This is a genomic window from Marinobacter sp. DY40_1A1 (genome assembly GCF_016597815.1).
Lineage (GTDB): Bacteria > Pseudomonadota > Gammaproteobacteria > Pseudomonadales > Oleiphilaceae > Marinobacter > Marinobacter xiaoshiensis.
Map to the genome: position 1 here is coordinate 1151873 of NZ_VCHA01000001.1, position 57671 is coordinate 1209543.

Genomic DNA, 57671 nt, shown 5'->3' on the forward strand with positions numbered 1-57671 from the left:
TTATCTGATGCTGCCATTCCTCGGGCCATCCAGCCCTCGGCATTTTAGCGGGTTGGGTGCAGATGGTTTTGTATTGCCGTCTCTGTGGGATAATGTGGATAGCCCTTATAATTACTATGCACGGGGCGTTCAGATTATCGATAAGCGAGCAGACCTGATACCCGCAGAGGGGTTCGTCTCGGGCGACGTTTATATCTTTGTCCGTAATGCTTTCTTGCAACGTCGCGAGTTTCTGATTAACGACGGCATGGTTACTCAGGATCCATTCGCCAGCGAAGATGATGACGACCTGATGCTTGACGACTTCTGACTCGGACATCTGGCTCAAGGAGAGGCGCGGTGCTGAAAGATCCAAGGATTAGTAAATTCCGCAAGATGCTGGCTGAGGCACCGAATTATGAGGTGTGGAAGGCAGCGGCTCTCGAGCTGGACTTTCTGGAAGGTAATGCCGAGTGGAAAGAGGATTTTGTCTCAGAGCACTACCATTACGAATTGCTGTATGACCGCCTGAGCAGTATCAAACAGTATCGCCAGCAGAATGATTTTGAACGCCTCAAGCGCGCATTGCGAGAAGGGCTCCATCATGACCTTGGCAATATGGGCAACCCGGCGCTTTACACACGCTCCCGGGTTGGTACCAAACATCTGATTGAAGAGTACATTGCGCAGGCTTGCGAAGCCCTGGATTTTCTGTGCGACCACCCGGTGCCCGGCTTTCCGGTTGCCGACAAACTTCAGTTTTTTCGCGACACCCTCACGAGTTATGGTCGACCCACACTATTGTTAAGTGGTGGCGCCAGCCTTGGCATGTTTCATTTTGGGGTTATCAAGGCGCTATGGGAGAGAGGGCTGCTGCCGCAGGTTGTTACAGGCTCCAGCGCTGGCGCAATTGTTGCGGGCATGCTTGGCGTGCACACAGACGCTGAAATCCCCGAGATGCTGGTCCCGGAGAACCACAATCTGAAAGCCTGGAAGTGGCGCGGCATAATCAGTGCCATGCGCGGCGAAGGTTTGATGGATCAAGAGCAGTTGCGCACGTGCCTGCGAACTAACATCGGTGAGTACACTTTTGAAGAGGCTTACCAGCGTACGGGCCGCTCGATTAACATGAGTGTGTCGCCGGTGCAGGCCCACCAGAAGGCCCGACTGTTATCCGGTTACACCTCGCCTTATCTGATGGTGTGGAGCGCTGCGCTAGCCAGTGCTGCGGTACCGGGTATATTCCCTCCGGTTACCCTGATGAAAAAAGATCTTCAGGGTCAGGCGCTGCCTTACATGCCAAGGCTCAAGTTTGTGGATGGTTCTGTTGTGAGCGATTTGCCCATTGAGCGGCTGATGCATCTTTATGATGTGAATTTCACTATCGTCAGCCAGACCAATCCCCACGTTGTGCCTTTCTTGAACGATCGGGGTAAAGACGACAAGCTGTCTTTGGCCAGACTGCCGTTGCACTTGCTCAAATCCGAGATCCAGTTTCACGGGCAGGGAGTGTTCGATTACCTCCGTAAGCGCGCGCGCCCCGAACTGTTGCGACAGGTTTCCGGCCATATGTACACGATCATGGCCCAGCGATACTCCGGAGACATAACCATTGCGCCTACCTATGGGTTCAAGGATTACACCCGAATGCTTGCCGATCCCAACCCGGAGTTTGTGCGGGAAATGACGCTGGCCGGAGAGCGCGCAACCTGGCCTAAAATTTCAATGATTCGCTCCCACGCGCGTATCTCCAAAACCCTGGAGCGCTGCGTTCGCCGCCTGAAACAACAAAATCGCCGAAGCGTTGCAGATCTCAGGCTGATAAACAGTGCTGATTCCGGAACATCCTGAGATGACAGGCCTGCGAGGCGGGCGGTATGATACGCTGCTAAAGAGCCTGGCCCGGTAATAGGCCGATCAGCCCGGCGCCTGAGCATTAGACTGGACGCCCATGTATTACGACTTCTTCGGCTTCAGAGAACCACCGTTCTCGATTGCGCCTGATCCCCGCTACCTCTATTTGAGCGAACGTCACAAAGAGGCGCTTGCGCACCTGATGTATGGTGTTCAGGGGCAGGGTGGCTTTATTGTGATCACCGGCGAAGTGGGTACGGGCAAAACCACGGTGAGCCGGTGCTTTATCGAGAATGCGCCGGCCCATGCAGACATCGCCTTGATTCTGAACCCCCGGCTTTCTGCCCGTGAATTACTTTCCTCAATTTGCGACGAGCTGGAAATTGCTCACCCGGCCGGCGCCACCATCAAACAGATGGTGGATTTGATCAATAAGGATCTACTCAAAGCCCACGCAGCCGGCCGGCACAAGGTTCTGATGATTGATGAGGCCCAGAATCTGTCTGCAGATGTATTGGAACAACTGCGCCTGCTGACCAACCTCGAAACCGCAGAAAAGAAGCTGCTGCAGATTGTGCTGCTGGGCCAGCCTGAGTTGCAGCAGATACTCTCGGTTCCAAAACTTCGACAGTTGAACCAGCGGGTAACTGCGCGCTATCACCTGGATGCCATCAACCGTGATGAACTGCCGGCCTACCTCAGCTACCGACTTGGTGTGGCGGGCATGCGCGGCGATGTGTTCGCACCCGCGGCAGTTCGTAAACTTTATCGGTTGAGCAATGGCATTCCTCGCCTTATTAACCTGATCAGCGATCGTGCATTGCTGGGCGCCTACGCCGAGGGTGAGCATGAAGTGTCGCCTGCACATATACGGCAGGCTGCGAAAGAAGTTGGAGGCAGCAAAAATATAGGGCCTGGTCCAACGAGGATGACAGGCAAACCGGATCTACCCGGCATTCTGTTGGTCGCGGCATCATTACTGCTTGCTATCGTGAGTACCTATTGGGTCTACAAGCAGTGGTCAGGCCCGGATGTGATATCTGAGGTAGATGCAGCCCCCGCTCAGCTTGTCGGTACTGTGCAGCGTGAAGACCCGCCGGAGATCCAGTTGGCACCAAAAGATGAAATAGAGCCATACCCGATTCCAGTATTCAGGTTCTCTGATCAGGCGGTGAGCTTGTCTGAAGCATTTCGTGGGCTGTTCGGTATTTGGGGCTTGGCGTACAACGCACAGGAATCGCCAATTGCCTGTGAGTTTGCTCGCAGCTCGGGTCTTGATTGCCTGGAGCGTCAGGGTAGTCGTCGTAGTCTGGCGTATCTCGACAGACCAGCCATGCTGATGCTTCAGGATGATAGCGGCAACCGGGGTTATGTAGTGCTGCGACACATTCAAGGTGATGTAGCGGAAATAGTGATGCCTGAGGGCTCGGCGGAAGTATCATTTGCCAGCATTGAGCCCTTCTGGTTCGGTGAGTACCGCGTGTTGTGGCAACTTCCGGATTACGTAACCTTCCGCACCGATGCCAGAGACGTCGCCGGCGAAGAAATGTGGATTGGGGTTCGCATGATGGAACTTGCGGAGACCTACGGTGAATCGCCTGCAGATGTGGCCAGAATCAAACGCATGACAGCGCAACAGCAGGTGCGCTGGTATCAGTCGTTAAAGGGGCTCACGGTTGATGGTATTGCCGGCGCTATGACCGTCATTCAGATCAACAGCGACCTTAATGCAGATGTTCCGAGGCTGATGATCAAAGAGCCTGAGGGGAAGGGATAGAGTATGTCCTACATTCTTGATGCGCTCAGGAAGTCTGAAACTGAGCGTCGCCAGGGTAAAGTCCCGGATCTTGGGCAACAGGTGCAATTGATACATCGCCCCAAGAAAAAGCGTACACCCCTGATGGTGTGGGTGGTGCTTGCACTGTTTGTGAATGCCGGAGTGCTGGCTGTTGTATTCTGGCCGAAACCGGCAGTGGAGGCTGTACAAAAGCCAGCTCCCAAGCCAGGGCCAAAGTTGGCTGTAAAACCAGCGCCAGCTGCTGAAGTATCAGAGCCAGTAGCCCAGCCTGAACCCGCCCGGGTTGTTGCTCCCCAGCCGGCGGCTTTGGTCAACGAACCAATAGCTGAGCCTGAACGCCAGTGGCCTGCCATTATCACTCCGTCTTTGCGCCAGGAGCGTGAGCCGCCGGATGCGGCCCGGAATGGGCCCAAAGAGCGTGTGCCACACCTTGTTGAATTACCCCTGTCATTTCAGAAGAGTATCCCGGACCTGATGTTTAACAGTCATATCTATTCAACAGATCCATACGCCAGCCGGGTGATGATTAATGGCCACTATCTTGGCCAGGGCGATGCCTTCTCCGGGATCATGGTAGAAGAAGTGACGGAGAACGGCGTTATTCTTAGCAAGCAAGGCAGAAGCTTTCGCGTGGGTATCGTCCGCGACTGGGTGAGCCCACGCTAATGGCACTAACCGAGGACGTAAAACAGCAGATTCAGCAAGCCTATCGAGATGTGTTGGCCGGCAAAGGGGTGCGCGCCCGTTATGGCCAGCGTCTGATGATCGCCGAAATCGCTCGATATATGGGCGAAATTACCGATAACGACGGTCAGCGCACCTCTGCTCCAGCGGCCTGTGTGGTTGAGGCTGGTACGGGTACTGGTAAAACACTGGCCTACCTGATTGCAGCTATTCCCATAGCTCGGGCTTTGGGCAAAACCCTGGTGATCTCCACTGCTACCGTGGCATTGCAAGATCAGATTGTTCTTAAAGATCTGCCGGATCTTAAAAAACACAGCAAAATGAATTTCAGCTGGACCCTCGCCAAAGGCCGTGGCCGGTATTTGTGTATGTCCCGCCTGGAATCGCGATTGCACGATGAGGGCAATGGCGACAGCGATACCATGCCTCTGTTTTTGCTGGATAGCCCAGGAACCGAAGAACCAGGAACCCGGGCGTTTTTCGAAGAAATGCTGGCAAGCTATGGCTCCCGCAAATGGGACGGCGACAGGGATCACTGGCCTGAGCAGATACCCGATGACGTTTGGCGCCAGGTAACTACCGATCATCGCCAGTGCACGAACCGGCACTGCAGCTATTTCGACAGCTGTGCATTTTTTGATGCTCGCAAGGATCTGGATGAAGTGGATATCGTGGTGGCCAATCATGATCTCGTACTTGCTGACCTTGCGTTAGGTGGTGGTGCAATACTTCCTGAGCCAGAAAATGCGCTGTTCATCTTTGATGAAGCCCATCACCTGCCAGATAAAGCGCTGAATCACTTTGCGGCGTCTGTTCCGTTGAACTCAACACGCCAATGGCTTAAACAGCTATCCCAAGCGTTAGTAAAAATTCAGCCCTACCTTTCCCCGGCTACTCAAGCCGCTAAATCGGTTGAGCGCATAAGCACCGCCTCGCGGGATGTTGACCTCATACTGGCCCGCGTTTATGAGGAGGCTGAACACAATACTGGCTGGGAATTCAATGAAGAGCGCCGTTCTGCACAATGGCGATATCCCGAGGGTGAGCTGCCCGATGCTCTGGCGGAGCTGGCCGCTGAAAGCAGAATCGCTACGGCCAATCTGGTGCGTCACTTGGGTGCGTTGGCGGATGAACTGCAAGGTGCCTTTGATGAACGCAAGCAACACGAGATAGACAGGGACACTGCCGAAGCCTGGTACCCGGTAATTGGCGCCTTCCACAGCCGTGCCGAAGATCAGTTGCGGCTTTGGGCGGCCTGGACAGAACAAACCGGATCACCAAAGAAAACCACGGAAAGCGAGCAGGGTGCCAGCGAAGGCTCACCAGAGAGCATTCCGGAAGATTCCACTAACGGGCCGGAACCGAGGGGCCGAATCTACAAAAGCCCCCCTCCGGCACGTTGGAGTGTGCGGCAGCGTTGGGATCATGCGGAAGACATCACTCTGTTCAGCTCGCCAGTGCTTGCAGATAATCTGCTTTATTCGAGGCTGTGGTCGCGGGCTTACGGGGCTGTGTTAACCAGCGCCACACTGACGGCGCTTGGCCGCTTTGATCGCCTGCAGGCACGGGCCGGTCTGCCGGAAGCGAGTCGTTTGCTGGTGGTGCCCAGTTCTTTCCGGTACGCAGAAATGGCGACCGTTGAAGTGCCGGCCATGGCTTGCATGCCTACGGATGATGGTTTTGCCGAAGAGCTTATCAAGCGTGTACCCGAATGCTGGGCCGGTGAAACCGCTACGCTGGTGCTGTTCACCTCCCGTCGCCAGATGCATCAGGTTCGGGATGCCCTCGCGCCTGACTATCCGGATCTGATTATTACTCAGGATGATATGTCACGGGGTGAGGTGCTTCGCCAACACCGGGAGCGGATTGATGAAGGCAAAGCCAGCGTGTTGTTTGGTGTGGCCAGTTTTGCAGAAGGAATCGATTTGCCCGGCAAGTATCTGCACCATGTGGTGATCACTCGCTTACCCTTTTCTGTGCCGGACGACCCCATAGAAGCAGGGCTGGCAGAATGGATAAGCCAGCGCGGTGGTAATCCATTCATGGAAATTACAGTGCCAGACGCATCCATTAAGCTCGTTCAGGCGGTTGGCCGGCTGCTGCGAACGGAAGAGGATACGGGCAGGGTAACTATTTTGGACCGCCGCATTGTCGCAAGACGCTATGGACAACTACTGCTTGATTCATTGCCACCATTTCGGCGCATTATCGCACGCTGATCAGACAGAAAAGCGGCAAAAAAAGAGCCAGCCCGAGGGCTGGCTTTTTAAGGGGGCTTTCGCAAAAGCACTGCGTTAAATAACGCGTTACAAGAAGTCTGAAGGCCTGAAGTTTCAGAATTCGTAGTGAGGGGTTGCCTCACCGTGGAAACAATAATAAGGGAGTAGGGGGCGTAGCCGAATCGTCCAAAGGGCGTAGCAAGGTTAAAAACTTATCGCGCAGTGTGACGTGCGTCACAAGAATTACCCGGTGAGGATGCCTAGTTCTCGCGCTTTGGCCAGAGCTTCGGTCCTCCGGCCTACGTCCAGCTTGCCATAGAGGTTGCGTATGTGGGCTTTTACCGTGGCCGGAGCCACTCCCATGCGCACCGCAATATCCTTGTTCGCATAGCCTGCGTTGATCAGCTCCAGTACTTCCAATTCACGCTGACTCAGAGGTTCCGCAAGCTCCCGGGCGGGGCGGCTGGCATTGGTTTTACTGGCAATAGGCTGAGTCCCTGTCGCAGTGGCTGAACTCGGCTCACTGTTCGGGCTCAGAAGCATCTCAGTCAAGTTGCGCTGCCAGTTTCCGCCATTTTTCAAGGCAGGGGATTCAAGTAATAGCGCCTGTAACCGGGGGCTTTCTTCGGCAAATAGCCTCAAGAATCCGGCCTCTGCAGCGACACTCAATGCCCGTGCGAGCCGCTCCTGGCATTCTTCACTGCGATTTTGCTGGTCGAGAGCTTCGGCAGACACAAGTAATGCTTCAACAACGTGCCGGGTATGCTCGTTATGCATGGCAGCCGCCATCAATGCATCAAGGATTTCCAGCGCCTGCTCCGGCTTACCCTCATCAACCAGCAGCCGCGCATAGCTGATGCTGTTTTGTTCACGGTTCAGCGGGTTGGTCAGGGTATGGCTCTGAACAGACTCAAGAATGGAGCGGGCCCGGGCGGCTTGCCCGGCCGCAAGGTGACAACGCGCAAATAATGCAGAACTGGCGGGAGGTTCAAAGACAATATGCTCCCGGCGTTTACGGCCAACTTGCTCCGCGTCCGCCAGATACTCTATTGCTTCCTGATAGCGACCATCGCTGAAGGCCAGATGCCCGCGAACATGCTGGATAATTATATGTTGTCCCGGCTCAGCACCCTTGTTTACATGCTCAAGCAAAGGCTCCAGGTGGGCAGCTGCATCCCGAAGCTGATTTCGCTCCCGGAAAATTTCCGTCAGTGAGGCGCTTAGCCAACAGGAAATAAGCCTTGGCTGGCTAGGGTCTGCATAGTGTTGATCTACCCACTTTCGCACGTTGGTGCAGGTTTCCAGAGCAAGGTCCATATCGCCACGGTTGTACTGTATCCATGCGAGTAAACCACCGCTTGAAAGAACGGTGCTTGGCTTGCGCTCCACCTGTCCGTAATGAACCGCAGATTTCAGCGCTTCTTCGGCCCCTGGCAAGTCACCTTTGCCGTAATCGTCGAGGCCTAGGCCATAGTAGGTTACGGATTTGAGGGGGATTTGCGTATGGTCTATTTCTGCAAGAACCTGGCGAGTCAGATCACTGGCGTTCTTGTCATCGCTGCGTGAGCGGGCAAGGTAGGAGCGTATCAACGTTATCTCGCTTTGCACGCCAAGTGCGCCTTCGGCATCTGGAGCTGAATCAGCGACGCGCTGATCAAGCAAATCTTCCACATTGGCCAGCAGGTGTTCCAGGTTATCGAGCCGGTTAGCGAAAAAGTGGCCCCAAACACGCAGCATTTGTAACTGGGGGCTATCTTTAATCTCATCTGCAGGTAGTTCATCGAGCCAGTTCAGGACCGGCAAGTGGTACCCCCCATGAATCAGGTTGTTTCCATGGGTTGCCAAAACCCTCGCCAGCCAAGGCCAGTCTTTGTTCTGCACAATTTGCGCAATGGCTCCCTGAACCTGCCCGTGGTCAAGCAACCACTCAACCGTTCGCTGCCAAAGTTGATGCGCCCGGGTGGGGTCGGCGTGGCCAATCCGCTGCAGCAGTGCATCCCGAAACAGGTCGTGGTAACGGAACCACTCGTTATGATTGTCCAGAGGAATCAGAAACAGGTGCTGCGAAAGCAGGCTTTCAAGCATCTCCTGGCTGTTGTCAGTTTCACGAATTGAGTCGCACATTGACGCGCACAGCCGGGGGCAACAGGCAGTATCGAGCAGGAAGGCAACGATTTCATCTGGTTGCTTATCCAGCACTTCGCTGAGAACGTAATCGCTGATATGCCGTTCATCGATGCTCAGTGCAGCGGTGGGCGCGTCTTGTGCCACGCCCGATTTGATCTGCTCCAGGCCTCTGTCGCTGCCTGATAAAGCAGAAAGCTGCAGGGCCGCTACCCAGCCTTCCGTGCGTTGGCAGATGGCCTGCACGTCCTGGTCTGGAATGACCATGCCCATGGTGCTGTGAAAAAACTCCCGACACTCATCTTCCGAAAATGCCAGGAGTGCCGGGTGAATTTCCTGTACCCAACGTCGCACACGCCAACGAGCCAGAGGCAAGGGCGGTTCGGAGCGGGATATTAGCGTAACGGTCACACCAGCAGGGAGGTAGTCCACAAAGTAGCCAAACTGCCGGTGAATCCGGTCGTTGGCAGCAAACTGAAAATCATCCAGCACCAGAACCCAGGGGCCACCATCCGCAGCCAGGGCATTAACCAGTGCCGTGATCGCGCTGTTAATGCTGTCATCCGTGCTGCCGGAAAGGCTTTTTTGGCAGGGCTCAAGCCCCGTTAGACCCGCATGCTCGAAAGCGCTGGCAACGTATTGCCAGAAGCGCTGGGGGTCGTTGTCATGCTCATCCAGAGAGAGCCAGGCAATTGGCCCGGAGGTGCGCGCGCACCACTGGCTTACCAAGGTTGTTTTACCAAACCCTGCCGGGGCTAATACAAGGTTGAGCCGCTTCGGGTGGCCGGGCGCTAAAAGCGAGCTGAGTCGGTCTCGCTGCACGGCTCTGGGGTCGGTGGCTGGCCTTAGGAATTTGGTAGTTAACAGCATTGACGTCCTGTGTGCCGGAAATAAAGTTGTACCGGGATTGTGTGCTTTGTGTCTCGCAAGTCAATGGCTGGAGAAACAAACACCCGTGTTACAGGCTGCGCCGGCGAGATTTTGGTCTAAACTGAATCAAAGCGCCCATCTATACTTAAAAAGAATGAAAAGCGGCGCCGTTATGCGTATTCTTAGCTTCTGTTTCCCGTATACATCCACTTGCAGTCCGCCTAAGGCAAAACTCAGGGAGCGACAAAGCCCATGAAATTACAACAGCTGCGCTATATCTGGGAAGTTGCGCACCATGATCTCAACGTGTCGGCAACCGCCCAGAGTCTTTTTACGTCTCAGCCGGGCATTTCCAAACAAATACGCCTTCTTGAAGATGAGTTGGGGTTAGAGATATTTGCCCGCAGTGGCAAGCATCTCACCCGCATCACCCCAGGGGGTGAAATTATCGTTCGTGAGGCAGGTGAAATTTTACGCCGGGCAGAGGGAATTAAAAAGATCGCCCAGGAGTTCAGTAACCAGCGTAAAGGTGACCTGAGCATAGCCACCACTCACACTCAGGCGCGATATGCATTGCCGCCAGTTATCAGCGGCTTTATCGAGACTTACCCGGATGTGTCCCTGCACATGCACCAGGGAACACCCATGCAAATTTCTGAAATGGCAGCAACGGGCGCCGTTGATTTCGCCATAGCGACGGAAGCCATGGAGTTGTTCAACGATCTGATTATGATGCCGTGCTACCGTTGGAACCGCACGGTTATCGTGCCCAAAGACCACCCGTTGGCTAAATTACCTGAGCTGACGCTGGAAGCGCTCGCAGAGCACCCTCTGGTCACTTACGTGTTTGGTTTTACAGGGCGCTCCAAGCTTGATGAGGCCTTCAAATCAAAAGGCCTGACGCCCAAGGTTGTGTTTACCGCAGCAGATGCCGACGTAATCAAAACCTATGTGCGCTTGGGGCTTGGGGTTGGAATTATCGCCAGCATGGCGTTTGACCCTAAAACGGACCCGGACCTGGTTGCACTGGACGCAAAAAAGCTGTTCAGCGCGAGTGTTACCCGCATCGGTTTCCGCAAGGGTACATTCTTGCGAGGTTACATGTATGAGTTTATCCAGCGCTTCGCACCCCATCTGACAAAAGAGGTGGTTGATGCTGCTGTTGCGCGCCAGAGCAGCCGCAGCGAGATAGAAGCCCTGTTCAAAGATATAAAACTGCCAATTCTCTAAGCGCTTGGTCAACAATCAACCGCCAGTCCTTACTGGCGGGCGATCAGGTTTCCTGCATGAAGGCCACACTCTTTCTGTGTGGCTTCTTCCCACCACCAGCGTCCCTCGCGCTCGTGCTGCCCTGGTAACACAGGGCGGGTGCAGGGCTGGCAACCAATACTGACAAAACCTTTCTCGTGCAGCTTATTGTAGGGAGCTTCCGTCATGCGGATGTAGTCCCACACCTCTTTGGATGTCCAGTTGGCCAGGGGGTTAAACTTTACAAGTGCTTTGCCGGGACCAGAGAAAGTTGCGTCTTCTTGTGCAACAGGAACCTCATTTCGTGTACCCGGGCTCTGATCCTTACGTTGGCCGGTAATCCAGGCGTCAACCCCTGCGAGTTTGCGCTTGAGCGGGTTTACTTTGCGAATCCCACAGCATTCGCTGTGGCCATCCCCAAAAAAGCTGAACAAGCCCTTTTGGTTCACCAGATCCTGCACTTCATTGGCATCTGGAAACAGAACCTCAATGCTGATGCCGTAATGTTTGCGCACCCGTTCTATAAATTCGTAAGTTTCCGGGTGCAGACGACCGGTATCCAATGTGAACACCTTAAGGTTGTCCGTCAGCTTGTGAGCCATTTCGATGAGCACCACATCCTCGGCGCCACTAAAAGAAATAGCGATGTTTTCATAGCGCTTGAAGGCAGCCTTCAGAATCGCCCTAGGGCTTTGATCGGCCAGTTCGTTCTGTAGATCGTGGATATTGCTCATAAAATACCAGTACCTGATGCGAGTTTTGTGCAGATTAGCACTAAACCTCTAATTCCATAAAGGAATGACCAACTATATGGTTATAGCCAGGCGGGCAGGTAAGACCGGTAAATCTTGGTGTTTTCTTGGGATGCACGATGCTTTTTGCCCGGATATTTCTTATGATACCGCGTCTATAAAAGGGGGCAGGCCATGCTCTCATTCAGACTTAACACTTGAACCATTGAATCAGGAGATCACTGTGGAACTGGCATGTCTTGACCTTGAAGGCGTATTGATCCCGGAAATCTGGATCGCATTTGCAGAAAAAACCGGTATTGAAGAGCTCAAGGCCACCACCCGTGACATTCCGGATTACGATGTTCTGATGAAGCAACGTCTCCGAATTCTGGATGAGCATGGATACGGCCTGCCGGCCATTCAGGAAGTGATCGGTACCCTGGACCCGCTGCCAGGCGCTCGCGAGTTTCTGGACTGGCTGCGTGAGCGCTTTCAGGTGGTGATCCTTTCAGACACCTTTTATGAATTCGCCATGCCGCTGATGAAAAAACTGGGCTACCCGGCGCTTTTGTGCCACAAGCTGGAAGTGGCGGAGAACGGTCAGATTACCAATTACCTGCTGCGCCAGAGAGACCCCAAACGCCAGTCGGTGCGTGCCTTCCAGCTATTGAACTATCGCGTTATTGCAGCGGGTGATTCCTACAACGACACCACCATGCTGGGGCAGGCGGAAGCAGGCATTCTGTTCCACGCACCTAAAAACGTGATTGATGAGTTCCCGCAGTATCCGGCGGTACATGAATTTGAAGATTTGAAGAAAGAATTCCTGAAGGCGAGCGCTGTTCACAGCGTTTGATCGTAAGGTGTTTTTGAGTAGCCTTTTGTAAAGGGCCTTTAGCCCAGAGCGGTGCTAGTCGCTTTGGGTAAGGCTCTCCAGGAAATCCATCAGTGGTTTTACTTTGGTGAGGGTTTCCTGGTATTCGCTTTCCGGGTCTGAATCCGCAACGATTCCGCCACCGCCCCAACAGCGGATACTTCCTTGCTCCTGTGCTTGCCCCTTAGCCTTTTCTTTCACACATAGCATAGTGCGAATAGCAATATTACTATCCAGTGTGCCGTCCAGGCCCCGATAAAACACCGATCCGCAATAGGGCCCGCGCCAATGGGGCTCAAGTTCCCTGATAATCTCCATGGCTCGAATTTTAGGTGCGCCGGTTATAGAGCCGCCTGGGAACGCATCGAACAGCACCTGCATGGGTGAAACGCCCTCCGCCAACTCGGCGCGAATGTGGCTGACCAGGTGATGCACGTTCCGGTAGGACTCAAGGGCAAATAAGCTGTCCACGGACACGGACCCGGTCGCAGCGTGCACACTTAAGTCGTTCCTTAGTAAGTCGACAATCATCAGGTTTTCGGCACGGTCCTTCTCGGATGCTTCCAGCTCGGCCGCATAAGCCATATCGTCGGATGGTGTTGTACCTCTTGGCCGAGTGCCTTTTATCGGGCTGGTTTTCACGGTGCGGCCGCGAATTTCCAGGAAGCGTTCCGGTGAGATCGACAGAACCGAGCCAGAGTCGATTTTCAGGAAAGCGCTGTAAGGTGTTGGGTTGGCTTCGGCCAGCGCCTGAAATGCCGCCCAAGGCTTTCCTTGGTAGCAACCCTGAAACTCCTGGGAAAGATTCACCTGATAGCAGTCACCAGCATTTATGTAGTCCTTGATCACGCCGACACCATTAACGAATTCTTCGGCAGGTTGACGCGACTTGAACGGTGAAATCATTTTCCAGTCTGCCGTCTCCCCAGTTACGGCTTCGCTGGGCATAGGTGGAGTGTGCTGCCACCGTTGAAGGTTGCTGCGCACCCACTCTGGGCATTCGGGGTGAACCCAAAGGTGATACGTATCGGTGGTTCGGTTGTGGCTTGCTGCCCAAAGATAAAATCCTGCAAAGAGCAGGGGGATTGACGTTGCAGGGCACAGTGGAGCAAGGCGGGGTTCTTTCATGTAGCCGAATTCGTAACTCAGAAAACCCACCCAGCCACCTGTTAAACAGGCTTGAGATTCCTGCATCGGAGTTTCGTGGCGCTGAACCACGCCTTCCATTTCTTTGGCCAGCAGGTGTGTGTTGAGCCCCTGGCTGTGTCCTGAATCAACGCGCTTTGTCGAAATAGCACAGGCCGTAAACCCACTAAATGAACCTCGACCACTACCAGCTCCAACGCTTCCAAGGTAGGCAAAGTCAGGCTGATTGGCGGCGTGGGCGAGCATTAGTTCGTAGCCTTCGCGACTTAGAGACGAGGAGAGGGGAAGTAGCAAATTAACTCCGGTTAATTGGAATAATGATACTCAGGCCACAAATTTCGCATTGTCGGACCTGGAAGGCGGCTGGTCTAATGAAAATACAAAAAAACGACGACTGCTGCCTCAGTTAGTGAAAGTCGCATTCTAGCTGAGTTGCAAGTCTTAGCGTAGAAGCTACCGCCAATAAAACAGGATCAATAATGAAGTCTTATCTTGGTAAATCGCTGCAAACCGCTCTTTTGCTCACTGTGTTTTTTGCTCTTCCTCCAGCAGGCGCAGAGGAGACGCCTCCCGCAGAACTGACGCCAGAGCAGGAGATGGCAATAAAACTGGAGCTGTCAAAATACGCCGTTCTGGGTCAGCAGCAGATACTTCATTTGACCGAGCAGGCGACCGATGAGTATACGGAGACTTTGGCCGACTCAGCGCCCAATATGCCGTCGGCCTGGATGCTTCTTGAGGATGGCGTCACCGTCAAGCGAATTAATATCGATGAGCAAGCGAAAGGCGCGCCCGCTCAAATACGGATTCTTATGTATCGTGCGGCACTAAAGTCAGTGGCTCGTCGTGGGAAAATTCATGGGTCGGTCATTCTCTACACGGGGAAAATTCGTGAGGGTAGCGATGATGAAGCCTTGGTGATTGAGTTTGAGCATCGCCTGGGTATTTCTGGTAACAAGGTTGTTCCATATCAGTTGGAAAATGGCCAGGTGACCTATGGAGAGCCGGTTACCACTGAGAAGCCTTTTCAGATTTTCCATGACAGTAAACCCGAATCCGATGCTACCAACTGAAATGAGAGCCAGTCGCCGGTTCGTTACAGGATGTAAGCGTTGTGTTAGCGAACTGTGAATGGGGTCACGGACTAAGACTGTAAAACAATCTTAAATGGAATTGTGGAGTAGCGAATTCCACATCCAAAACTAAAAACTCAGTAAGAAAAACAAAACGAGTTTATAAGGAGAACAATATGAAAGGCCTGAAGAAAATTGCTCTGATCACTGCTATGGCTGCTGCCCCTTTCGCAGCTAACGCAGAACTGCAAGCCATGAACGACACCGCAATGGGCGACGTAACCGGTCAGGCCGGTGTCACCATTGAGCTGGAAACCAAAGTGTCTATTGGCCAGTTCAAGTATACGGATGAAGGTTCCTTCGCCGTGAACGACATCGTTCTTGGTGGTGCTGGTGTTACTGCAATCGGTGCTGGCGCTGGTTTTAATGACCTGCTGGACCAGATCAAGGTTGATATCGACATCGCTGACGACGGTGACGCGATTATTCACGTTGGCACGCTTGATGGTAACCCGATCGACTGGGGTCTGGAAGTTGGTTCCATGCAGTTGTTGGCAGGTAATACTGGTAGTGATAGCACAACTCTGATCTCGAATCTGAGCGGCTTTGGTATGCTGGCTCAGCTGGATATCAAGGTTGATACAGCTACTGATCACCTGAACCTGGTAGCAGCATTCGACGTTCAGAATATGAACTTCGACGTTGATTTCTTGGGTATTGGCGTTCAGGGTCTTAAGATCACTGGTGCTGGTTCTGATGCTGATGCTCTAGCTTTCTACGCAGCCAATGGCGCCGATTTGTCAACAATGTCACCGCAGGAGCAGGCTGTATTTACAACATTTGCCAATGCTAACCTCGACGTATACAAAGGTACTGGTCTAGGCGCTTCTACAGCAACAGACGTACTCCGCATCGATGTGAACAACATCTTTATGGACGTGTCAGTTGCCAGCATCGAAATCGGTGGAGCCTCTATCGGTTCTGTTGCTCTCGACAACGTAGCTGTAACCAACACCAAGCTGGCGGTATACGGTCACTAATCTGACCTGAACACCAGTAGTGTTAAAACGCCCCGTTCGTCGGGGCGTTTTTTGTTTCCGGGAATTGAATAAAAGATCTGTGTAAGATTACAGTCAATAAAAAACGGCCGCTTGAGAATACAAGCGGCCGTTTTTTTAAGTCCTTATTGAGCTTGGCAGAACTACCTACTGATCAGGCACCCTGATAGAAAGATCAAACCCACCACCCGGTCTGGGTGTTAACAAAATGGGCCCTTCATTAATCCCCTGTGGCAGCTGAATCTGATCTATTCCCGGTGGGTTACCGATGGAGAAGTTCAGGTTCTGCCCGTCAAAACCAATACCCAGCTGATCGTTAAGAAACGATTGGGTGAATGGCTCATCCGGAATCTGCATCTGTTGGCCGAAGATCAGCGGTGGAATGTTCGGCGTAAAGTCTGCCTGGGGCTGGGCTCTTGCCAGCTCTTCCTGAGGGAGCAGTAGCGCTCGGCGCAGGAATTCTTCTTCAGCGCTAACCAGTGCGTCCGATTGGCCTTCTTCGGTAAGCCGTTGCAGGCCTTCGCGGTAGGCTTCTTCTTCCGCTTCGGTAACAACTGGCTCACCTGGGGAAATGGTGAGAGAGCGGATAATGCGCTGGCGGTCGGCTTCCGATTTACGACCTTCTCTGGGTACGACAATAACCGCAGAATCTTTAACGTAGGTGTCGACCATTTCATCGGAAGTCATGGACTGAACACCCCCAAACGCCGGCATCGCAGCTGCTGCGAGTGTCGCGGCCATGGCCGCTGCGATAGGGGTGGTGCTTTTATTGGTACTTTTAATAAGGCTGGCCACGCGGAGTTTGTACCCGCCTGGCAGGTTCAGGTGTTTCATAATCTGGCCTCTTGCTGCGATAAACTCAGGTACGAGGCGTGTCTGAGGTTACAGCAATCAGTACGCATCTCTATCAAGCAGTATTCGGGTTGTTCCGCATCATTTCAAGGGTGTGAGTGTCAGTTTGTGATCAGAATCCTTGATTGGTCGTAGAGTTATAAAAGCGCTGCGATGCGGGTTAACATGGCACTGAATGTTCGATGTGTTGAACTTATATCAATTTTTCCGGCCTCAGGGACATAATGAGCAGACTAATCCGCAGCCGCTGGCAGCGCTGGATCAACCGTCGAATTCCGCGCTCCGATGTCCAGCTACTTACCCAAAGAAAGCTCTTCATCTTGCCTACGGCCGCGGGCGTGGTGTTCGGCGTGCTGTTGCTGATCATGCTGCTTACTGCCATTAACTATCAGAACAGTCTTATTTATCTGGTCACTTTTCTCCTTGGTGCCGTGTTTGTGGGTGCCATGCACCAAACCCACCGAAACCTTTCTGGTCTGGAGCTCACATTGGTGCAAGCGGGGGAAGGCTTTGCCGGCGATGACATTCTTTTTCGCCTACGGGCTGCCGCAGGTAAAGACGACGCCATAGCCATTACGCTTTCAGACGAAGATACTCAGGTTCGCCTGGGCCATGTGCCATCCGGGCAGTCTGCCGATGTGGCATTGCCCGTAGTTTCTGCCTTCCGGGGCTATCTGCGCCCAGACAGCATTCGAATTGAAACCCGTTTCCCTTTTGGTTTGCTCAAGGCCTGGTCCTGGATGAGGCCGGTTTCAGCAGGCGTTGTGTTTCCCAGGCCAATTGCCGCCCCCGATGTTATCAGCGCGGTGGACGATGGTGATCAAACGGCAAGTGCCCGTTCTCCCGAGGGTAATGATCATGCTGAATTAAGACCCTGGCGCGATGGGGATATGAGCCAGCGCGTTATGTGGAAGCGTTTTGCCCGCAGCGGCCAAATGGTGGTGGCGGATTGGGAGGCCGATAGAGGCAGCCCTCATTGGTTGGATTTTAATGCGTTTTCCGGCACTGACCACGAATTACGGCTCAGTTACTTGTCCTGGCTTGTGATTGAGCGTGGCAAGAGTGGGGCGCGTTTTGGTTTGAATCTGCCCGGCCAGGTAATAGAACCTGACTCTGGCCAGGCCCATGCAACCCGTTGCCTTCGGGCACTGGCGGTTTGGGGCCAGGAAAAGCCAAGGGATATGCAAGGCGCGCCCCACGGCACGCGCAGCAATACGGATTCAGGTAAGAAAGCGACGGCAGGGGCGAAGATATGAGTTTTTGGAGCCGGTCAACGCCGGAACCTGAAAAGCAAAGCGACAGCCTGCCATCCCGGGCGCTGCTCTGGTTGATGGCAAGCTTTGCGCTCTTGCTGTCGCCGCAAATTGACCGGCTGCCCGTGTGGCTGATCCTTGTGTGTGTCGCCTTGGCAAGCTGGCGTTGGCTGGCTCAGCAAGGCCGAGTGCGTTTGCCGGGGCGCTGGTTGCGAACCGGGATTATGTTGGCGCTGATTGCAGTTTACCTGGTACGTGTGCAGGGGAGCTTTACCGTGGATACCGCGGCTTCGTTCTTTGTACTCACAGTTGGTTTGAAATGGCTGGAAACTCGCACTGCCCGTGATTTCTATGTGCTGTTTTATATTCTGGTGTATCTGGCCACTGTGAACTTTCTGTTTCATCAGGAAATCCATTGGGCGCTGGTTAACATCGGCGCCATCGCCTTATTACTGATTGGCTTGCAGGTGCTCAATGCACCGGACTTGCCCGGAGGCATAAAAGCCGGCTGGCGCAGGCTGGCAAGCATGCTCCTTAAAGTGCTGCCGGTTGTTGTGCTGTTGTTTGTCTTTTTCCCGCGCATGGAGCCGCTTTGGAGTGTGCCTTTGGTTTCTGGTCAGGCCCGCAGTGGAATCAGTGACACCATGCGGCCAGGGGATATATCCAATCTTGCGCAAAGCAGTGCACGAGCTTTCAGGGTGACCTTTGGCGGCCCCATGCCAGCTCACCGGGACAGGTACTGGCGGGGGCTGATACTGGATACTCTCGATAATGGAACCTGGCGCCAGAGTGGTTACGAGCCTTTCCGGCGACCTGGCCGGGTTGATGTGGACGGCGGCATAGGTGAACTTGAGCCCGGGCAATACGATGTCTTGATGGAGCCAACGGACCAGCGCTGGGCGTTTGCGCTCGAAAATTCCGTAGCGGTTTCAGACAACGTGGTAAAGGAGTCAGGCGATCTGTTTCGCTTCCGCCGGCCTGCAGATAGCGCCGTGCGTTACAGGTTGGCATTAGATGATTCCGGTGAGCAAGTAAGCGAAGCTCTAGCGCCCGGTGAAGCGCGGCGTTATTTACAATTACCGGCATCGGGTAACCCGAGAGCTCGCGAATTGGCAGAACAGCTACGGCAGTCCACTGATGATATGGGCGTAATTCGCACCCTATTGAACCGGTTCCGCGAGCAGCCCTACTTCTATACCTTGCGCCCGCCCAGAATGCCAAGCGACGGCATAGACAGCCTGCTTTTTGATGAAATGCGCGGGTTCTGTGCCCATTACGCGGGAGCAACCACGTTTGTGCTGCGCTCCGCCGGAATCCCTGCGAGGGTTGTGGTGGGCTATCAGGGCGGTGAAAGCGGGGCGGGCAATGAATATCTGGTAGTGCGCCAGTACGATGCCCACGCTTGGGTGGAGGCATGGGTTGAAGGCCAGGGGTGGATTCGAATTGATCCCACCGCTGTTATTTCCCCAAGCAGGATTGAATCTGGTTTGCGAGAAGCAGTTGCCGAAGAAGGTTCTTTCCTTGAGAACAACTGGGCATCAGCCCAGCGTTATGGGAACGTGGCCGCCATTAGATGGGCAAGCCAGCAGCTTGATCGCATCAATTACCAATGGCAGCGCTGGGTAGTGGGTTATCAGGGGCAGAGCCAGCTGAATCTAATGTCCCGTTTGCCCGGCGGGTTTGGTATGAAAGAATTGGGCTACCTCACCGCCGGAATAGTCGGTGCAGGCCTTTTGATTGCGGGCCTGATATCGGCTCTGCAAATGCGCAGGGGGCGCAGCCGGGATCGTCACATGCGCGTGTTGAATGGTTGGTATCAGCTGTGTGGGCGCGCAGGGGTGCCGGTTCGAAGTGGCGAAACCCCGGCAGCTTTGGCTTCAAGACTAGCGACTGCTGAACCTGCGGTAGCCGATTCTGCAAGGCTTTTTGCCCGGATGGTTAACAGCCATTACTATAGTGCTGCATCTGCGGCGGGTTCTACTCGTGCCACTGATGATGAACTGAAGCGCCTGCGCAGATTGCTGAGTACCATGAAGCGACAGCTTCGTAGAGCTGGTAAACCTCAGCCTCGCATATCGAGTTCCAACGCCCAATCAGGAAAACACAGTGACTGATATTGCCCTAGAAATGCCTTGGCTGCAGAAACCCTGGCAGATGATCCAAGGCCTTCTGTCTGATGGCAGGCTTCCCCATGCTTTATTGGTTACGGGGGAGTGTGGTGTAGGCAAGCGCGCATGGGCGGATGCAGTTTCTGGCATATTGCTATGTTCTGCGCCCTTGAACAAGGAGGCCGGAACGCCGATTGCCTGCGGCCAGTGCCGTCAATGCCAACTGCTGGCAGCATCAAGCCATCCGGATGTTCGGGTGTTTTCACCGGAAAAGTCCCGGATGATACGAATCGAGCAGATTCGGTCGCTCTCGGCGTTCGCAGTCTCATCACCGCAAGTTGCTGGTCGCAAGATTGCGGTAATTGATCGCGCCGACCAGCTCAACGTCAACTCTGCCAATGCCCTGTTGAAAACCCTGGAGGAGCCGGTACCGGACTTTGTGCTAATACTCCTGCAGGAAAGTGGTCGGCCCGTATTGCCCACTATTCGTTCCCGATGCCAGGTGTTGTCTATTTCACTGCCGTCAACCGAGCAGGCTGACAAGTGGCTAGCTGGCAAGGCTGCGGATATGGATGGTGACAAAAAACCATCTGCGGAGTTACTGGCAAAATCACTAATGCTGGCAGGTAATGCACCACGTCTGGCCCTGGAATATGCTACCGGTGAGTTTCCCGCGTTACGGGATGAAGCATTCGACAAGTTCCGTCAGTTCATGAGAGGCCAGGTGGCAGTAGCGGAAGCCGCAAAGGCATTCAAGGCGCTGGGGCTGGAAGATATGTTGTGGTTGTTTGAAGGCTGGGCCGCAGATTTGGCGCGGTTATGCGCTGGAGGCAAAGCGAGCGACCATGAAGCCGGAGAAATGCTAGGGTTTCTGGCCAGCAATAACCCGGCCTGGCGCGCCCACGATCTGCTGGACAAAATTCGGGAGGCTCGCATGGCTGGTGTATACAACGTAAACCCCGAGCTTGAGGCCAGCCGATTGCTGATTGCCTGGCGCGAGCTTATGCCCACAAAGCGTCGTGCGTCCTGATTACGCTTTTCGCAAGAACTCCTGCTATCATCGGGAGTTATAAAGGGTTTTTGTTTAACCTAAAATAACCAATTTCAGAAGGTGTCAGATATGGGGCCCGGATTCGGTGCGCGCAGCGGCATTCTTACCCTGACGATCAAGGATAAAGCGGTTTTGTACGCCGCCTATATGCCATACATTCGCCAGGGCGGTCTGTTTATACCTACGCAAAAGCAATACCAGCTCGGCGATGAAGTGTTTTTGTTGCTGAACCTGATGGATGAGCCAGAAAAACTTCCGGTTGCAGGCAAGGTTATCTGGATTACACCCAAGGGTGCGCAGGGTAACCGGGCGGCTGGTATTGGCGTACAGTTCAACGGTGATGATGAAAGCGCAAAAACCAAGATTGAATCCTATCTTGCCGGTTCTCTGAGCTCTGATCGCCCAACACATACAATGTGAGGGGCATTAAACAAATGAACGATCTTGCCCTATCGCCCGATATTCAGGGCAGCGGTGCAGTGGTACGCGAGATGCTGTGGCCGTTGCAGTACATCACGCTCACGGGCCTGAGCTGGCCCGCTGAGGGCTCTCCAGAGTCCCATGAAGGCTCTGATCCCGCGGCCCCGCCCGTTATAATGCTTCACGGCTGGCTGGATAACAGTCTGACGTTCTCCCGAATAGCGCCAGAGTTGGCGAAGGGGGCGGCATTGTTCGCAGTGGATATGGCGGGCCATGGGCGATCTGGTCACCGCCCACCGGGGCAGAGTTACCAGTTGATGGATTACGTAGCGGATCTTGCCGAGTTGATCGAAACGCACTTTTGCGGTGAAGGTCAGGCTGGGCAAGTCGACATTGTCGGGCATTCATTGGGCGGCATTGTGGGTGCCCTCTATGCAGCAGCGTTTCCGGACAGGGTGCGCAAGCTGGTGATGATCGACAGCCTCGGCGCACTGAGTCATCCGGCCAGCGAAACGATTCCACAGTTGCGCAAAGCCATTAAAAAGCGAATCGCCGGCTCTGGACGCCCTGTGGTTTATCCGGATATGGTTGCTGCTGCCAAAGTTCGTGAGGGCGGGTTTAGCCCCCTGAGCCATGAAGCGGCGCTGGCTCTGGTTTCCCGTAATGTAAAACCCGAGGGTGAAGGATACGGGTGGTGCACAGATGCCCGTTTACGGCACCCGTCTCCATTGATGATGACTGAGGAGCAGGTTTTGGCTTCTCTCAAAGCAGTTAGAGCGCCAACGCTGTTTGTGAGGGCTCGTGAAGGGCTGCTGGCGAAACGTAAAGGGCTTGATAGCCGTGCGGACGCAATATCAGATTTGAAAACGATTGATGTGCCTGGTGGGCATCATTGTCATCTTGATGGGGATACCCGCCCGGTTGCCGATGCTGTCAGACATTTTCTTGAGAATGAGTGATACCTTGCCAAAGAATCTTGTATTTAGCTTGTTGGTTTCTGCTTTGCTTTCGGCAGGCTCCAGCTTCGCCACTGCTGCGACCCCTGAGACCGCGCCGCAGCCCTTTGCCCAGTCAGCACTGGAAGTGACTACCCGTATCGAGTCTAGCGGTCACCTTGTGCTGTTCAGCCCTGTGCGCGAAGTTAACAACGAGATTCGCTCCGAAACCATGGCCCGATTGCCGGTTTCCGGGGAAGGACGCCTTTACCAGATTTCCCGGGACGCAAATCGCCGGGAAGCACTGGAACACTATCTTGGCCAGCTCAACCAGCGCGGTGCACAGATCCTGTTCGAGTGTTCTGGCATCCGTTGTGGCCGCAGTAATGTGTGGGCAAACCAGATTTTCAATCAGCCGGTTCTTTATGGCCGTGATGGCACTCAGGATTACTTGGTGGCAGGTGTAGTGGCCGACGATGGCACCCGCTGGCTGACCTCTGTTTACACGGTTACCCGGGGCAACCTCAGGGAATATGTATGGGTTGAACACCTGAAGGTTGCCACTGGGGCCGTTGTCCCTGGGCTTGGGTCGGCTACCAGCAGGGTTGAAGGGCCAGTGGTAGTACCCTGGCAGGGTGGCGTTACCTACCGCTTTGACTGGCAGGCTACGGATCGCCGCAAGGTCAGTGAGCTTGCACGCGCTGAGGGCGCCAAAGTGGTACTTGTAGGTTACTCCGCGCTAGGAGATGGGGAATCGTTCAGTGCTTCCATGGAGCGCGCTCGCAGAGCGGTTGAGTCCCTTTCCGAAGTTCTGGCTAAAACCGGAGTATCGAGGCAGCAGCAGGAGTTGGTTATTGTTGGGCCGTCCGTAGTGGTGACAGATCCGGCACGTCAGGGTGATCGGGTTGAAGTAATGGTTATAACGCGCTAAATGGAATGAGGTAGTAACGTGCCGGATAACCCTGTAGCCAAGGTTCCTGAAAACTCAGAAAACAAAGTCCCGGAGCGCAAACGCCAAACGGTTGCTCTCACGCTTGGTAGTGGTGGTGCCCGCGGTTATGCCCATATTGGTGCTATCGAAATTCTGGCAGAGCGCGGCTACAACATTGTGGCAATCTCCGGCTGTTCTATGGGTGCCCTTGTAGGCGGAATGTACGCTGCCGGCAAGATGCAGGACTATAAAGACTGGGTAACCGGGCTGGGCCAGTTTGATGTGCTCAAGTTGCTCGATTTGACCTTCAATGCTGTTGGTGCGATTCGGGGTGAAAAGATTTTTTCAATTGTCCGCGAAATGCTGGGCGACACCCGTATCGAAAACCTGCCGCTGCACTATACGGCTGTCGCCACTGATTTGCTGGCACATAAGGAAATCTGGTTTCAGGAGGGGCCGTTGGACAGGGCAATCCGGGCGTCCGTTGCCATTCCTAGTGTAGTTACCCCTCTGGTTCTTGACGGCCGTGTATTGGTTGATGGTGCGTTGCTTAATCCGCTACCCATCATGCCGACTATTTCTGCCCATGCAGATCTGGTTGTGGCCGTGAATCTCAGTGGGGAAAATGACCGGCGCCAGCGTATTCCCGATGCTGCTTTTAGCGGGTACCAAAGTGAATCCGAGGATGATGGCCCGGATGCGCTGATGGATACGTTCCGAGATAAGGCCTCCCGTTGGCTTGACTGGAACTCGCTAAGATCCCTCGGTGTTGGGAGGGCGAGCGCAGGCGAAGATGAAAGCCCGGAAGAAAAAATTCACAAGCAAGTTGAAAAAGAACGCAGCAAGAAGAACGAAAAAAAGTACCAGGAAGAGCATGAAACGATCAACTGGGACAAGCTGGGTATCGGCAAGTTTGATGTGATGAACCTGACGATCGAAACCATGCAAAGTGCTTTGGTGCAGTACAAGCTTGCGGGTTATCCGCCTGATTTATTAGTGAATGTTCCCAAAAATGCCTGCCGGACATACGACTTTCATAAAGCGCCTGAGTTGATTCAGCTTGGGCGCGAATGCATGGCTGCCGCTTTGGACCGATTTGAGGAAAACCGGAACAGTTCTGGGCCGCTATCAGTTTGAGCCAATGAGGCCAGGGCAATACCATGGCTGCAGTAGAGCATTTAAACAGCGTATAATCCGCGCTGAATCTGACCTGACAGGAAACAGCGTTTGTGACCAGCCCGATTGAAGACCTCCACACCGTTCGCGATTACCTTCGCTACGCCTCATCGCAATTCGCTGCAGCGCCGGTGTTTTTCGGCCATGGCACAGACAATGTGTGGGATGAAGCCGTGCAACTGGTAATGCGCAGCCTTTACCTTCCGCTGGAAAACAACACGCTGTTTCTGGATGCGCGGCTGACCCGGGATGAGCGCCAGCTTGTGCTTGAACGTATTCGGCGCCGCATTGATGACCGGGTTCCCCTGGCTTACCTTCTGGGCGAAGCCTGGTTTATGGGGATGCCATTTCACGTGGATGAGCGTGTGTTGGTTCCGCGCTCTCCCATTGGGGAGTTGATTGAAAACGGGTTCCAGCCCTGGTTAGGAGACAAACCTGTTGAGCGGATTCTTGATCTTTGTACTGGCAGCGGTTGTATTGGCATAGGTGCAGCAACAGTATTCGAAGACGCTGATGTAGATTTGTCTGATATATCGCCAGATGCTTTGGCAGTTGCCGAATCCAATATAGAGTTTCATGAACTTGAAGGCAGAGTGCGCACTGTACAGTCGGATGTGTTCGCAAATATAAGCGGGCGGTACGATATTATTGTGAGCAACCCGCCTTATGTTGATGCAGAAGATATGGGCGACATGCCCGATGAATTTCACCATGAGCCCGTATTGGGGCTGGCTGCCGGTGATGATGGGCTGGATATTGCGCACCGGATTATCGCCGGAGCAGCAGAGCATCTTACGCCCGGCGGTTTGCTGATCGTCGAAGTGGGGAATAGCTGGGTGGCTCTGGATGAGGCTTATCCGGAACTCCCGTTTACCTGGTTGGAATTCGGCAATGGCGGCGATGGTGTTTTTGCCATTACTGAGCAAGACCTTCGCCAGTGGCAAAGCAAACATTAAACCATATTATTCAAATACCCTTACAAGATATTGAATTATGTCAGGAAATACTTTCGGAAAACTCTTTACCGTTACTACCTTCGGTGAAAGCCATGGGGCCGCACTGGGTTGTATTATCGATGGTTGCCCTCCTGGGCTGGAACTGTCGGAAGCTGATATGCAGGCAGATCTGGATCGGCGTAAGCCAGGTACTTCCCGACATACAACCCAGCGCCGTGAGGCTGATGAGGTTCGTATTCTGTCTGGTGTGTTTGAGGGTAAAACCACGGGTACACCCATTGGGCTGATTATTGAGAATACGGATCAGCGCTCGAAAGACTACTCCAAGATTTCTGAGCAGTTCCGCCCGGCACACGCTGATTACACCTATGCTCACAAATACGGCATTCGGGATTATCGTGGTGGTGGCCGTTCTTCAGCCCGTGAAACCGCGATGCGAGTTGCAGCTGGTGCTGTGGCCCGGAAGTTTTTGCAGGAGCGGTTGGGCATCCGAATTCGCGGGTACTTGTCTGAGCTTGGGCCGGTTCGTGCGGAGAAGCTTGATTGGGATCAGGTTCATCAGAACCCGTTTTTCTGTCCCGATGTCGATAAGGTGCCGGAGATGGAAGCCTATATGGATGCCCTTCGTAAGGAAGGGGATTCCATTGGCGCGCGAATTAATGTTGTGGCCGAGGGTGTGCCCCCGGGGCTGGGTGAGCCGATTTTTGATCGTTTGGATGCGGATTTGGCCCATGCGCTGATGAGTATCAATGCGGTAAAGGGTGTGGAGATCGGCGCGGGCTTTGGGTGTATCGCTCAAAAGGGTACAGAGCACCGTGATGAGATGACGCCTGAGGGCTTTTTGTCGAACCATGCTGGCGGTGTACTGGGGGGGATTTCTTCCGGGCAGCCGATTTTGGCGAGCATTGCGCTGAAGCCCACATCGAGTTTGCGTTTGCCGGGCCGCAGTATTGATGTGCATGGCAATCCGGTGGAGGTTATTACTACTGGGCGGCACGATCCTTGTGTGGGTATTCGCGCTACGCCGATTGCGGAGGCGATGATGGCCATTGTGTTGATGGATCATTACTTGCGTCATCGTGGTCAGAATGCTGATGTTGCTGTTGAAACGCCGGTTATTGGGCAGCTTTAAGCCTGCTAACTTGAGTGCCGATCCAGCCAGGTGAAACTATTCAAAAAACGCCCGTAAATACATCCATGTAGGGCTTCGTCGCGCCGTCCTTGGCGCTCCAGATTTTTGAATAGCTTCACCTGACTGAATCACCGTAGTTCGGCGTTTTACCCGTGTTTCTGGGAGATACCGAAATCTACTGGCGCCTTTCTAATCTCTACTTCTGGTTTTTCGCCCTCTTGGGCGGGCTTTTGCCTTATTGGTCTTTGTACCTTCAGGAGCAGGGCTTTTCCTATCTTCAAATTGCCACCTTGATGGCAACCATTCAGCTCACAAAAATCGTGGCACCAAGCCTTTGGGGGCATCTGGGGGACAAGGCTGGCCAGAGGGTTCGGCTTGTTCGTCTCGGGGCGATTACCGGTTCGTTGTTTTTTGCCGGTGTGTTCCTGGAACCAGGGTTTTACGGGCTGCTGCTGGTGATGCTGGCGTTTACGTTTTTCTGGAACGCTATTCTTCCGCTGTATGAGGTGATTACGCTTAGATCACTTGGAGAGCATCGGGATAAATACGGCAAGGTTCGGCTGTGGGGTTCGGTTGGGTTCATTGGTGCGGTCGCCGGAGTCGGTCTGATTCTGGAGTGGGTGTCGATTCAATGGTTACCCTGGCTGCTTGTGCCGGTGTTTATCGGAATTGTGGTGTCGGTGTTTCTTTTGCCGGCAGAACAGGGGGAGCGGAAGCCTCCCGCGCCAAAGGGCAGTCTGCGGGCGATTGTGGCGCATCCGGCGGTGGTTGCCTTTTTTCTGATGAATTTTCTTCTGCAGGTTTCCCATGGCGCCTATTACACGTTTTTCAGTATTCATCTGGAGCAACACGGGTACGGGAATCTTGCGATAGGCCTGCTTTGGTCGCTTGGGGTTATTTCGGAGATTGGATTGTTTTTGATAATGCACCGGTTAACCCGGCATTTCACAGTGCGGCAGATTGTGATTGGTTCTTTGGTGCTTACGATGATTCGTTGGGTATTAATTGCCGAGCTAACGGATTTGCTCCCGGTGCTGCTGTTTGCTCAGCTATTACATGCGGCTTCGTACGGCGCGCTTCATGCGGTTTCTGTGCAGTATGTTCAGGGTTTTTTTGGCAAGCATCATCATGGGCAGGGGCAAGCGCTATACAGCGGGCTAACGTTCGGGGCGGGTGGAGCGCTGGGAGCCTGGCTCTCAGGCGTTCTGGTAGAAGGGTTCAGTACATCCGTCGCTTTTTGGGGTGGTGCTGTGGCCATGGCAATAGCCATAGCTATAACAGCGCGGGGACTGAGTGCTCCGCCGGAGCCTTATTCCGGGTGATCTTCCTCCTGTTGAACAATGGAAAGCAGTGCTTTGGCCGCGTTACCCGGATGCCTGTCGGTTAGTCCGATTCCTCCAAGAACCCGTGAAACCGGCTGCTTTACCTCCAGCACTTTCAAACTTTCGTCAACCATGCGCAGTGGTAATACGCTCCAGCCTAAGCCGACGCTGGTCATCATTTTCAGTGTTTCCAGGTAGTTTGTAGGCATTTGGGGGTGTAAAGGCAGGCTTTTTTCGAGAAACAACCGGCTCACTGCTCGATACGTTGAGGTGGATGTATCTGGAAGCAAGGCTGGGTGTGGTGCCAGGTCGGCGAGGGTTGGCTTTTTGACTGTTGCCAGGGGGTGGTCGGCGCCTGCAACGAACGCCATGGGATCTGGCCATTGGGCGAATACGTTGAAATTTGGCAGCATGCTGTCACTCAGAGTGACAAAGGCCAACTCGGCGTTGCGCTTACGCATTTGTTCGTATGCAGCATCGGATTCCATAAACTGCAGGTTTATGGTTACCTGCGGGTATTCACGCTTGAAACGTCTCAACCACTTGGGCAGGTGGTGTAAGCCTATATGGTGGCTGGCAATAATTTGTAGTTCGCCCTCAAGCAATTCTGAGTCGGGTGATAAGGCAACGCGGGCATTGTGAATTTCGTCGAGAATTTTTCGCGCATGGGGTAGAAGCCTGCTCCCGGTATCAGTCAGGCGGATTTGCCTGTGGGTGCGGTCGATCAGAGTTGTGCCTAGTTGGTTTTCCAAGGCAGCAAGGCGTTTGCTGATGGCTGGCTGCGTGAGGTGAAGTTGCTCAGCTGCCTCCGAAAATGAGCCTTGGTCGACGATGGTGAGGAAGGCTTTGAGTGCATTTGAATCCACGGTTGGTGCTCCACCGGTGTTTTTCGGTAAAGATTACATTATAGCCAAATGGAATGCGATGAATGCCAAACATGAATTGCGGTTATCCGAAGGTGGGCGGTATGATTACTTCAAGGTTGGACATAAGTATCCAGGTATAGCACTAGAAACAGTACCTCCAGACAGTGAGAGAGAATCATGGCGGGTAAGACTTTATACGACAAATTGTGGGACGACCATTTGGTCAAGCAGCGGGAAGATGGTTCCGCGTTGATCTACATAGATCGGCAGTTGTTGCACGAGGTAACGTCACCCCAGGCGTTTGAAGGGCTGCGCTTGGCCAATCGCAAGCCTTGGCGTATCGACGCAAACCTGGCTACCCCTGACCACAACGTACCGACTACGGACCGCGCAAAGGGCATTGAGGGTATTGTCGATCCGGTTTCCCGAATTCAGGTGGAAACCCTTGGCAAGAACTGCGATGAGTTCGGCATTCTTGAATTCAAGATCATGGATAAGCGCCAGGGCATTGTTCATGTGATTGGGCCCGAACAAGGCGCCACTTTGCCGGGCATGACTATTGTGTGTGGAGATTCCCATACCTCTACCCACGGTGCGTTTGGGTGTCTTGCCCACGGCATAGGCACATCCGAAGTTGAGCACGTGCTGGCTACCCAGTGCCTGGTTCAGCAAAAGATGAAGAATATGCTGGTGAAGGTAGACGGCAAGCTGGGTAAAGGCGTTACCGCCAAAGATGTGGTGCTGGCGATTATTGGTAAAATCGGCACCGCCGGTGGTACCGGCCACGCCATCGAATTTGGTGGTGAGGTGCTGCAGAACATGAGCATGGAAGGTCGAATGACCGTGTGCAATATGGCCATTGAAGCCGGTGCCCGGGTTGGCATGGTTGCCGTAGATGGCACCACGATCGACTATGTAAAAGGTCGTCCTTTTTCGCCCACGGGAGAAAACTGGGACGCCGCCGTAAAATACTGGCGCACGCTGCACAGCGATCTGGACGCGGTCTTTGACAAGGTGGTTGAGCTGGACGGTTCAGAGATCAAGCCTCAAGTAAGCTGGGGTACCTCGCCAGAGATGGTCGCAGATGTTACCGGTAATGTGCCGGACCCAGCCAAAGAAGAAGATCCTATCAAGCGCGAAGGCATTGAGCGGGCCCTGAAATACATGGGTTTGCAGGCTAATCAGGCGATTACCGATATCAAGCTCGACAGGGTGTTTATTGGTTCCTGCACCAACAGCCGTATTGAAGACCTGCGAGAGGCTGCTGTGGTCGTTAAAGGGCGTAAGGTTGCTGATAGTCTCAAGCAGGCGATGGTGGTGCCGGGTTCCGGTCTGGTAAAAGCCCAGGCGGAAGAGGAAGGGCTGGATCGCATTTTCCTGGAAGCTGGCCTTGAATGGCGCGACCCGGGCTGTTCCATGTGTCTGGCCATGAACGCTGACAAATTGGGACAGGGCGAGCACTGTGCGTCCACATCCAACCGTAACTTTGAAGGCCGGCAAGGCTTTGGCGGGCGTACCCATTTGGTGAGCCCCGCGATGGCAGCAGCCGCTGCTATAGCGGGCCATTTTGTTGATGTTCGCGAACTGCTTAACTGAGCCACAGGAGAGAACTGAACCATGCGCGCATTTACGCAACACCAGGGCCTTGTGGCCCCCATGGACCGTTCCAATGTGGATACGGACATGATTATTCCCAAGCAGTTTCTGAAATCCATCAAGCGCACGGGCTTTGGCCCTAACCTGTTTGATGAGTTGCGCTATCTGGATGAAGGCAAACCGGATCAGGACAGCTCCCAGCGTCCGCTAAATCCGGATTTTGTGCTTAACCAGCCCCGTTACAAGGGCGCAAGTGTGTTGTTGGCTCGCAGTAACTTCGGTTGCGGATCGAGCCGTGAGCACGCCCCCTGGGCGCTTGATGATTATGGCTTTCGGGTTATTATCGCTCCAAGTTTCGCAGATATTTTCTACAACAACTGCTTTAAGAATGGTCTGTTGCCCATTGTTCTTGAAGAAAAAGTGGTAGATAAGTTGTTTGATGAGGCTGAGGTTCTGGAAGGCTATCAACTGACTGTGGATCTGGAAGCCAAAACCGTGATCACGCCATCTGGTGAATCTTTCAGTTTTGATGTTGATGATTTTCGTCGTCATTGCCTGTTGAATGGGCTGGATGATATTGGCGTGACTCTGGAAGATGCAGAGCTGATCAAGTCCTATGAAGATCAACGTCGCAAAACGGCGCCCTGGTTGTTTGGCGCAAGCCAGTAAACTGGGCTTCAGGTATTTTTCTGAAGAGCTGAAAAACGTAACAGTCCGGGCGCAAATTCCATACCCGGCAACTTTTAATGTGCCGGCCTGGTCGGGGCCGGCTTATCACGATATGGAAGCACATGATGTCCAGAACAGTACTTCTTCTGCCGGGTGACGGCATAGGCCCGGAAATTATTACCGAAGCAGAAAAGATCCTGCGTGCCATCAATGAAAAGTTTGACCTGAAACTTACGTTTGAGACAGGCCTTGTTGGTGGGGCTGCTCTGGACGAAGAAGATAATCCGTTACCGGATGAGACCCTGGAGAAGGCGCGCAAAGCAGATGCTATTTTGTTGGGTGCAGTTGGTGGGCCAAAGTGGGATGCGCTGCCCATGGCCAAGCGTCCCGAGAAAGGCCTGCTGGGTTTGCGTTCCAACCTGAAGCTGTTTGCCAATCTGCGGCCGGCTATTCTTTACCCACAGCTGGCTTCTGCATCTTCACTCAAGCCCGAGGTTGTTTCAGGCCTGGATATCATGATTGTTCGTGAGCTAACCGGTGGTATCTACTTCGGTCAGCCGCGTGGTGTGCGTCAGTTGGAGAGCGGTGAACGCCAAGGCTACAACACTTACGCTTACACCGAGACCGAGATTCGCCGTATTGGCCGGGTGGCATTTGAAGCTGCTCAGCAGCGGGGCAAGAAGCTGTGCTCGGTAGACAAAGCCAACGTGCTTGAGGTGACCGTGCTGTGGCGCGAAATCATGAATGAACTGAAAAGCGAATACCCGGATGTCGAGTTGTCCCATATGTACGTGGATAACGCGGCAATGCAGCTGGTTCGTGCGCCCAAGCAGTTCGATGTGATTGTGACTGGCAACATGTTTGGTGATATTCTTTCAGATGAAGCAGCCATGCTGACTGGCTCCATTGGCATGTTGCCATCGGCATCGCTGAACTCTGAAAAGCAGGGCATGTACGAGCCGTGCCACGGTTCTGCACCGGACATTGCCGGTAAAGGCATTGCCAATCCTTTGGCAACGATTATCAGTGCCGCAATGATGTTGCGGTACAGCCTTGATGAAGAGGCAGCAGCTGCGGCGATCGAAGCGGCTGTGAACAGGGTGCTGGACCAAGGGCTACGTACTGCCGACATAATGTCGGAAGGCGGTACCCGGGTATCAACCCGTGAAATGGGCGATGCGGTACTGGCCGCCCTGTAAATTACGACCATCCCCGACAGCAACACGATGCGGTTGCTGCGGGAACATTCATCCTGTCCCCGCCAGCGATATAGGCCGAGGGCGGGCATAAAGCGAGGTTCAAAGGTCGCACATGAAGCGAGTTGGACTTGTAGGTTGGCGCGGTATGGTGGGCTCTGTCCTCATGCAGCGCATGCGCGAAGAAAATGATTTTGCTGATATCGATCCGGTATTTTTCACCACCTCTCAAGCTGGTCAGCCAGCGCCGGATGTGGGCAAGGAAGGCGTGCCGCCCTTGCAGGATGCATTCGATATCGAAACCCTCAAAACTCTGGATGTGATTCTTACTTGTCAGGGTGGCGACTACACCGGTGCTGTCTATCAGAAACTGCGTGATGCAGGCTGGGAAGGCTACTGGATTGATGCTGCGTCTACGCTGCGCATGAAGGATCACTCTGTCATTGTTCTGGATCCCGTGAACCGCAACGTCATTGATGATGCGTTGAAGCTGGGTGTGAAGGATTACATTGGCGGTAACTGCACTGTAAGCCTGATGATGCTCGCCCTCGGCGGGCTGCTCGAACAGGATCTGATTGAGTGGGCTTCACCCATGACGTACCAGGCTGCTTCTGGCTCTGGCGCCCAGAACATGCGTGAGTTGCTCAACCAGATGGGCGAACTTAACCGCAGTGTGAGTGATGAGCTCGCCAGCCCGTCCTCAGCAATTCTGGACATTGATCGCAAGATCACTGAGGCCATGCGTTCAGATGCGTTTCCAACCGAGCATTTTCAGGTGCCTCTGGCTGGCAGCCTGATACCGTTTATCGACAAACAGCTTGATAACGGCATGAGCAAGGAAGAGTGGAAAGCAGGGGTGGAGACCAATAAAATTCTTGGTCGGACAGACAACCCGATTCCTATTGATGGCATTTGCGTGCGGATTGGAGCCATGCGCTCCCACAGCCAGGCGCTAACCATCAAACTCAAGAAAGATCTGTCGGTTTCAGAAATTGAGTCAATTCTGGCGAAGGCTAACGACTGGGTTAAAGTGATTCCCAACGAGCGCGATGCAAGCGTTACGGAACTGACACCTGCGAAGGTGACCGGCACTCTGAGCATACCCATTGGTCGAATTCGTAAATTGGCCATGGGGCCGGAGTATATTTCTGCGTTTACAGTAGGCGATCAACTGTTGTGGGGTGCCGCTGAGCCCTTGCGCCGCATGTTGCGAATCCTTCAGGAACGTTAAGAATTGTTACACAGAGGCAATAAATGCCAACTGTGTCCGGTTTCAGAAAGCCGGTTACGGGGCGGAGGCTGATTTCAGGCTCCGCCCCTGTTATTTTCAGGGCTAGTAGGGAGTTCCGTGCAACTGATAAATAATTGGTGCAAGGATTGCGGCTGATTGATTGATAAAAGAGGTTTTATCAACAATACTTGCCGGACTAAGAGTTGAAAACGCGACATATTAATCCAGAATTATCCAGACGGAAGTCACCCTACCTCGTCCGGTTCTGTTTAAAAACAGTCGCGGATAACGGAGACTTGAAAGGAAAAAGCATGAAGGTACGCAAGCTTGCGGTTGCACTGGCGTTGGCGGGAGGGCTCGGATCCGGCGTCGCTCAAGCCCTGGGGCTGGGTGAAATTGAACTTCAGTCCTATCTGAATGAGCCGATGGACGCGGAAATTGTTCTGCCACAAAGCCGGGGAGTTGATCCCGGTGATGTGTTTGTGAACGTCGCTCCAGAAAGGGCATATCAGAGGTTGGGTCTGCAACGGAGCCAGTTTGTTGGCAAGCTCCGTTTTAATGTAACTACGAGCCCCGATGGCAGTCTGGTGGTGAATGTATCCTCCCGGGAGCCGTTGAGAGAGCCGTACCTCAATTTCCTGCTGGAACTGACCTGGCCTAATGGCCGGATCATGCGTGAATACGCAGTTCTTGTAGACCCTCCGGTTTTTGCGGAAGACTCAGGCATTGCAGAGCCTGTGCGAGCACCTTCTGCACAATCCCGTCCCGCTACTGCAGATCGCAGTGCTGAGTCAGTTCGACGTCAAACAAGGGTAGAGCAGTCGCGAAGCAGCGGATATGGTTCAGATACCTTCGGGCCTACAGGCCCCGCTGATACGCTTTGGACTATCGCATCTGCTGTTCGCCCTGATAACAGCCTGTCCATGCAGCAGGTAATGCTGGCGCTGCAGGATCTGAATCCTGACGCGTTTATTGGCAACAACATTAACCGGCTCAAGCGCGGTCAGGTTTTGCGTGTTCCAACGGCAGATCAAATCCGTAATCGCAGCCGTGCCGAGGCAACCCGTGCGGTAGCCCGGCAAAACCAGGAATTCCAGCAACCCAAACGCACGGTAGATGCCACACCTGCCCAGCAAACCGCTGCGAGCAGTGCAGGAGCAGTGCAGGCCGGTGGCGACGAACTTAAACTGCTGGTTGCCGATGATGAAGGCGGTCGTACTCAGGCTGAAGGTGGTTCAGCCGGCGGTGATGGACAGCTGTCTGGTGGTGTAGATAGCGGTTCAGCCATAGTGATGGAGCAGCTTGAAAGCGCGCGCCGTGAGAACGATGAGCTCAATAGCCGCGTTGATGATCTTCAAGACCAGGTGCAAACTCTGCAGCGCTTGCTTGAACTTAAAAACACTCAGCTAGCGGAAATGCAACAAGGTGCAGCCGCTGGCGCTGCCACTGCTACAGTCGATGCTGAAACAGCTCCTGCGGCAGACGCAACTGTTGATGAAACGGTTGCTAGCGAAGATGACGCTGTATCTGAGCAGGGCGAAACAGTCGCAGGCATGACTGAGGCTGAGCCTACAGGTGAGCTTGGTGAAGAGCAGGCAGCAGCTGAAACTGATCCTGCCGGTATGGAGGTGGCGGTTGATCAGGAAGAGTCTGCAGGTGAAGCGGATTCTACCGACGTAACTGCTGAACCCGAGCCGACCGGGGAAGCGGCCGAAAGCGGTCTGGAAGCAGATGTGACCAGCAGTGATGCAGTGCCTGTCGCTGGTGAGCAGCCAGATATGACAGAACAGCCTGCAGCGCCAGACGCACCTGTGGCCAAAGCCCAGCCAAAACCTGCGCCCGCTGTTGAGAAGGGCTTTCCCGGCAATATTATCGATGCCATTACTGGCAATACGATGTACCAGATTGCCCTTGGTGGTGGCCTGATTCTGTTGCTACTTCTCCTTCTGCTTCTTGCGCGACGCAGTGCGAACAGAGAAAAAGCGTTTTACGAGCAGTTGAGCAGTGACCCTGAAGGTCCGGAAGATACCTTTGATCTGACCCTGGATGATGAAGAGCCTGTTCAGAGTGAAGTCACCAGTGATGCTCTGGAGGAGGCTGACACTTACGTAGCATACGGCCGCTACGATCAGGCAGCTCAGGTTCTGGAAGCTGCAATCTCCAAAGAACCAAGCCGCACAGACCTGCGTCTGAAACTTCTTGGTGTCTATGCCGACAACCGGGATCGTGAGTCTTTCGAGAAGCAGTTTGGTGAAATTCAGGCACTGGATGACGACGAGGCTCTTGCGCAGGCGAACGAACTTAGCGCTCGCCTCGAAGAAGCCGAGTCAATGCCGAGCATTGATGACCTGGAGTCCCAGCTTCGTTCCGACTCCTTCGGCGAAGAATTCGAGGCGCCTGCACCTCTGTCTGATGAGCTGTTGTCTGATAAGGCTGAGTCAACGCGCGAAGAGTCGGTTGAAAACGAATTCGGCGATTTTGACGCCGATCTGGCTGACTTTGATCTCGATTCGCTGGAAGATACAGAAAGTTCTGTGGATGCCAGCGCAGATGAAGAGGAATCAGCAGAAGGCGAAGAAAAGAAGGATTCTGATGCCCTGATCGAATACGACTTGTCGGGCCTTGAGTTGCCTAAAGCCGATGAAGAGGGGTCAGGCATTCAGGAGGAGAGTGACTTTTCTTCTCTGGAGATAGACCTGGATGATTCTGATGAGTCTCTCGAGGATACCCTTGGGGAGCTTGACGAACTGGGTGACTCCTCAGATCTGATGCTAGATGATGCCCTCGAATCCGACTTCAAGGTTGCGCCTGAGGCAGCCCCGAAGAATGAAGCAGAACCGGAAGCTGAGGTTGACGGCTTGGGTCTTGATTCATTGGATGAAAGCTTCCTTGACGAGTTGGATGCCGAGCTTGATAAGGTCGCCGGTGAAGAAGGCGAACTTGCCGACGGCGAGCTGGAAGAGTCTACGCTTGATGATCTTGAGCTGGATGTGTCCGATGAAGACCTGGCCTTGATGGAAGAGTTCTCTGACGCTGTCGAGAGCGATAACGTCAGTCTTGAAGACGATGAGCTCTCTCTTGATGATGAATTGTCACTGGATGACGAGCTTGGGCTGGAAGACACTCTTGAGTCGGAAGATGACGAAAGCCTTCTTGATGAAGAGCTGCCTATTGCTTCCGAAGAGGTGCAGGATGGTGTCGTAAAACCACCGCTTTCCGAGATTAATGAAGATGATCTTGGTGACGATAATGATTTCGACTTCCTCGCAGGAACTGATGAGGCCGCGACCAAACTTGATCTGGCAAGGGCTTACATTGAAATGGGCGACAGTGACGGAGCCCGTGACATTCTTGAAGAGGTTGCTCTTGAGGGTAACGACGAGCAGAAAGCTGAAGCACAGGACTTGCTTAAAAATCTGTCCTGATCCGTTATAATCGGATTATTGAGGCAGCAAGCGCCGGCCGCCGGGGAATCTCTCGGCAATCAGCCGGCGCTTTGTTTTTACAGCAACATACATTTCGGATTCACACTTGTTTCTCTACCCTCAGGAACTCACAACGGACAATGCCATTGGTGGCGGGCGTGTTGCCTTGGCTTTTGAATACGATGGCCGAAAATTTCATGGCTGGCAGTTGCAAAAGTCCGGAGTTCGATCGGTTGAAGCTGAGCTTACAAAAGCCGTTTCCAGGGTGGCTGACCATCCCATAAATCTCGTATGTGCCGGCCGTACTGATACCGGGGTACATGCAAGCTATCAAATTGCCCATTTTGAAACGCACGCTGTTCGTAATCTCCGCTCTTGGGTTATGGGCATCAATACGGCATTGCCGTTCGATATTGCTGTGCACTGGGCAGGGAACACCAGTGAGGACTTCCACGCGCGCTTTTCCGCCGTGTACAGACGCTACCGCTACGTTATATACAACAGCCCGATACGCCCCGGAATTCAGCGCGGGCAAGTGAGCTGGACGTTTCGGGAACTGGACGCGGAGAGAATGCACGAAGCAGCCCAGTCGCTGGTGGGGGAGCATGATTTCTCCTCTTTCCGCGCTGCCGGTTGCCAATCTCGAACCCCTATTCGGTTTCTTGAACAGATAAAAGTAACCCGCAAAGCAAACTTCGTCGTAATTGATGTGCAGGCTAATGCTTTTCTCCACCACATGGTGCGGAATATTGCGGGGGCTCTAATGGCTGTAGGGTCCGGAAAGCAGTCCTTATCCTGGATTCATGACATACTGGCTGCGAAGGATCGGACCCTGGCCGGAGTCACCGCGCCGCCTCACGGCTTGTATCTGGTTGATGTGGGGTATCCTGACAGTTATGAAATACCACCTGCGGAATGTGGTCCGGGATTTGCCCGGCCCTGGTTTAGCGTGGTGGATAATTCCCCGGTTCAGCCAACGCACATTCATCCAAAGCAAAAGCCGGTGCAGATGCCATGAATACGCGAGTTAAAATTTGTGGGCTGACCCGAGCTGAGGACATTGAGGCAGCAGTCGCCAAAGGAGCTGATGCAATTGGGTTCGTGTTTTACGAGCCGAGCCCCCGTTCCGTTACCATTGAGCAGGCGGAGGCCCTTGCCCATCACATCCCGGCATTCGTGTCGGTTGTCGGGCTGTTTGTGAATCCTGAGCGAGATTACGTCAGCGAAGTTTTGAGGCGTATTCCTCTTGATTTGTTGCAGTTTCATGGCGATGAAACTGCGGGGTTTTGCGAACAGTTTGATCGTCGCTGGATCAAGGCTATAAGGGTTCAGCGGGCCGGGCAGATCGAACAGGCATTTGACGATTACAAGTTCGCCTCCGGGCTTTTGGTTGATGCCTGGGACCCTGATCGCTATGGGGGCACTGGCCACTCATTCAATTGGGACCTGATTCCGTCTGAGCGTGCTTTACCCCTCATATTGGCCGGTGGCTTGTCATCTGATAACGTGTCTGGCGCCGTAAAGAAGGTGAGGCCCTGGGCTGTTGATGTCAGTGGTGGTGTAGAGAAGAGCAAAGGCATCAAAGACGTCGAAAAAATCACCAAGTTTATTAGAGAGGTTCACCGTGTCTGTAAAACTGACTGAAGAAATGCTGACGGCATTGCCGGATGCGCGAGGACACTTCGGCGCCTTTGGCGGACGATTCGTTTCCGAGACGCTGATGGATTCCCTGATGACGCTAGAGCGGGAATACTTGCGGCTCAAGAACGATCCTGAGTTTCAGGCCACGTTTGATAAAGATCTTGCAGATTATGTTGGCCGCCCCAGCCCTTTGTACTTTGCTGAGCGACTGACCCGGGAAACCGGTGGTGCCCAAATCTGGCTAAAGCGGGAAGACCTGAATCACACAGGCGCTCACAAGGTAAACAACACCATTGGCCAGGCCTTGCTCGCCAGCTTCCTTGGTAAAAAGCGGATCATCGCAGAAACCGGTGCCGGGCAACATGGCGTTGCTACAGCCACTGTTTGCGCCCGACTGGGCCTGGAATGCCATGTGTTCATGGGTGCAGACGACGTTCAACGTCAGTCACTGAACGTATACCGCATGAAGCTTCTCGGCGCACAGGTGCATGCCGTTCAGAGCGGCAGTCGTACACTTAAAGATGCAATGAACGATGCCATGCGCGATTGGGTTACCAATGTGGACGATACTTTCTACATTATCGGTACGGTAGCCGGGCCCCATCCTTACCCGTTGTTGGTACGCGATTTTCAATCGGTCATCGGGCGCGAAACCCGCCGTCAATCTCTTGAAAAAACGGGTAAATTGCCGGATGCTCTGGTTGCCTGTGTCGGTGGTGGCTCCAACGCGATTGGCATGTTCTACCCGTTCCTTACGGATGAATCTGTGCAGCTTTATGGCGTTGAAGCCGGCGGTCATGGCATTGAAACCGGTGAGCATGCTGCGCCTTTGTGTGCTGGTCGCCCTGGAGTACTCCACGGCAACCGCACCTACCTGATGGAAGACGATGATGGGCAGATCGCCAGCACCCATTCCGTCAGTGCCGGGCTGGATTACCCGGGAGTAGGGCCAGAGCATAGCTGGTTGAAGGATATCGGGCGGGCTAACTATGTGTCGGTAACCGATGATGAGGCGCTCGAAGCATTTCGTATGCTGACGCTCGTTGAGGGCATCATGCCAGCGCTGGAATCCGCTCACGCAGTCGCCTACGCGGTCAAGCTTGCAGCCACGATGGACAAAGACCAGATGGTGGTAATTAATGTCTCCGGTCGCGGCGACAAAGACATCCATACCGTCGCACAGCTGGATGGTATTGAACTGTGAATAGTGGTCTGATTAATCGACAGGAGCAGGCATGAGCCGAATTGAAGGGGTTCTCCAGACCCTCAAAGGACAGGGCCGTAAGGCACTTATTCCGTTTATTACCGCTGGTGATCCGCACCCCGACGAAACTGTGGGGTTGATGCACACTATGGTAGACGCTGGTGTCGATATCATCGAGCTGGGTGTGCCTTTTTCAGACCCGATGGCCGATGGGCCGGTGATTCAGCTGGCCTGCGAGCGCGCGCTAAAACACGGTACATCATTGCGTCGTGTGTTGGCGATGGTGAGCGAGTTCAGAAAAACCAATGACACCACTCCAGTGGTGCTGATGGGGTACCTCAATCCCATTGAAGCCATGGGCTATGAAGCTTTTGCAGATGCAGCGGTCGCGGCGGGTGTCGATGGCGTTCTGACTGTGGATTTACCCCCGGAAGAAGCGGACCAGGTTGCGCCTTTGTTCGCTGAGCGTGGGCTGGATCCGATTTTCCTGCTGGCGCCGACCACCACGGATGAGAGAATTCGTGCAATTGCCGATCACTCTTCCGGTTATGTGTACTATGTTTCATTTAATGGTGTGACCGGAGCTGCCAAAATAAACGTCGATGAAGTCGCCGCTAAAGTGGCCCATATCCATGAGTTGACGGCACTGCCGGTTGGTGTTGGCTTTGGTATTCGTGACGCTGAAACAGCTGCTGCCGTAGGAAGGGTATCCGATGGTGTAATTGTTGGCAGTGTATTGGTAGATACAATAGCCAGAAATCAAACAGATATCGACGCGCTTAAACGAGCACTGACAGATCTGCTCAACCCGATGCGTGAAGCACTGGACAGCCTGGCCTCCTGACCTGAAAGTTGGAAGGTGAGGGCAGACAGGAATCAAAGGACAGGATGAAACCATGAGTAACTGGCTGGACAAGATAATGCCGGGCAAAATTCGCTCGGAATCCAATCGCAGAACAGGTGTTCCTGAAGGGCTTTGGAAAAAATGTCCCAAATGTGGAGCCTTTCTCTACAAGCCGGAGCTGGAGAAAAACCTGGATGTTTGCCCCAAGTGCAATCATCACCTGAGGGTTGCTGCCCGTCGCCGTCTTGATATTTTTCTGGACCCGGAAGATCGCGAAGAAATTGGTGCAAACCTTGAGCCTTGGGATCGGTTGAAGTTCAAGGACACCAAGCGCTACAAAGATCGCCTCGTGCAAGCTCAAAAAGCTACGGGTGAGAAAGACGCCCTCGTTGCCATGAAAGGCAAAACACTGGGTGTTCCACTGGTTGCCTGCTCTTTTGAATTTGGTTTCATGGGCGGTTCTATGGGGCAGGTGGTGGGTGAGAAGTTCGTTCAGGCAGCCAATGTGGCGCTTGCCGAGCGGATTCCTCTGGTTTGCTTTTCTGCCAGCGGTGGGGCCCGGATGCAGGAAGCCATTCTTTCATTGATGCAGATGTCCAAAACAGCAGCTGTGTTGGAGCGCATGAAGCAGGAAGGCATACCGTATATTTCTGTGATGACGGATCCGGTTTTCGGTGGTGTATCTGCCAGTCTTGCGATGCTGGGCGACCTCAATATCGCCGAACCCAACGCATTGATTGGTTTCGCGGGGCCTCGGGTTATTGAACAGACGGTTCGTGAAAAACTTCCCGAAGGCTTCCAGCGCAGTGAATTCCTGCTGGAGCACGGAGCGATAGACATGATTCTGCACCGTCACCAGATGCGTGAGCGAATTGCCCACGTACTGGCGAAGTTTACCGGGCAGGAACGCCCGGGTACCGACGAACCCATCGAATTTGAGATAACGGAAAAGCCAGACGCTGATGTTCCAGCCGAGTAAACCGAAATCCCAGCCCCCGAAAGCACCGGGGGCTGGGGCCTCCCTTGATAACTGGCTGTCCTGGCTGGAATCGATCCACCCCACCGAAATTGATCTTGGGCTCGACCGGGTGCTTTTGGTGTTGCGCCGGCTTTTCCGCAGCAAGCCCAGGGCACGTGTAATTAGTGTTGCCGGAACCAACGGCAAGGGCAGCACGGTCGCAGCCCTGGAAGCACTGTTACAAGCCCACGGCCGGCGCACCGGTGCCTATACCTCACCGCATCTGCAGAATTACAACGAGCGTATCCGTGTTGATGGTGTGGACGTTGATGATGCGACTCTGATTTCAGCGTTTGAAAAGGTAGAGGCGGCCCGCGGTTCAGTAACACTGACGTACTTTGAATTCGGCACCCTTGCTGCATTTGTTGTTCTCAATGAGGCCGGTGTTCAGGACTGGATTCTTGAGGTGGGCCTCGGAGGGCGCCTCGATGCCGTTAATGTGATTGATCCGGATCTTGCGATTATTACTTCTGTGGATATTGACCATGTGGCGTTTCTTGGAGACAACCGGGAGGTTATCGGTTTCGAGAAGGCCGGTATTCTGCGGCCCGGCATACCAGCAGTGCTTGCCGATGTCGACCCGCCGCGCTCAGTGATTCAGCAGGCGGTTGCACAGAAAGTCGCACTCAAACGAGTAGGCGAGAACTACACAATTGAGGAGGTTGCAGGTGGTAACGCTGGCCTGGACTTCATTCTGCATGTTCAGGAGCAGGATATTCGGTTGCCGGCTGGGCCTTTGCCTGTTCCTGGCGTGGCTGCTGCGGCTGTTGCAATGCTGACGCTTGAGCCAGGCATGGCGATCGGGTCACTTGAAGCTGCGCTGGCCAAGGTCACAGTGCCGGGTAGGTTCGAGCGTCTTGGGTACGAACCCGATCTATATGTTGATGTGGGCCACAATCCCCACGCCGCCCGTTGGCTTTCAGCAAGGTTGCAGGCTCTGAAAGGAGCAAGTCAAAAAGTGCATGCAGTATATGCAGCATTGGCAGATAAGGATGTGGAGGGTGTTGCGCACGCCATGGCCCCAATTGTTGACTGCTGGCACCTTGCGGGGCTTAAGGTGCCCAGAGGCCTGAGTTCGGAAACCCTGCAAGACAGGCTTGTGCCCTGTGAACTAAGCAGAGTTTGCGCACACGATTCTGTCGCCAGTGCTATCGCAGAGGCGCGGGTGGCGGCAGGCCCGAATGACATTATTATTGTTTTTGGTTCGTTTTTTACGGTCGCAGAGGCGCGTTCACTGCTTGTATGAGCAGTCGGGGGCCAGCCTTAAACTTTGTCCATAGCTTGCCGCAAGGCTTGGAGTTATGGATGGCGGGCAGTTAGTATGACTCTGGGAAAAATGAGCGAGGAGCCAAGAAACGTGGATGGACTGAAGCAAAGAATCATTGGGGCGCTGGTTCTTATTTCACTGGCTGTTATTTTTGTCCCTATGGTTTTCGATGAGCCTCACTCAAAGCGCACTTCCACCTCGATTAATATCCCCGAGGAACCGCCTTTCCCGGAAGTTGAAACACCGGTATCAGATTTGGCAGCGCCCCCCGCGTATCAACAAGATAGCGTGGAAAGTGCCAGCTCCGGCAATCAAGGCTTCAGAATTCTGGAAGATGATGCATCTGCTGCCCAGCCTGTACCGGATGCACGAGAAAAGCCCACCGCGGATGTGGCCAAACCTGCACCGGCAGAACCGTCTCAGCCCAAACCGGTTGCGTCTTCTGCTACGACCCGGCAGACCGCGCCAGATCCAAAAGCGCCTGAAACCAGCGCAGAGCAGGAAAGTTCAGAGTATACGCGCTCTCTGGAAGGAGCCTGGGTTGTTCAGTTGGGTAGCTTTGGGGATAGTGATAATGCCCGCCGTCTCCGCGATAACGTCCGCAAAGCGGGCTATAGCTCCCATCTTCAGGAAGTTGTTCGAGGTGATACCACGCTGACACGTGTTTTCAGTGGGCCTTTTGCTGAAAAATCCAAAGCAGAGGAAGCGAAGCGTGCCCTTGATGAAGCTTTCAAATTGAACAGCTTGGTCACTTCTGGCGACAAATAACGCTTTTGATCTGCTTTATGTCAATCAGGCGTTTTGGCGCACGGCGGTTTCCTGATAGAATTCGCGCTTCCTTTTCTCCACCGGGACTTCCATGGAAGCGCTGATCTGGATCGACTGGGTCATCATTGCCCTCATTACAGTTTCCACCCTCATCAGTTTGAAGCGGGGCTTCGTCAAGGAAGCCTTGTCTCTCGTGACGTGGGTGGGCGCGTTCATACTTGCCCGAACCTTCCATCCCCAGATGCAGGCGTTGCTCGAGAACACCGTAGAAACGCCGCTGGTGCGACTGATTGCAGCCTTTGCCATTCTCTTTTTCGGCACGCTTATCGTCGGCGCTATAATCAACAATATGATTGGCCATCTTGTCCGTGCCACAGGGCTCTCTGCCACTGACCGTGTTCTGGGTATGGGGTTTGGGCTGTTGCGCGGCATTGTTGTTGTGATTGTCGCGATAGCCTTCATTCGTTATACCCCTCTGGCCCAGGATACCTGGTGGAGGACATCCGTTATGATTGATCGATTGGGGGTGGTTGAAGACTGGTCCCGGCGAACATTCGGTGACGAGTTTGCGCGTTTTCTGGCACCAGAATCTCAAAAGGCCGTGGAACCCACGTCCGCATCCCGCTAACATTCAGAACTAACACCCGGAGATCATCTTATCCATGTGTGGCATTGTCGGCATCGTCAGTAGTTCCCATGTAAATCAGTCGCTTTATGATGCGCTGACTGTACTTCAGCACCGAGGCCAGGATGCGGCAGGTATTGTAACGTTCCAGGATGATCGCTTTTTTCTGCGTAAAGACAATGGCTTGGTGCGGGACGTTTTCCATACCCGTCACATGCACCGTCTTGTGGGCAATGTTGGCATAGGCCATGTGCGCTATCCCACCGCAGGCAGTTCCAGTTCCGCCGAATCCCAGCCTTTCTATGTGAACAGCCCTTACGGTATTACTCTGGCTCATAACGGCAATCTGACCAATGCCGACGAACTGAGCCAGGATCTGTTCCGTACAGATCTGCGCCATATCAACACCAACTCGGATTCAGAAGTTCTGCTGAACGTTTTTGCACACGAACTGCAAAAGCTGGGTAAATTTGATCCGACAAAAGATGAAATTTTCTCTGCGGTGCGGGCCGTGCATGAACGTTGCCGCGGAGCCTATGCCGTTATCGCCATGATTACCGGTTACGGCATTGTGGGTTTCCGTGACCCCAATGGCATACGCCCGGTTTGTTATGGTGAGCGCACCGATGAAACCGGCCGTAAGGAATACATGATCGCATCCGAGAGTGTTGCTCTCAGCGCGGCTGGTTACACGCTTGTACGGGACATCGCTCCCGGCGAAGCCGTTTACATCGAAACCGACGGCACGCTTTATACGCAGCAATGCGCTGCGGCACCGAAACTGTTCCCCTGTATTTTCGAACATGTCTACTTTGCACGACCAGACTCCATAATTGATGGCGTGTCGGTCTATAAAGCCCGACTGCGTATGGGTGAGACTCTGGCAGACAAGGTCCAGCGCGAGCGCCCGGACCACGATATCGATGTGGTTATGCCAATTCCCGATACCAGCCGCACATCTGCCATGCAGATGGCTCACAGGTTGGGGTTGAAGTTCCGGGAGGGGTTCATAAAGAATCGCTACATTGGCCGAACATTCATCATGCCTGGACAGACCATGCGCAAGAAATCTGTGCGCCAGAAGCTGAACCCCATTGAGTTGGAGTTCAAGGGCAAAAACGTCATGTTGGTGGACGATTCAATTGTTCGGGGTACCACCTGTAAGGAAATTGTTCAGATGGCAAGGGATGCGGGTGCCAGGAAGGTTTATTTTGCCTCTGCCGCACCCCCGGTTCGCTTTCCTAACGTTTACGGCATAGATATGCCGTCGGCCAATGAATTGATTGCCCACGACCGAACGGTTGACGAAATTCGCGATTTGATTGGCGCAGATTGGTTGTTGTATCAGGATCTGGAAGATCTGGTGACCTGTGTCAGTGACGTGAATGACAGCATTGATGGTTGGGAGTGTTCGGTGTTTACCGGGGATTATGTAACCGGCGATATAGATACGGCCTACCTCAACCGCCTTGATGAAGCGCGTAATGACATCCAGCGCTCGGGGGGCGGAGACGCAATGTCTGGCGACAACGGCATTATTGACCTTCACAACGACGAAGACTGATTACCGAGCCTTAGCAGGAGACGCTCATGACTTTTCACCGCGAAGAAACTGTCCAGATTCCCGAATCGGATCTTGAGGGTATGTCTCTGGATACTCTGGCGGTGAGGGCAGGGCAGCTGCGCACTGGTCAGCTGGAACACAGCGATGCCATTTTTCCCACTTCCAGCTTCGTATACTCCAGTGCAGCTCAGGCAGCGGCCCGTTTTGGTGGTGAAGAGCCAGGTAATATCTACTCCAGGTTTACCAACCCAACGGTCCAGGCATTTGAGGGCCGTATCGCTGCAATGGAAGGTGGTGAGCGTGCGGTTGCAACCTCATCTGGCATGGCCGCTATTCTCAGCACCTGCATGGCACTGTTGAAGACTGGCGATCACGTTATTTGCTCCCGTGGTGTATTCGGAACCACCAATGTGCTGTTTCAGAAATACATGGCTAAGTTTGGTGTTGAAACGTCATTTGTGAGCCTTACTGATGCTCAGGAGTGGGCCGGGGCTATGCGGTCAAATACCCGCATGCTGTTTATCGAAACACCGTCCAATCCTCTTTGCGAAGTGGCCGACATGGAGGCGCTGGCACAGCTTGCCCACGAAAATGATGCCCTGTTCGTGGTGGACAACTGTTTCTGCACGCCGGTGCTGCAACGGCCTTTGGAACACGGGGCGGATATCGTTATCCACTCTGCAACCAAGTATCTTGATGGTCAGGGCCGCTGTGTAGGTGGTGTGGTGGTTGGTCCAACAAAGCTCATGGACGAAGTCTATGGTTTCCTGAGGTCCGCGGGGCCCACAATGAGCCCTTTTAACGCCTGGGTCTTTCACAAGGGCCTGGAAACCTTACCAATCCGTATGCGAGCCCATTGCGACAATGCGCTAGAGTTGGCAGTGTGGCTGGAGCAGCAGCCTGCGGTGGAGCGGGTATATTACGCAGGGCTTGATAGCCATCCACAGCATGCGCTTGCTAAAAAGCAGCAGAAAGGGTTTGGTGGGGTTTTGTCATTTTGTCTGAAGGGCGGCCGGGAAGAAGCCTGGAAGTTTATCGATGCCACCCGGATGATTTCCATTACCGCCAACCTGGGCGACGTTAAAACCACGATTACCCATCCGGCCACAACGACTCACGGGCGCTTATCGCCGGAAGACAAATCCAGAGCTGGTATCACCGAAAATCTTTTGCGTGTTTCGGTGGGCATAGAAGCAGTCGAAGATCTGAAAACAGACTTGTACAGAGGGTTTCAGGTACTTCAGAACGCAAGCAACACCTAACGTTTGAGTATTCATGGCCGAATCTGCAAAAGCGAAGCAATCACCACAAAAACTGACAGAGAAACAGCTGCGCTTTCGCCGCCTTGCTGCGCAGGGTGCCCGTGAAGGCGCGGTGATCGGGCTCATTGCCCTATGCATTTATTTGGCTATGGCGCTTGTGACGTTCAGCCCTTCGGACCCAGGCTGGGCCAGTATTGGTCATGATACCAGCGTGTTGAACGCAGCCGGCCGCTCCGGCGCTTGGCTGGCGAGTCTGTTGATGGACTTTTTCGGTCACGTTGCCTATCTGTTTCCGATGATGGTGGCGGGTTATGCCATCATGCTGATCCGCAGGCGTAATGATTCTCTTGATATGCACTGGCCGCTGTTTCTGATGCGCTTTGGCGGCTTTTTGCTGATCCTGCTCTCTGCTACCAGTCTTCTCTCGCTTTACTCTGTGTTTGGTCTCGGTGCGTCCTCAGGTGGTGTACTTGGTACCGCTGTTTCAGATGCCATGATTCGGTTTTTTAACCTGCCTGCAACCACGCTTTTACTTATAGCGATCTTTCTTTTCGCTCTGACAGTCACTGTCGGATTGTCCTGGTTCTGGCTTATGGATCAGCTCGGTGGCCTCGCTCTCCGGCTGGGGCAGTATCTCAAAAAACTTGTGCAATCCGACAAAACGAAGCCAGCGCTGGAGAAACCTGCCCAGCCGGAGCAGAGTCCTGTCGCTCAAAAGCCTCAACCAGCGGCCCGGATTAGCCAGCCTGACAATAATGTTGCCAGGGACAAGTCAGGTAAACGTTGGTGGCATAGCATCCCCGGATTTGGGCCAGCCAAGGCTTCCAAACCAAAAGCCCGACACAGCGAGCGGCAAGAGCCTGCTATTGAAGGTTTTTCTGCTAGTGAAGATCCGGAACCTGCCCGGCTGGAAAGTTTCAGCTCCCGGGACGATGCGCCTGCGAAAGGGCGCAGCCAATCGCTGGACCCAAACAAGGAAAAAGCAGCCCCACCGGCCGGTGGTCGGTCACTGAAAATATCGCCATTCAAGAAGAACGAGCAGCCACCGCTGGCCAACAGCGCTAAAAACTCTCAGGCCTCGCTGCTTGAGGATATAGAAAGCCCGATTCCGCCTATTTCCTTGCTCGATCCACCCGAGGAGCATAAAGAGAGCGGGTACTCCGAAGAGGCTCTGGAGCACATGTCGCGATTGCTTGAGGAAAAGCTGAGCGACTTTGGTGTGTCTGTGGAAGTGGTTGAAGTTAACCCTGGCCCGGTAATCACCCGGTTCGAAATCAAACCGGCAGCGGGTGTTAAAGTCAGCAAGATTTCCAATCTTGCCAAAGACCTGGCGCGTTCACTTGCGGTCCTGAGTGTTCGTGTTGTTGAGGTTATTCCCGGCAAGTCAGTCGTTGGCATTGAGATTCCCAACGAAAAGCGGGAAATTGTTCGGCTTAGCGAAGTGCTCGGTTCCCGGGTGTTCAAGGAATCCAGTTCGGCGCTTACCATGGCGCTGGGTAACGATATCGGCGGCAACCCTATGGTTGCGAACCTGGCCAAAATGCCTCACCTGCTGGTTGCCGGTACCACCGGTTCCGGTAAGTCGGTCGGTGTGAACGCCATGCTGCTCAGTATGCTTTTGAAGGCTGGGCCAGAGGATGTGCGCTTCATCATGGTTGACCCCAAGATGTTGGAACTCAGCATTTACGATGGTATCCCGCACCTTCTTGCACCTGTTGTTACCGACATGAAAGAGGCGGCAAATGCACTGCGTTGGTGCGTGGCGGAGATGGAGCGTCGATACCGGCTAATGTCCACGCAAGGGGTACGAAACCTGGCGGGCTACAATCTTAAAGTTAAAGAAGCGGCTGCCGCCGGTGAACCGCTTCTGGATCCGCTTTGGAAACCGGACGAGTACCTTGCCGACGATGAGCAACAACGCCCGGAGCTTGAGCATTTGCCGTTGATTGTTGTGGTTATCGATGAGTTCGCCGACATGATGATGATTGTTGGCAAGAAGGTAGAAGAGCTGATTGCACGTATCGCCCAGAAGGCGAGGGCGGCAGGTATTCACTTGATCCTCGCCACTCAGCGGCCCTCTGTGGATGTAATTACTGGCCTGATCAAGGCAAACATTCCTACCCGTATTTCGTTCCAGGTATCGTCCAAGATTGACTCGCGCACTGTTCTTGATCAGGGCGGCGCGGAGCAGCTACTAGGGCACGGCGATATGCTTTATCTGCCACCTGGGTCCGGGCTTCCTGTGCGAGTTCACGGCGCCTTTGTGGATGACGATGAGGTGCACCGTGTTGTGAGTGCCTGGAAAGCCAGAGGCGAGCCGGTGTACGTGGATGACGTACTTAATGGCGCTGAAGGCGAACACCTGCCGGGTGTACCCACCTTATCTGAGGGTGGCGACAATGAAGGCGACGCGCTGTTTGATGAAGCGGTCGCTTTTGTAACCGAAGGGCGCAGAGTTTCTATTTCCTCCGTGCAGCGCAAATTCAAGATAGGTTATAACCGGGCGGCCAACCTGGTTGAAGCCATGGAAGCATCCGGAGTGGTCAGTTCAGCCGGTCACAACGGGGCCCGTGAAGTTTTGGCCCCGCCCCCACCCAGAGATTAGGAGTCGTATTGTATGCAACAGCTTTTTCTGAAACGCCTGTCGGCATTGGTTGCGACACTGACGGTGGCAGTATTGTTCAGCGGTTCACTGCTGGCAGCGGGCAAAGATGGCTCAGCCACTGAGCTTGCCTCCCTGCTGAAAAGTTACGAAACCTACCAGGCAGACTTTATTCAGATAGTAGTCAGTGAGAACGGGAATAATGTGCAGGAAACCCGTGGTTTGCTGAAGGCGAAACGACCAGGCCTGTTTTACTGGGAAACCCGCGCGCCTTTGTCACAGCTCATTGTCAGTGATGGAAAGAGTGTAGAGGTTTATGACCCGGATCTGGAGCAGGTAACGATTCACAGTCTGGACGACCGCGTTCAAAACACCCCCGCCCTGCTGCTTAGTGGAGAGGTTGATAACCTGGAAGAAACCTACAGGGTTTCCGGCCGCCAGATAAGCGAAGACACCCGGGAGTTCACGCTTGAGCCGAAAAATGAAGATTCGTTGTTTGTATCTCTGCGTTTGACCTTCTTCAACAATGAGTTGCAGGAGATGCGTATGCAGGACTCGCTGTCACAGCTCAGTGTACTCAGCTTTGATCACATTCGGCTAAATGAAACCGTGGAAAGAAGTGTGTTCAAGCTTGAGTACCCGGAGGGCGTTGACGTAATCCGGGACGATAACTGATATGCAAAGCAGCCTGTTCACCGAGCAGGTCGGATTTCGGCCTCTCGCGGCACGCATGCGCCCTGAAAGCCTCGACGATTACGTTGGCCAGGCCCATCTTGTCGGGCCGGGAAAACCACTGCGCAGAGCAGTAGAGCAGGCACAACTGCACTCCATGATCCTGTGGGGGCCACCGGGAGTTGGTAAAACCACCTTTGCACAACTGCTGGCAAGCGTTGGCGATCTCAGCTTTGAAACAGTATCTGCGGTGCTCAGTGGTGTTAAGGATATCCGTGCCATTGTTGAGCGCGCCCGTAACCGCAAGCAATCCCAAGGTCAGGATACGCTTTTGTTTGTGGACGAAGTCCACCGCTTCAACAAAAGCCAGCAGGATGCGTTCCTGCCACATATCGAAGACGGCACGTTTATATTTGTTGGTGCCACCACCGAAAATCCTTCTTTTGAATTGAACAGCGCTTTGCTGTCTCGCACCCGTGTGTATGTCCTCAAGAATCTGGAGGAAGCCGATATTCTGCGGCTGTTGGCCAGGGCGCTTGCAGCAGAAGAGGGGTTCGGCGGCCAGCTTGAGGTGTCGGATGACGTGCTTGGAGTTATGGCCTCGGCATCTGGTGGTGATGCGCGCAGAGCGCTCAATATTCTTGAGATTTCGGCGGATCTGGCGGAGCCGGGCAGCGACGGGAAAAACCGGGTTAATGCCGACCACCTTGAACAGGTGATGCAAACCAGTCTGCGGCGCTTTGATAAGGGCGGAGACGTATTCTTCGACCAGATATCAGCCCTGCACAAGTCTGTAAGGGGCTCAGACCCCGATGGTTCGCTTTATTGGCTGTGCCGTATGCTCGATGGTGGGTGTGATCCATTGTACGTTGCTCGCCGCCTGGTGCGCATTGCGAGTGAAGATATAGGCAACGCCGATCCTCGTGCGTTGCAATTAAGTATGGATGCCTGGGATGTTCAGGAGCGCTTGGGCAGTCCTGAAGGAGAGCTTGCCCTGGCACAGGCGGTGACCTATCTCTCGCTTGCCCCAAAAAGCGATGCCGTTTACAAGGCCTATAACCAGTGCATGGCCGATATACGGAAGGACCCGGATTACGAAGTCCCGGTGCATCTGCGAAACGCCCCCACCAAACTCATGAAAAGCCTGGGCCACGGTGACACCTATCGCTATGCACATCATGAGCCGGATGCCTTTGCGGCGGGGGAGTCCTACCTGCCCGAGGCCATTCATCAACGTCGGTACTATGAGCCCGTCAACCGCGGCCTGGAAATCAAACTTTCAGAAAAGCGCCAGCGGCTCGACGCACTCAATCAACAAAGCCCCATAAAACGCCATACCTGAACCCCAAACAAGGTTTCTGCAGCGGTAGCCACCGGCGCCGGCACGGGTATAATGGCGAGTTATTCTACATACATCGCAAACCGGAAAATCCAGGATACCCATGCTCGATCCCAAACTCGTCCGCAACCAGACTGAAGAGATCGCCCGCCGGCTGGCCATCAAGAACTTCGTATTTGATATCGCCGCTTTTGAAACTCTTGAAGAGCGCCGCCGTGCCCTTCAGGTAAGCACAGAGAACCTGCAGAGCGAGCAGAATAAAAAATCGAAGTCCATTGGTAAGGCCAAAGCAGCGGGTGAAGACATACAGCCGCTACTGGACGAAGTAGAGAGCCTGAAGTCCCGTAAGTCTGAGGCGGAGAAAGAGCTGAATGTCTTGCAGCAGGAACTCAATAACTTCCTTGCGGGCATTCCAAATCTGCCGGATGCGGACGTAACCCCTGGCGACAGCGAAGAAGACAACATTGAAGTTCGCACCTGGGGTACACCCAAGACGTTTGATTTTGAGCCCAAGGATCACGTTGCATTGGGCGATGAACTCGGCGGTCTGGATTTTGAAACCGCCACCCGGCTTGCGCACTCACGATTTGCCGTCATGCGGGGGCAAATCGCGCGACTGCACCGTGCTCTTGCCCAGTTCATGCTGAACCTGCACACAGACGGACATGGTTATTCAGAAACCTATGTGCCTTATCTGGTTAATGCCGATGCGCTTTATGGCACAGGCCAACTGCCAAAGTTTGAAGATGATCTGTTCAAGATGCAGGGCGAACCTTCACTCTATCTGATACCGACCGCAGAAGTACCGGTAACCAACCTGGTGTCAGATACGATTCTCGACGCCGCAGAGTTGCCTCTGAAGATGGTTTGTCATACCCCTTGCTTCCGTAGTGAAGCGGGATCCTACGGCCGTGATACCCGAGGCATGATCCGCCAGCACCAGTTCGATAAGGTTGAATTGGTGCAAGTGGTTCGCCCTGAAGAATCCGATGCTGCACTGGAAGCGCTTACTGGTCATGCCGAAAAAGTGCTTCAGTTGCTTGAATTACCATATCGACTGGTTGCTTTGTGCGGTGGGGATATGGGCTTTTCGGCAGCGAAAACCTACGACATTGAAGTCTGGCTGCCTGGGCAAGGCAAGTATCGTGAGATCTCCTCCTGCTCCAATACTCGCGACTTCCAGGCTCGCCGAATGGGTGCCCGCTGGCGTAACCCGGAAACCGGTAAGCCAGAACCTGTACACACTCTGAACGGTTCTGGCCTGGCGGTTGGCCGAGCTTTGATTGCTGTTATGGAGAACTATCAGCAGGCGGACGGCAGCATTCTTGTTCCCGAAGTCCTCAAACCATACATGGGTGGTGCCGAGCGTATTCAATGAACGACAAGCCTGAACAACCAGTAGGATCAGGTGTGGGTTCAAGACCTGCACCTGTCCGCTACAGAGCAAACCCGGTCACCTCGAACCCCAACAGCTCCGCAGGGGAAGTTGCCCTTGTGGGTGCTGGCCCCGGGGATCCGGAGTTGCTTACGCTGAAGGCCTGGCGCCTTATTACCTCGGCAGAGGTAGTGCTCTACGATCGTTTGGTTTCGCCGGAGATTCTCGCGTTGATTCCCGAATCAGCTGAGAAGATCCACGTTGGTAAACAGCGGGCGAACCACACTTTGCCTCAGGATCAGATCAACCAGAGATTAGTGGATCTTGCCAAGCAAGGTTTTCGGGTTGTCAGATTAAAAGGCGGAGACCCGTTTATCTTTGGCCGTGGCGGTGAAGAAATTGAGACATTGGCCAGCGCTGGAATTCGGTTTCAGGTTGTGCCTGGGATAACGGCGGCATCCGGGTGTGCGTCCTATGCGGGCATTCCGTTGACGCACCGGGATTATGCTCAGTCTGTGCGCTTTGTGACAGGCCATCTCAAAAATAATACCTGCGATTTGCCCTGGAAAGATTTTGTCCAGACCAATCAGACACTGGTTTTTTATATGGGGTTGGTTGGCCTTCCTATTATCTGTAAAGAGCTGATAGGGCATGGTATGACACCGGATATGCCGGTTGCTCTTATTTCCAAGGGCACCACTCGGGAACAACAAGTGGTTACCGGCAACCTGGAAACTATTGTGCAGCGGGTAACCGAAGAAAACGTTCAGGCGCCAACCCTTGTCATTGTTGGCCATGTTGTTGCTTTGAGGGATCGCTTGGACTGGGTTGGAGGTTTGCCTGACCTGACGGCCTGATTAGCAGTTTTAGTCAAAAAAACGGGGAGCCTGAAGTTCCCCGTTTCCATTTATGCCGTTGCATCAAAATCAGGTTGCTTTTCGCTTTGGCAGTACGTCTTTCAGTTTATTGCGCATCTCGCGAATGGCTTTCTCGGTGGTTTCCCAATCGATACAGGCATCGGTGACAGACACGCCGTATTTAAGGTCTGCCAGATTCTCGGGAATAGACTGGTTGCCCCAGTTGATGTTGCTCTCAATCATCAGGCTTTGAATCGAAGTATTACCTTCGAGGATCTGATGGGTGACGTCCTGCATAACCAATGGCTGGATAGCCGGGTCTTTGCTGGAGTTTGCGTGGCTGCAATCCACCATGATGGATTTACGCAGGCCGGCTTTTTCCAGTGCCTGTTCACACAGAGTAACGCTCACGGAGTCGTAGTTGGGCTTGCCACCACCCCCGCGCAGAACCACATGGCCGTACTGGTTGCCTTTGGTTCGGATGATCGCAACCTGGCCTTGCTGGTCTATTCCCAGGAAATTGTGGGAATAGGAAACGGACTTCATGGCATTTACGGCAACATCCAGGCTGCCATCTGTGCCATTCTTGAAGCCAATGGCCATGGACAAGCCGCTGCTCATCTCACGGTGCGTCTGGGATTCTGTGGTGCGGGCGCCAATGGCAGACCAGGCAATGGAATCCTGAAGGTATTGCGGCGAAATTGGATCAAGTGCTTCAGTCGCAACGGGCAAGCCCAGCTCGTTAATATCGAGCAAGAGACGACGACCAAGTTGCAGGCCTCGTTCGATATCAAAGGTGTCGTTCAGGTGCGGGTCGTTGATCAGACCTTTCCAGCCAACGGTTGTGCGTGGTTTTTCAAAATATACACGCATCACGATAAGCAGGGTGTCGCTTACTTCATCTGCAAGCTTCTTGAGGCGGTTGGCATAATCACGGGCCGCATCCACGTCGTGAATAGAGCAGGGGCCCACCACCAGGAACAAACGATGGTCTTTACCGTCAATAATGTCATAAATCGCCTGGCGGCCATTCGTAACGGTTTGCGCGGCCTTACCGGTGAGTGGCATATCCTGTTTGAGCTTTTCAGGGGTAATAAGTGTTTCCTGGCTCGCCACGTTCAAGTTTTCAAGTTTATTGCCGGACATTTTTTGCGGGTTCCCCGATTCTTTTCATTGTAGCCTGGCTGTACTGTGAAATAAGCCAGCAGGACTGCAGATTAAAGCAAATAAGGCCGGGCGCAGTTGTGGTCAACCCCGGCGAGTTCGTTATACTGCTTTATTTACTGGGCCTTTTCAACGCTTCTTAAGCATGAGGAATGGATGTCACAAAACAGGCCGAAGTCCCACCAGGTGGCTTCGCGGAAGGCGGTTGCCGAAAAAATTGACGATGTGCTTGCCGGTATCCGTGTTCCCGACCTTCCTTACCCTGTGGGTAAGTTGTCACCAGAAACAGCCAGCGACTGGAAGCCGCTGCTGTTTTCATGCTGGACGGAACAACGGGATGAGCGTGTAACTCACGTTATTCGTTCTGTGCACCTTGAGTGGTCAGTGCGACAGATCAACGCGGCCTATGTGGCCGATCGCATCATGGATGTATTCCTCAAAACGAGCGGGCTGCACGCCGAGATTGCCCGACGTATCGCCCGCTTACGGTTTTATCTTGCTTGGCGTATGGATCTCGATGGCCATCAGGCTTTTAGTAACGTGTTGCTGGAGTGGCTCGATAGCTTGCAGGAGTGGCGTGGCTGGAGTGATTCTGGTGGCCGCTCATCGAAAGCGCTTCTCGATCAGCTAGACACGCTGGTTGTTGCGGTTTCTGCCGCTTTCGATTCTGACTCCACCGGTGCTGTGGACACGTTTTGCGAGCAGTGGCAGGAGGATTCAGCCAAGCGTGATGCACAAACTGGAAGGCTGCGCCTGCGACTGCAGGAGACCGAGCAGGGTGCCGCGCGCCAGCGGCGAGCAGAGCAGACTTCAAGAGCTCTTATTGGCCGGGCCCTGCAGGGGCGGAAATTGCCTCAGCCGGTACTCGATTTTATTTTTGATCATTGGCAGGGCCTGCTCAAGCAGGCTGTGTGGGACTCAGGAGTTAACGGTGAAACCTGCCGCCATGGCAGCAAATTGCTGGAGTGGTTGGTGTGGGTTGGTGACCCCTCGCTGTCAGATAAAGACAGGGATCGTTTGTACCATGTTGGCGAACAGATAGGTGACCGACTGGTGGATGTTTGGGGCCGTGTGTTTGATCGCCCGCTTACACCTAACTCCCTCGCCGGCATTGGGACAGTGATGATGTCTAGATTACGTGGCGATACGCCCGAATTGATCGATGCACTGCCTGAAAGCCGTAACTTCTCATGGAACCCTGTGTGGCTCAGCTTTGAAGCTTTAGAAAGCCGGAAATTTCAGTCTTTTGAGGGGATGTGGTTCGTTCAAGGTGAGGGCGAATCTGAACAGCGTCGTTTTTTCTGTGTTTTGCTGGAAGATACTGCTGAAATACTTTGGACCAACGGCACGGGCGTAAAGCTCGGTTTGCAACCCTGGGAGGACTTCTGTGAAGCCAAGGAGAGCGGAAAAATTCGCCCTCTGCCGGCTCCGACACCTTTTGGTGATGTGCTTGAAGAAACCGTGCAACTCCTTGCAGCAGCGTACGAAAAACAGCGGGTGCAGCGTGAGGCGGCGGCTGCTGCGGCAAAGGCCCGTGCCGAAGCGCTGCGCAAAGAGAGGGAGGCGGCAGAATTAGCCCGTCAGCAGCAGGAAGCTGAGCGCCTGGCAATGCAGGAACGCCAGCGCCGGGAAGCAGAGGACCAGCGTTTGGCAGACGAGCAAGCGGAGCAGGAAAGACTCTACAGGGAAAAGATGCTGGTTGCGCAGAAGCAGGTCGACGAGATAGGCCTGGGTGGCTGGATTGTGGTGAAAGCAGAAGAACCCGAAACTGAAGATGCCAGACTCAAACTTGCTGTTCGCACAAATGCCTCCAGAAAACTGATATTCGTCGACCGGCTTGGGCTCAATCGCCGGGAATTTCTGGAAGATGAGCTGGTGTTGGGAATCGTCGAGGAACGGATTCGCGTTATGGGCGGCGCAGCGGAGTTTGATGACACACTAAGCAGAGTGGTTGGCCGTATACGAGTCGGGCGTAACTGATCAGTCCGCAAACAAGAAGCCAGGAATAATAATGAAAGATACTGACTATACGTTTGGAACAGAGGAAGACCCCGCTGGCGGGCAGGACAACCGCAAACAGTACCGTCTAACGGCCCGTGCACAGATTACGCTTGAGCTTGAAGCCGGATACCCTGCATCTGAAGGCATCCCTGGTTCCTCCAGACGAGAGATGGCTTGTGCCGTGCGTGATATTTCCGTCAGCGGGCTTTGTCTGCTTTCTGAGGAATGCCTGTCGGCGGGTGCCTTGTATCCGGTGTCAGTCTCACTGGGAGACCATGAAGAACCGTTTGTTCTGACTGTGGAGGTTGTTTGGTCTCGGCCGGAAAAGGCCGGCTATCTGGTAGGGATGCGAATTGTTGAATCTGCTCAAACAGCCTATGTGGAATGGACAGAGGCTGTAGCCAGCGCCATGGAGGCGTCCTAGTTCATACTGTCCGGTTCTGAAAGTAGAAAAGCCAGCTTGCCGCTGGCTTTTCCATAATCTGCAATGGATTACTCTTCAAGTTCGCCCATGCCAGTGATGTTGAAGCCACCATCTACGTACATAATCTCACCGGTAATACCGCTGGCCATGTCAGATGTTAAAAATGCGGCCGCATTACCCACTTCCTCAATGGTTACGTTACGACGAAGCGGTGCGCGACGTGCATTTTCTGCCAGCATCTTGCGGAAACTCTTGATGCCTGAG

The 57671-nt window shown here is 53.8% G+C and carries 47 protein-coding genes and 1 pseudogene (2 of these 48 running past the window's edge); 41 read left to right on the forward strand and 7 right to left on the reverse strand.

The window, feature by feature from the left end; genetic code table 11:
- From FFI61_RS05285 to dinG, 5 genes are all read left to right on the forward strand, one after another.
- Positions 1–310, forward strand: the end of a protein-coding gene (locus FFI61_RS05285) for a VacJ family lipoprotein (RefSeq protein WP_227714605.1). The gene continues 479 nt to the left of window position 1, outside the view; 310 of the gene's 789 nt are visible here — the last part of the coding sequence; its start codon lies beyond the left edge, outside the window; the stop codon is at positions 308–310.
- A 29-nt stretch (positions 311–339) separates the two neighbouring features.
- Positions 340–1830, forward strand: a complete 1491-nt coding sequence (locus FFI61_RS05290) for a DUF3336 domain-containing protein (RefSeq protein WP_200369496.1) — start codon at positions 340–342, stop codon at positions 1828–1830.
- A 100-nt stretch (positions 1831–1930) separates the two neighbouring features.
- The gene (locus FFI61_RS05295; RefSeq protein WP_200369497.1) at positions 1931–3610 is read left to right on the forward strand and encodes an ExeA family protein; all 1680 of its coding nucleotides are present in this window, start codon (positions 1931–1933) and stop codon (positions 3608–3610) included.
- Positions 3611–3613: 3 nt separating this feature from the next.
- The gene (locus tag FFI61_RS05300) at positions 3614–4297 is read left to right on the forward strand and encodes a general secretion pathway protein GspB (RefSeq protein WP_200369498.1); all 684 of its coding nucleotides are present in this window, start codon (positions 3614–3616) and stop codon (positions 4295–4297) included.
- Positions 4297–6534 (forward strand): ATP-dependent DNA helicase DinG, encoded by a 2238-nt coding sequence (dinG, locus tag FFI61_RS05305; protein ID WP_200200798.1) that lies wholly within the window; start codon positions 4297–4299, stop codon positions 6532–6534. Before FFI61_RS05300 ends, dinG begins: the two co-directional genes overlap by 1 nt.
- A 243-nt stretch (positions 6535–6777) precedes the next feature.
- Here dinG and FFI61_RS05310 read toward each other — a convergent pair whose 3' ends face one another.
- Positions 6778–9528 carry a LuxR C-terminal-related transcriptional regulator gene (locus tag FFI61_RS05310; RefSeq protein ID WP_200369499.1) on the reverse strand — a complete coding sequence of 917 codons (2751 nt, stop codon included), beginning with the start codon at positions 9526–9528 and terminating at the stop codon, positions 6778–6780.
- Positions 9529–9780: 252 nt separating this feature from the next.
- Here FFI61_RS05310 and cysB point away from each other — a divergent pair, with 252 nt between their 5' ends.
- Positions 9781–10758: an HTH-type transcriptional regulator CysB gene (gene cysB / locus FFI61_RS05315; protein ID WP_200200796.1), complete on the forward strand. Its 978-nt coding sequence runs from the start codon at positions 9781–9783 to the stop codon at positions 10756–10758.
- Positions 10759–10787: 29 nt separating this feature from the next.
- Here cysB and FFI61_RS05320 read toward each other — a convergent pair whose 3' ends face one another.
- Positions 10788–11510, reverse strand: a complete 723-nt coding sequence (locus tag FFI61_RS05320; protein ID WP_200369500.1) for a phosphoadenylyl-sulfate reductase — start codon at positions 11508–11510, stop codon at positions 10788–10790.
- A 241-nt stretch (positions 11511–11751) separates the two neighbouring features.
- Between FFI61_RS05320 and thrH the strand changes: the two genes are divergently transcribed.
- Complete coding sequence (gene thrH / locus FFI61_RS05325) at positions 11752–12366, forward strand: bifunctional phosphoserine phosphatase/homoserine phosphotransferase ThrH (RefSeq protein WP_200369501.1); 615 nt, start codon at positions 11752–11754, stop codon at positions 12364–12366.
- A gap of 54 nt (positions 12367–12420) precedes the next feature.
- Here the strand turns inward: thrH and pabB are convergent, their stop codons facing one another.
- On the reverse strand, positions 12421–13824 hold the full coding sequence (pabB, locus tag FFI61_RS05330; protein ID WP_227714607.1) for an aminodeoxychorismate synthase component I: 1404 nt from the start codon (positions 13822–13824) through the stop codon (positions 12421–12423).
- Between the two features lie 185 nt (positions 13825–14009).
- On the opposite strand from pabB, the gene FFI61_RS05335 reads away from it, so the two are divergent.
- Together FFI61_RS05335 and FFI61_RS05340 are read left to right on the forward strand one after the other, a co-directional pair.
- Positions 14010–14603, forward strand: coding sequence for a hypothetical protein (locus FFI61_RS05335; protein WP_200369502.1), 594 nt, complete (start codon positions 14010–14012; stop codon positions 14601–14603).
- A gap of 176 nt (positions 14604–14779) precedes the next feature.
- Complete coding sequence (locus FFI61_RS05340; protein WP_200369503.1) at positions 14780–15643, forward strand: DUF6160 family protein; 864 nt, start codon at positions 14780–14782, stop codon at positions 15641–15643.
- Positions 15644–15808: 165 nt separating this feature from the next.
- On the opposite strand, the gene FFI61_RS05345 is transcribed toward FFI61_RS05340, so the two are convergent.
- Positions 15809–16402 (reverse strand): hypothetical protein, encoded by a 594-nt coding sequence (locus tag FFI61_RS05345; protein WP_200369623.1) that lies wholly within the window; start codon positions 16400–16402, stop codon positions 15809–15811.
- Between the two features lie 335 nt (positions 16403–16737).
- Here FFI61_RS05345 and FFI61_RS05350 point away from each other — a divergent pair, with 335 nt between their 5' ends.
- From FFI61_RS05350 to FFI61_RS05395, 10 genes are all read left to right on the forward strand, one after another.
- A complete protein-coding gene (locus FFI61_RS05350; protein ID WP_200369504.1) occupies positions 16738–17769 on the forward strand; it encodes a DUF58 domain-containing protein in 1032 nt (343 codons plus the stop codon).
- Entirely contained in the window at positions 17766–19880 is a 2115-nt protein-coding gene (locus tag FFI61_RS05355; RefSeq protein ID WP_200369505.1) for a DUF3488 and DUF4129 domain-containing transglutaminase family protein, read from the forward strand. The genes FFI61_RS05350 and FFI61_RS05355 overlap by 4 nt, the downstream gene beginning before the upstream one ends.
- Entirely contained in the window at positions 19873–20904 is a 1032-nt protein-coding gene (locus FFI61_RS05360; RefSeq protein ID WP_200369506.1) for a DNA polymerase III subunit delta', read from the forward strand. Before FFI61_RS05355 ends, FFI61_RS05360 begins: the two co-directional genes overlap by 8 nt.
- Before the next feature lie 90 nt (positions 20905–20994).
- Positions 20995–21345, forward strand: a complete 351-nt coding sequence (locus FFI61_RS05365; RefSeq protein WP_200200787.1) for a PilZ domain-containing protein — start codon at positions 20995–20997, stop codon at positions 21343–21345.
- Positions 21346–21359: 14 nt separating this feature from the next.
- Positions 21360–22304 (forward strand): alpha/beta fold hydrolase, encoded by a 945-nt coding sequence (locus tag FFI61_RS05370; protein WP_200369507.1) that lies wholly within the window; start codon positions 21360–21362, stop codon positions 22302–22304.
- Positions 22305–22308: 4 nt separating this feature from the next.
- The gene (locus tag FFI61_RS05375) at positions 22309–23211 is read left to right on the forward strand and encodes a DUF4892 domain-containing protein (RefSeq protein WP_227714609.1); all 903 of its coding nucleotides are present in this window, start codon (positions 22309–22311) and stop codon (positions 23209–23211) included.
- A gap of 18 nt (positions 23212–23229) precedes the next feature.
- Complete coding sequence (locus tag FFI61_RS05380) at positions 23230–24348, forward strand: patatin-like phospholipase family protein (protein ID WP_200369508.1); 1119 nt, start codon at positions 23230–23232, stop codon at positions 24346–24348.
- A 92-nt stretch (positions 24349–24440) separates the two neighbouring features.
- Positions 24441–25343, forward strand: coding sequence for a 50S ribosomal protein L3 N(5)-glutamine methyltransferase (gene prmB / locus FFI61_RS05385; protein ID WP_200200783.1), 903 nt, complete (start codon positions 24441–24443; stop codon positions 25341–25343).
- Positions 25344–25380: 37 nt separating this feature from the next.
- Positions 25381–26475 (forward strand): chorismate synthase, encoded by a 1095-nt coding sequence (gene aroC, locus FFI61_RS05390; protein ID WP_200369509.1) that lies wholly within the window; start codon positions 25381–25383, stop codon positions 26473–26475.
- A 152-nt stretch (positions 26476–26627) separates the two neighbouring features.
- Positions 26628–27797 (forward strand): MFS transporter, encoded by a 1170-nt coding sequence (locus tag FFI61_RS05395; RefSeq protein ID WP_320159558.1) that lies wholly within the window; start codon positions 26628–26630, stop codon positions 27795–27797.
- Here FFI61_RS05395 and FFI61_RS05400 read toward each other — a convergent pair.
- Entirely contained in the window at positions 27785–28663 is an 879-nt protein-coding gene (locus FFI61_RS05400) for a LysR family transcriptional regulator (protein WP_200200781.1), read from the reverse strand. The genes FFI61_RS05395 and FFI61_RS05400 overlap by 13 nt on opposite strands.
- Before the next feature lie 177 nt (positions 28664–28840).
- Between FFI61_RS05400 and leuC the strand changes: the two genes are divergently transcribed.
- The 20 genes and pseudogenes from leuC to cobA all read left to right on the forward strand — a co-directional run.
- A complete protein-coding gene (leuC, locus tag FFI61_RS05405) occupies positions 28841–30259 on the forward strand; it encodes a 3-isopropylmalate dehydratase large subunit (RefSeq protein ID WP_200369510.1) in 1419 nt (472 codons plus the stop codon).
- 21 nt (positions 30260–30280) lie between these two features.
- A complete protein-coding gene (gene leuD / locus FFI61_RS05410; RefSeq protein WP_200200779.1) occupies positions 30281–30928 on the forward strand; it encodes a 3-isopropylmalate dehydratase small subunit in 648 nt (215 codons plus the stop codon).
- Between the two features lie 125 nt (positions 30929–31053).
- Entirely contained in the window at positions 31054–32127 is a 1074-nt protein-coding gene (leuB, locus tag FFI61_RS05415) for a 3-isopropylmalate dehydrogenase (protein WP_200200778.1), read from the forward strand.
- A 112-nt stretch (positions 32128–32239) separates the two neighbouring features.
- A complete protein-coding gene (gene asd, locus FFI61_RS05420) occupies positions 32240–33355 on the forward strand; it encodes an aspartate-semialdehyde dehydrogenase (protein WP_200369511.1) in 1116 nt (371 codons plus the stop codon).
- A gap of 311 nt (positions 33356–33666) precedes the next feature.
- Positions 33667–36780 (forward strand): FimV/HubP family polar landmark protein, encoded by a 3114-nt coding sequence (locus FFI61_RS05425; protein ID WP_200369512.1) that lies wholly within the window; start codon positions 33667–33669, stop codon positions 36778–36780.
- Between the two features lie 106 nt (positions 36781–36886).
- Complete coding sequence (gene truA / locus FFI61_RS05430; protein WP_200369513.1) at positions 36887–37798, forward strand: tRNA pseudouridine(38-40) synthase TruA; 912 nt, start codon at positions 36887–36889, stop codon at positions 37796–37798.
- Positions 37795–38424, forward strand: a complete 630-nt coding sequence (locus tag FFI61_RS05435) for a phosphoribosylanthranilate isomerase (protein WP_200369514.1) — start codon at positions 37795–37797, stop codon at positions 38422–38424. Before truA ends, FFI61_RS05435 begins: the two co-directional genes overlap by 4 nt.
- Positions 38425–38428: 4 nt before the next feature.
- A complete protein-coding gene (trpB, locus tag FFI61_RS05440) occupies positions 38429–39625 on the forward strand; it encodes a tryptophan synthase subunit beta (RefSeq protein WP_200201278.1) in 1197 nt (398 codons plus the stop codon).
- A gap of 31 nt (positions 39626–39656) precedes the next feature.
- On the forward strand, positions 39657–40469 hold the full coding sequence (gene trpA, locus FFI61_RS05445) for a tryptophan synthase subunit alpha (RefSeq protein WP_200200773.1): 813 nt from the start codon (positions 39657–39659) through the stop codon (positions 40467–40469).
- Between the two features lie 52 nt (positions 40470–40521).
- Complete coding sequence (gene accD, locus FFI61_RS05450; protein ID WP_200200772.1) at positions 40522–41448, forward strand: acetyl-CoA carboxylase, carboxyltransferase subunit beta; 927 nt, start codon at positions 40522–40524, stop codon at positions 41446–41448.
- Complete coding sequence (locus FFI61_RS05455; RefSeq protein WP_200369515.1) at positions 41432–42733, forward strand: bifunctional folylpolyglutamate synthase/dihydrofolate synthase; 1302 nt, start codon at positions 41432–41434, stop codon at positions 42731–42733. The genes accD and FFI61_RS05455 overlap by 17 nt, the downstream gene beginning before the upstream one ends.
- Positions 42734–42844: 111 nt before the next feature.
- Positions 42845–43522: an SPOR domain-containing protein gene (locus FFI61_RS05460; RefSeq protein ID WP_200369625.1), complete on the forward strand. Its 678-nt coding sequence runs from the start codon at positions 42845–42847 to the stop codon at positions 43520–43522.
- 91 nt (positions 43523–43613) lie between these two features.
- A complete protein-coding gene (locus tag FFI61_RS05465; RefSeq protein WP_200200770.1) occupies positions 43614–44150 on the forward strand; it encodes a CvpA family protein in 537 nt (178 codons plus the stop codon).
- 34 nt (positions 44151–44184) lie between these two features.
- Positions 44185–45711, forward strand: coding sequence for an amidophosphoribosyltransferase (gene purF / locus FFI61_RS05470; protein WP_200369516.1), 1527 nt, complete (start codon positions 44185–44187; stop codon positions 45709–45711).
- 26 nt (positions 45712–45737) lie between these two features.
- The gene (locus FFI61_RS05475; RefSeq protein WP_200369517.1) at positions 45738–46973 is read left to right on the forward strand and encodes an O-succinylhomoserine sulfhydrylase; all 1236 of its coding nucleotides are present in this window, start codon (positions 45738–45740) and stop codon (positions 46971–46973) included.
- 13 nt (positions 46974–46986) lie between these two features.
- On the forward strand, positions 46987–49578 hold the full coding sequence (locus tag FFI61_RS05480) for a DNA translocase FtsK (RefSeq protein ID WP_200369518.1): 2592 nt from the start codon (positions 46987–46989) through the stop codon (positions 49576–49578).
- Positions 49579–49590: 12 nt separating this feature from the next.
- A complete protein-coding gene (lolA, locus tag FFI61_RS05485; RefSeq protein ID WP_200369519.1) occupies positions 49591–50250 on the forward strand; it encodes an outer membrane lipoprotein chaperone LolA in 660 nt (219 codons plus the stop codon).
- Position 50251: 1 nt separating this feature from the next.
- Positions 50252–51589 carry a replication-associated recombination protein A gene (locus FFI61_RS05490; protein WP_200369520.1) on the forward strand — a complete coding sequence of 446 codons (1338 nt, stop codon included), beginning with the start codon at positions 50252–50254 and terminating at the stop codon, positions 51587–51589.
- A gap of 100 nt (positions 51590–51689) precedes the next feature.
- Complete coding sequence (serS, locus tag FFI61_RS05495; protein ID WP_200200764.1) at positions 51690–52964, forward strand: serine--tRNA ligase; 1275 nt, start codon at positions 51690–51692, stop codon at positions 52962–52964.
- Positions 52965–53059: 95 nt separating this feature from the next.
- A pseudogene (cobA, locus tag FFI61_RS05500) lies at positions 53060–53818 on the forward strand (uroporphyrinogen-III C-methyltransferase); the annotation flags it as partial.
- Positions 53819–53887: 69 nt separating this feature from the next.
- Here the strand turns inward: cobA and FFI61_RS05505 are convergent.
- Positions 53888–54964, reverse strand: a complete 1077-nt coding sequence (locus tag FFI61_RS05505; RefSeq protein WP_200369522.1) for a 3-deoxy-7-phosphoheptulonate synthase — start codon at positions 54962–54964, stop codon at positions 53888–53890.
- Positions 54965–55138: 174 nt separating this feature from the next.
- Here FFI61_RS05505 and FFI61_RS05510 point away from each other — a divergent pair, with 174 nt between their 5' ends.
- Entirely contained in the window at positions 55139–56962 is a 1824-nt protein-coding gene (locus FFI61_RS05510; protein WP_200369523.1) for a DUF1631 family protein, read from the forward strand.
- A gap of 31 nt (positions 56963–56993) precedes the next feature.
- Positions 56994–57407: a PilZ domain-containing protein gene (locus FFI61_RS05515; protein ID WP_200369524.1), complete on the forward strand. Its 414-nt coding sequence runs from the start codon at positions 56994–56996 to the stop codon at positions 57405–57407.
- 68 nt (positions 57408–57475) lie between these two features.
- Here the strand turns inward: FFI61_RS05515 and FFI61_RS05520 are convergent, their stop codons facing one another.
- A protein-coding gene (locus tag FFI61_RS05520) for an enoyl-ACP reductase (protein ID WP_200200759.1) crosses the window boundary here: on the reverse strand, positions 57476–57671 show its final stretch. The gene runs 590 nt beyond the window's last position; only the last 196 of its 786 coding nucleotides appear in the window; its start codon lies beyond the right edge, outside the window — the gene reads right to left on this strand; its stop codon occupies positions 57476–57478.

Coding starts and splice junctions, on each gene's coding strand:
- FFI61_RS05295 (WP_200369497.1), top strand. CDS start 1,931: ATGTATTACGACTTCTTCGGCTTCAGAGAACCACCGTTCTCGATTGCG.
- FFI61_RS05300 (WP_200369498.1), top strand. CDS start 3,614: ATGTCCTACATTCTTGATGCGCTCAGGAAGTCTGAAACTGAGCGTCGC.
- dinG (WP_200200798.1), top strand. CDS start 4,297: ATGGCACTAACCGAGGACGTAAAACAGCAGATTCAGCAAGCCTATCGA.
- FFI61_RS05310 (WP_200369499.1), bottom strand. CDS start 9,528: ATGCTGTTAACTACCAAATTCCTAAGGCCAGCCACCGACCCCAGAGCC.
- cysB (WP_200200796.1), top strand. CDS start 9,781: ATGAAATTACAACAGCTGCGCTATATCTGGGAAGTTGCGCACCATGAT.
- FFI61_RS05320 (WP_200369500.1), bottom strand. CDS start 11,510: ATGAGCAATATCCACGATCTACAGAACGAACTGGCCGATCAAAGCCCT.
- FFI61_RS05335 (WP_200369502.1), top strand. CDS start 14,010: ATGAAGTCTTATCTTGGTAAATCGCTGCAAACCGCTCTTTTGCTCACT.
- FFI61_RS05340 (WP_200369503.1), top strand. CDS start 14,780: ATGAAAGGCCTGAAGAAAATTGCTCTGATCACTGCTATGGCTGCTGCC.
- FFI61_RS05345 (WP_200369623.1), bottom strand. CDS start 16,402: ATGGCCGCGACACTCGCAGCAGCTGCGATGCCGGCGTTTGGGGGTGTT.
- FFI61_RS05350 (WP_200369504.1), top strand. CDS start 16,738: ATGAGCAGACTAATCCGCAGCCGCTGGCAGCGCTGGATCAACCGTCGA.
- FFI61_RS05355 (WP_200369505.1), top strand. CDS start 17,766: ATGAGTTTTTGGAGCCGGTCAACGCCGGAACCTGAAAAGCAAAGCGAC.
- FFI61_RS05365 (WP_200200787.1), top strand. CDS start 20,995: ATGGGGCCCGGATTCGGTGCGCGCAGCGGCATTCTTACCCTGACGATC.
- FFI61_RS05370 (WP_200369507.1), top strand. CDS start 21,360: ATGAACGATCTTGCCCTATCGCCCGATATTCAGGGCAGCGGTGCAGTG.
- aroC (WP_200369509.1), top strand. CDS start 25,381: ATGTCAGGAAATACTTTCGGAAAACTCTTTACCGTTACTACCTTCGGT.
- leuC (WP_200369510.1), top strand. CDS start 28,841: ATGGCGGGTAAGACTTTATACGACAAATTGTGGGACGACCATTTGGTC.
- leuD (WP_200200779.1), top strand. CDS start 30,281: ATGCGCGCATTTACGCAACACCAGGGCCTTGTGGCCCCCATGGACCGT.
- leuB (WP_200200778.1), top strand. CDS start 31,054: ATGTCCAGAACAGTACTTCTTCTGCCGGGTGACGGCATAGGCCCGGAA.
- asd (WP_200369511.1), top strand. CDS start 32,240: ATGAAGCGAGTTGGACTTGTAGGTTGGCGCGGTATGGTGGGCTCTGTC.
- FFI61_RS05425 (WP_200369512.1), top strand. CDS start 33,667: ATGAAGGTACGCAAGCTTGCGGTTGCACTGGCGTTGGCGGGAGGGCTC.
- FFI61_RS05435 (WP_200369514.1), top strand. CDS start 37,795: ATGAATACGCGAGTTAAAATTTGTGGGCTGACCCGAGCTGAGGACATT.
- trpB (WP_200201278.1), top strand. CDS start 38,429: ATGCTGACGGCATTGCCGGATGCGCGAGGACACTTCGGCGCCTTTGGC.
- trpA (WP_200200773.1), top strand. CDS start 39,657: ATGAGCCGAATTGAAGGGGTTCTCCAGACCCTCAAAGGACAGGGCCGT.
- accD (WP_200200772.1), top strand. CDS start 40,522: ATGAGTAACTGGCTGGACAAGATAATGCCGGGCAAAATTCGCTCGGAA.
- FFI61_RS05455 (WP_200369515.1), top strand. CDS start 41,432: ATGTTCCAGCCGAGTAAACCGAAATCCCAGCCCCCGAAAGCACCGGGG.
- FFI61_RS05465 (WP_200200770.1), top strand. CDS start 43,614: ATGGAAGCGCTGATCTGGATCGACTGGGTCATCATTGCCCTCATTACA.
- purF (WP_200369516.1), top strand. CDS start 44,185: ATGTGTGGCATTGTCGGCATCGTCAGTAGTTCCCATGTAAATCAGTCG.
- FFI61_RS05475 (WP_200369517.1), top strand. CDS start 45,738: ATGACTTTTCACCGCGAAGAAACTGTCCAGATTCCCGAATCGGATCTT.
- FFI61_RS05480 (WP_200369518.1), top strand. CDS start 46,987: ATGGCCGAATCTGCAAAAGCGAAGCAATCACCACAAAAACTGACAGAG.
- lolA (WP_200369519.1), top strand. CDS start 49,591: ATGCAACAGCTTTTTCTGAAACGCCTGTCGGCATTGGTTGCGACACTG.
- FFI61_RS05490 (WP_200369520.1), top strand. CDS start 50,252: ATGCAAAGCAGCCTGTTCACCGAGCAGGTCGGATTTCGGCCTCTCGCG.
- serS (WP_200200764.1), top strand. CDS start 51,690: ATGCTCGATCCCAAACTCGTCCGCAACCAGACTGAAGAGATCGCCCGC.
- FFI61_RS05505 (WP_200369522.1), bottom strand. CDS start 54,964: ATGTCCGGCAATAAACTTGAAAACTTGAACGTGGCGAGCCAGGAAACA.
- FFI61_RS05510 (WP_200369523.1), top strand. CDS start 55,139: ATGTCACAAAACAGGCCGAAGTCCCACCAGGTGGCTTCGCGGAAGGCG.
- FFI61_RS05515 (WP_200369524.1), top strand. CDS start 56,994: ATGAAAGATACTGACTATACGTTTGGAACAGAGGAAGACCCCGCTGGC.